At 40.9% G+C, this 57,671-nt stretch carries 39 protein-coding genes and 2 tRNA genes (2 of these 41 only partly in view); 15 read left to right on the top strand and 26 right to left on the bottom strand.

Features of this window, described 5'->3' with window-relative positions; translation table 11 throughout:
* From gcvP to D2V08_RS03665, 4 genes are all read left to right on the top strand, one after another.
* Positions 1–2,069: the 3' portion of an aminomethyl-transferring glycine dehydrogenase gene (gene gcvP / locus D2V08_RS03680; protein WP_119606873.1), read on the top strand. The gene continues 787 nt to the left of window position 1, outside the view; the window shows 2,069 of its 2,856 coding nt (coding positions 788–2,856); its start codon lies beyond the left edge, outside the window; the stop codon is at positions 2,067–2,069.
* Between the two features lie 169 nt (positions 2,070–2,238).
* Positions 2,239–3,297: a 3-oxoacyl-ACP synthase III family protein gene (locus tag D2V08_RS03675; RefSeq protein ID WP_119606746.1), complete on the top strand. Its 1,059-nt coding sequence runs from the start codon at positions 2,239–2,241 to the stop codon at positions 3,295–3,297.
* Positions 3,298–3,825, top strand: a complete 528-nt coding sequence (locus tag D2V08_RS03670; RefSeq protein WP_119606745.1) for a class I SAM-dependent methyltransferase — start codon at positions 3,298–3,300, stop codon at positions 3,823–3,825.
* A 37-nt stretch (positions 3,826–3,862) separates the two neighbouring features.
* A complete protein-coding gene (locus D2V08_RS03665; RefSeq protein ID WP_119606744.1) occupies positions 3,863–4,705 on the top strand; it encodes a glycosyltransferase family 2 protein in 843 nt (280 codons plus the stop codon).
* Positions 4,706–5,043: 338 nt separating this feature from the next.
* Here the strand turns inward: D2V08_RS03665 and pafA are convergent, their stop codons facing one another.
* Positions 5,044–6,720 carry an alkaline phosphatase PafA gene (pafA, locus tag D2V08_RS03660; RefSeq protein WP_119606743.1) on the bottom strand — a complete coding sequence of 559 codons (1,677 nt, stop codon included), beginning with the start codon at positions 6,718–6,720 and terminating at the stop codon, positions 5,044–5,046.
* 116 nt (positions 6,721–6,836) lie between these two features.
* Between pafA and D2V08_RS03655 the strand changes: the two genes are divergently transcribed.
* Positions 6,837–7,574, top strand: a complete 738-nt coding sequence (locus D2V08_RS03655; protein ID WP_119606742.1) for an MlaE family ABC transporter permease — start codon at positions 6,837–6,839, stop codon at positions 7,572–7,574.
* On the top strand, positions 7,574–8,341 hold the full coding sequence (locus D2V08_RS03650) for an ABC transporter ATP-binding protein (RefSeq protein ID WP_119606741.1): 768 nt from the start codon (positions 7,574–7,576) through the stop codon (positions 8,339–8,341). Before D2V08_RS03655 ends, D2V08_RS03650 begins: the two co-directional genes overlap by 1 nt.
* A 93-nt stretch (positions 8,342–8,434) precedes the next feature.
* Here the strand turns inward: D2V08_RS03650 and D2V08_RS03645 are convergent, their stop codons facing one another.
* The 9 genes from D2V08_RS03645 to porV form a co-directional block, all read right to left on the bottom strand.
* Positions 8,435–9,889, bottom strand: coding sequence for a DUF389 domain-containing protein (locus D2V08_RS03645; protein ID WP_119606740.1), 1,455 nt, complete (start codon positions 9,887–9,889; stop codon positions 8,435–8,437).
* Positions 9,890–9,892: 3 nt separating this feature from the next.
* Positions 9,893–10,972 carry a mannose-1-phosphate guanylyltransferase gene (locus tag D2V08_RS03640; protein ID WP_119606739.1) on the bottom strand — a complete coding sequence of 360 codons (1,080 nt, stop codon included), beginning with the start codon at positions 10,970–10,972 and terminating at the stop codon, positions 9,893–9,895.
* A gap of 105 nt (positions 10,973–11,077) precedes the next feature.
* Positions 11,078–11,677: a SprT-like domain-containing protein gene (locus tag D2V08_RS03635; protein ID WP_119606738.1), complete on the bottom strand. Its 600-nt coding sequence runs from the start codon at positions 11,675–11,677 to the stop codon at positions 11,078–11,080.
* A gap of 46 nt (positions 11,678–11,723) precedes the next feature.
* Entirely contained in the window at positions 11,724–12,401 is a 678-nt protein-coding gene (locus tag D2V08_RS03630) for an SDR family NAD(P)-dependent oxidoreductase (protein WP_119606737.1), read from the bottom strand.
* 19 nt (positions 12,402–12,420) lie between these two features.
* Positions 12,421–13,401, bottom strand: coding sequence for a M28 family metallopeptidase (locus D2V08_RS03625; RefSeq protein WP_119606736.1), 981 nt, complete (start codon positions 13,399–13,401; stop codon positions 12,421–12,423).
* A gap of 94 nt (positions 13,402–13,495) precedes the next feature.
* A complete protein-coding gene (locus D2V08_RS03620; protein WP_119606735.1) occupies positions 13,496–15,130 on the bottom strand; it encodes a pyruvate dehydrogenase complex dihydrolipoamide acetyltransferase in 1,635 nt (544 codons plus the stop codon).
* Positions 15,131–15,134: 4 nt separating this feature from the next.
* Positions 15,135–16,133 (bottom strand): pyruvate dehydrogenase (acetyl-transferring) E1 component subunit alpha, encoded by a 999-nt coding sequence (gene pdhA / locus D2V08_RS03615; protein WP_100816255.1) that lies wholly within the window; start codon positions 16,131–16,133, stop codon positions 15,135–15,137.
* 82 nt (positions 16,134–16,215) lie between these two features.
* Complete coding sequence (cdd, locus tag D2V08_RS03610) at positions 16,216–16,707, bottom strand: cytidine deaminase (RefSeq protein WP_119606734.1); 492 nt, start codon at positions 16,705–16,707, stop codon at positions 16,216–16,218.
* Between the two features lie 77 nt (positions 16,708–16,784).
* Positions 16,785–17,930, bottom strand: coding sequence for a type IX secretion system outer membrane channel protein PorV (gene porV, locus D2V08_RS03605; protein WP_119606733.1), 1,146 nt, complete (start codon positions 17,928–17,930; stop codon positions 16,785–16,787).
* Positions 17,931–18,306: 376 nt separating this feature from the next.
* On the opposite strand from porV, the gene gldJ reads away from it, so the two are divergent.
* Together gldJ and D2V08_RS03595 are read left to right on the top strand one after the other, a co-directional pair.
* Positions 18,307–19,956 (top strand): gliding motility lipoprotein GldJ, encoded by a 1,650-nt coding sequence (gldJ, locus tag D2V08_RS03600; protein WP_119606732.1) that lies wholly within the window; start codon positions 18,307–18,309, stop codon positions 19,954–19,956.
* Between the two features lie 65 nt (positions 19,957–20,021).
* Complete coding sequence (locus D2V08_RS03595; RefSeq protein WP_119606731.1) at positions 20,022–21,296, top strand: UDP-N-acetylmuramoyl-tripeptide--D-alanyl-D-alanine ligase; 1,275 nt, start codon at positions 20,022–20,024, stop codon at positions 21,294–21,296.
* 16 nt (positions 21,297–21,312) lie between these two features.
* Here D2V08_RS03595 and D2V08_RS03590 read toward each other — a convergent pair.
* Both D2V08_RS03590 and D2V08_RS03585 read right to left on the bottom strand, forming a co-directional pair.
* Positions 21,313–21,387: transfer RNA gene (locus tag D2V08_RS03590), tRNA-Val, on the bottom strand.
* A gap of 27 nt (positions 21,388–21,414) precedes the next feature.
* A complete protein-coding gene (locus tag D2V08_RS03585) occupies positions 21,415–21,828 on the bottom strand; it encodes a 6-carboxytetrahydropterin synthase (protein WP_119606730.1) in 414 nt (137 codons plus the stop codon).
* Between the two features lie 166 nt (positions 21,829–21,994).
* Between D2V08_RS03585 and D2V08_RS03580 the strand changes: the two genes are divergently transcribed.
* Positions 21,995–22,678 (top strand): metal-dependent hydrolase, encoded by a 684-nt coding sequence (locus tag D2V08_RS03580; RefSeq protein WP_119606729.1) that lies wholly within the window; start codon positions 21,995–21,997, stop codon positions 22,676–22,678.
* Positions 22,679–22,732: 54 nt separating this feature from the next.
* On the opposite strand, the gene D2V08_RS03575 is transcribed toward D2V08_RS03580, so the two are convergent.
* The 7 genes from D2V08_RS03575 to D2V08_RS03545 all read right to left on the bottom strand — a co-directional run bounded on the left by D2V08_RS03575 (position 22,733) and on the right by D2V08_RS03545 (position 38,770).
* A complete protein-coding gene (locus D2V08_RS03575) occupies positions 22,733–23,440 on the bottom strand; it encodes a hypothetical protein (protein WP_119606728.1) in 708 nt (235 codons plus the stop codon).
* Complete coding sequence (locus D2V08_RS03570) at positions 23,437–30,096, bottom strand: BspA family leucine-rich repeat surface protein (RefSeq protein WP_119606727.1); 6,660 nt, start codon at positions 30,094–30,096, stop codon at positions 23,437–23,439. Before D2V08_RS03570 ends, D2V08_RS03575 begins: the two co-directional genes overlap by 4 nt.
* A gap of 474 nt (positions 30,097–30,570) precedes the next feature.
* Positions 30,571–32,028 carry a sulfatase family protein gene (locus D2V08_RS03565; RefSeq protein WP_245980484.1) on the bottom strand — a complete coding sequence of 486 codons (1,458 nt, stop codon included), beginning with the start codon at positions 32,026–32,028 and terminating at the stop codon, positions 30,571–30,573.
* Between the two features lie 22 nt (positions 32,029–32,050).
* Positions 32,051–33,487 (bottom strand): RagB/SusD family nutrient uptake outer membrane protein, encoded by a 1,437-nt coding sequence (locus D2V08_RS03560; protein WP_119606726.1) that lies wholly within the window; start codon positions 33,485–33,487, stop codon positions 32,051–32,053.
* A gap of 18 nt (positions 33,488–33,505) precedes the next feature.
* Complete coding sequence (locus D2V08_RS03555; RefSeq protein ID WP_119606725.1) at positions 33,506–36,910, bottom strand: SusC/RagA family TonB-linked outer membrane protein; 3,405 nt, start codon at positions 36,908–36,910, stop codon at positions 33,506–33,508.
* 134 nt (positions 36,911–37,044) lie between these two features.
* Entirely contained in the window at positions 37,045–38,082 is a 1,038-nt protein-coding gene (locus D2V08_RS03550; RefSeq protein WP_119606724.1) for a FecR family protein, read from the bottom strand.
* A gap of 91 nt (positions 38,083–38,173) precedes the next feature.
* Positions 38,174–38,770 (bottom strand): RNA polymerase sigma factor, encoded by a 597-nt coding sequence (locus D2V08_RS03545; protein ID WP_119606723.1) that lies wholly within the window; start codon positions 38,768–38,770, stop codon positions 38,174–38,176.
* Positions 38,771–39,049: 279 nt separating this feature from the next.
* Between D2V08_RS03545 and D2V08_RS03540 the strand changes: the two genes are divergently transcribed.
* The 3 genes from D2V08_RS03540 (at position 39,050) to D2V08_RS03530 (ending at position 43,734) form a co-directional block, all read left to right on the top strand.
* The gene (locus D2V08_RS03540; protein ID WP_119606722.1) at positions 39,050–40,777 is read left to right on the top strand and encodes a sulfatase family protein; all 1,728 of its coding nucleotides are present in this window, start codon (positions 39,050–39,052) and stop codon (positions 40,775–40,777) included.
* Between the two features lie 110 nt (positions 40,778–40,887).
* Positions 40,888–42,570 (top strand): sulfatase family protein, encoded by a 1,683-nt coding sequence (locus D2V08_RS03535; protein ID WP_119606721.1) that lies wholly within the window; start codon positions 40,888–40,890, stop codon positions 42,568–42,570.
* Positions 42,571–42,636: 66 nt separating this feature from the next.
* Positions 42,637–43,734: a formylglycine-generating enzyme family protein gene (locus D2V08_RS03530; RefSeq protein WP_119606720.1), complete on the top strand. Its 1,098-nt coding sequence runs from the start codon at positions 42,637–42,639 to the stop codon at positions 43,732–43,734.
* A gap of 911 nt (positions 43,735–44,645) precedes the next feature.
* On the opposite strand, the gene D2V08_RS03520 is transcribed toward D2V08_RS03530, so the two are convergent.
* The 7 genes from D2V08_RS03520 to nhaD form a co-directional block, all read right to left on the bottom strand.
* Positions 44,646–45,917, bottom strand: coding sequence for a site-specific integrase (locus D2V08_RS03520; RefSeq protein WP_119606718.1), 1,272 nt, complete (start codon positions 45,915–45,917; stop codon positions 44,646–44,648).
* A 231-nt stretch (positions 45,918–46,148) separates the two neighbouring features.
* Positions 46,149–46,223: transfer RNA gene (locus tag D2V08_RS03515), tRNA-Val, on the bottom strand.
* Positions 46,224–46,294: 71 nt separating this feature from the next.
* On the bottom strand, positions 46,295–47,506 hold the full coding sequence (locus tag D2V08_RS03510; protein ID WP_119606717.1) for a bifunctional folylpolyglutamate synthase/dihydrofolate synthase: 1,212 nt from the start codon (positions 47,504–47,506) through the stop codon (positions 46,295–46,297).
* Complete coding sequence (locus D2V08_RS03505) at positions 47,506–48,387, bottom strand: energy transducer TonB (protein WP_119606716.1); 882 nt, start codon at positions 48,385–48,387, stop codon at positions 47,506–47,508. Before D2V08_RS03505 ends, D2V08_RS03510 begins: the two co-directional genes overlap by 1 nt.
* Positions 48,387–48,773, bottom strand: coding sequence for an ExbD/TolR family protein (locus D2V08_RS03500; RefSeq protein WP_090293695.1), 387 nt, complete (start codon positions 48,771–48,773; stop codon positions 48,387–48,389). Before D2V08_RS03500 ends, D2V08_RS03505 begins: the two co-directional genes overlap by 1 nt.
* Positions 48,774–48,779: 6 nt before the next feature.
* A complete protein-coding gene (locus D2V08_RS03495; protein WP_119606715.1) occupies positions 48,780–49,472 on the bottom strand; it encodes a MotA/TolQ/ExbB proton channel family protein in 693 nt (230 codons plus the stop codon).
* Between the two features lie 57 nt (positions 49,473–49,529).
* Positions 49,530–50,918, bottom strand: a complete 1,389-nt coding sequence (nhaD, locus tag D2V08_RS03490; RefSeq protein ID WP_119606714.1) for a sodium:proton antiporter NhaD — start codon at positions 50,916–50,918, stop codon at positions 49,530–49,532.
* 235 nt (positions 50,919–51,153) lie between these two features.
* On the opposite strand from nhaD, the gene D2V08_RS03485 reads away from it, so the two are divergent.
* The 3 genes from D2V08_RS03485 to D2V08_RS03475 all read left to right on the top strand — a co-directional run.
* Positions 51,154–52,296, top strand: a complete 1,143-nt coding sequence (locus D2V08_RS03485; protein WP_119606713.1) for an acyl-CoA dehydrogenase — start codon at positions 51,154–51,156, stop codon at positions 52,294–52,296.
* A 308-nt stretch (positions 52,297–52,604) separates the two neighbouring features.
* A complete protein-coding gene (gene gltB / locus D2V08_RS03480; RefSeq protein ID WP_119606712.1) occupies positions 52,605–57,110 on the top strand; it encodes a glutamate synthase large subunit in 4,506 nt (1,501 codons plus the stop codon).
* A gap of 8 nt (positions 57,111–57,118) precedes the next feature.
* A protein-coding gene (locus tag D2V08_RS03475; protein WP_119606711.1) for a glutamate synthase subunit beta crosses the window boundary here: on the top strand, positions 57,119–57,671 show its 5' portion. The gene runs 914 nt beyond the window's last position; only the first 553 of its 1,467 coding nucleotides appear in the window; it begins with the start codon at positions 57,119–57,121; its stop codon lies off the right edge, out of view.

Here is a 57,671-nt window from a genome sequence, read left to right as displayed (position 1 = left end):
TTGGCACCACACAACGTTTTGGGATTCCATTGGGCTATGGTGGCCCACACGCCGCATTTTTTGCCACCAAAGAAGCATACAAAAGAAATATTCCCGGCAGAATTATAGGAATCACCAAAGATACCGATGGAAACCCGGCCCTTCGTATGGCACTTCAGACGAGGGAGCAACATATAAAGAGGGACAAAGCAACTTCCAACATCTGTACGGCTCAAGTACTTTTGGCCGTTATGGCAGGAATGTATGCCGTTTACCATGGCCCTGAGGGTCTGAAATATATTGCCAAAAAAGTGCATGGACAGGCCTGCACCATTGCCTCGGCAGTTGAGAAATTTGGTTTAAAGCAATTGAACACTTCCTTTTTCGACACATTGAAGATTGAAGTGGGAGATACTTCCAAAATCAAGCAGATGGCCGAATCGTCCAGCATTAACTTTAATTATGTTGATGATAAGACCATTTCAATTTCCTTGAACGAAGCTACCTCTAATGAAGACGTAATCAAGTTGATGAAATTGTTTATGCTCTTTACAGAACATAAAGAGGATACATTCATTGAAAATGCCATTGGTGACGGGAAAATCCCATCGACCTTACAAAGACAGGCTCCATTCATGCAGCACCAAGTGTTCAATTCCTATCATTCCGAAACAGAATTGATGCGCTACATCAAAAAACTGGAGCGTAAGGATTTGGCATTGAACCAATCTATGATTTCTTTGGGAAGCTGCACCATGAAACTGAATGCCGCTTCGGAAATGCTGCCTTTAAGTTGGGCGGAATGGGGTAACATCCACCCTTTTGTTCCTGTAAACCAAGCTGAAGGATACCAAGAGGTACTGAAATCACTTGAAGAACAATTGAACGTAATCACTGGATTTTCTGCCACATCGCTTCAACCCAATTCTGGAGCACAAGGAGAATACGCCGGACTTATGGTCATCCGTGCCTATCACAAATCAAGAGGAGAAGAACACAGAAACATTTGTTTAATTCCAGCCTCTGCTCACGGAACCAATCCCGCTTCAGCTGTAATGGCAGGCATGAAAGTAGTCGTTACCAAAACCGATGACAAAGGAAACATCGACATGGATGACTTGACTGCAAAAGTAGAGCAACATGCAGACAACTTAGCTGCATTAATGGTCACTTACCCTTCTACTCATGGTGTTTTTGAATCATCCATCAAACAGATTACAAAACTCATCCATGATAATGGTGGACAAGTATATATGGACGGTGCCAATATGAATGCACAAGTGGGATTGACCAATCCCGCAACCATAGGAGCCGATGTTTGTCATTTGAACTTGCACAAGACCTTTGCCATACCACATGGCGGTGGAGGTCCCGGAGTTGGACCTATTTGTGTTGCAGAGCAATTAAAACCTTTCCTTCCTTCCAATCCAGTAATTGAAACTGGCGGAGAAAATGCAATAACTGCGATTTCCGCTGCACCTTGGGGAAGTTCATTGGTTTGTTTGATTTCTTACGGATACATTAAAATGTTAGGTTCAGAAGGACTTCCTAAAGCCACAGAAGCTGCTATTTTAAACGCCAATTATATTAAAGACCGTTTAAAGGGCAAGTTTGATGTACTTTATACCGGTGAACGTGGACGTGCCGCCCATGAGATGATCATTGACTGTAGACCTTTCAAAACAAATGGTATTGAAGTAACTGATATTGCCAAACGCCTTATCGATTACGGATTCCATGCTCCTACGGTTTCTTTCCCCGTTGCAGGAACGTTAATGATCGAACCAACGGAAAGTGAAAGCCGGGCTGAATTGGACAGATTCTGTGATGCATTACTAGCTATCAGAGAGGAAATTGATGAAGCTTCTGCCGAAGAAACAGACAATGTCCTGAAAAATGCCCCGCACACCTTGGGAATGTTAACAAATGATTCTTGGAGTCACCCGTATAGCAGGGAAAAGGCCGCTTTCCCATTACCTTATGTAGCTGAAAATAAGTTTTGGCCAAGTATTAGAAGAACAGATGAAGCGTTTGGGGATCGTAATTTAATGTGCACCTGTACGCCGATCGAAGAGTATATGGAAGTCTAAAAACCATTGTAAACATTGATAAAAGCCTTGATTCTTAAATTAGAGCAAGGCTTTTTTTATATACCGCAACATAAAGGCTATCTTTTGAACATTGTAACAACTGTTATGCACGCATAGTACTACTAGTCTTAATACTTTAACTTGTTGTGATTAAAAACCCCTTTACAAAATGAAAATTGGCATTACAGGTACCGGAAGTTATATTCCTTCCATTATAACCAAAAACGAAGATTTTTTGAATCATGAATTTATGGAGACCGATGGGTCGGCTTTTGAACACCAGAACAACGTGATAATTGAAAAATTCGAGGCCATAACAGGCATAGCCAACCGACGGTACGTCAAACCCGATTTAAAAACTTCTGATATTGGTTTTTTGGCAGCAGAAGAAGCCATTTCAAACGCTGGAATTGACAAAGAAGAACTGGACTACATCATATTTGCGCATAATTTTGGGGACCTCACTCCGGGAAAAATACAAGGAGACACCCTACCCAGCCTTGCCTCCCGAGTAAAACATTTATTACGCATCCAAAATCCAAAATGTGTGGCATACGATGTGATTTTTGGTTGTCCAGGATGGATTGAAGGCGTGATACAAGCCACTGCATTCATTAAAAGCGGAATGGCAAAAAAATGCTTGGTCATTGGAGGAGAAACGCTTTCCAGAGTAGTAGACCATCATGATAGGGACAGTATGATCTTTTCCGATGGAGCTGGAGCCACCATTTTGGAATCCAATACCTCAAACGGTGAAATATTGTCGCATGCATCGCTAACCTATGCCAATGAGGAAGCCTATTATCTATACTTTGACAAGTCCAATAGCCCTACTGCTTGTAAGGATACTCGATATATTAAAATGCAAGGGAGAAAAATTTATGAATTTGCCTGCCTTAATGTACCAAAAGCCATGGCTTCATGTTTAGATGATAGTGGAGTGGACATTGACGATGTCAAGAAAATTTTCATCCATCAAGCCAATGAAAAAATGGATGAGGCCATCATTAAAAGGTTCTATAAAATCTATGGAAAAACGATGCCCGAAAATATAATGCCCATGAGCATTCAGGATTTGGGGAATAGTTCCGTAGCCACAGTACCTACCCTGTACGATATGGTTCTTAAGGGTAAACTACCCGAACATGAAGTAAAAAAGGGAGATGTTGTTATCTTTGCAAGCGTTGGTGCCGGAATGAACATCAATGCCATTGTCTATAGATACTAAATGTACGAAAACAACTTTCCCAACAAACGCTACAAGCATACTTTAGCGTTTCTACAAAAACATATTGATACTTCTGAATCCATTTTGGATCTCGGGGTCGAAAATCCTTTTTCAGAAATAATGAAATCCAAAGGGTACAATGTAAAAAACACCTCGGGTGAAGATTTGGATATAAACTTTCTAAATGCTGCTCAAACTGATGCCGATGTAGTAACTGCCTTTGAAATATTTGAACATTTGGTAGCTCCTTTTAATGTGCTCAAAGAAATCAAAGCTGAGAAATTAGTAGCCAGTATTCCCATGCGATTATGGTTTTCACCAGCATATCGAAGTAAAACAGACCCATGGGATCGTCACTACCACGAATTTGAAGATTGGCAATTTGATTGGCTTTTGGAAAAAGCAGGTTGGACGATCAAAGACACGGCCAAATGGACGAATCCAACCAAAAAAATTGGGATAAGGCCCATCCTTAGATACTTTACAAACAGGTATTATATTGTTTATGCCGAAAGGACCCAAAAGTAATTTGGGATAAATGCCCGAATTTTTAGACTTTTAGCAAATGCGAATCAGTATCGTTATTCCGGCACACAATGAGGTATCTTATTTAAAAGATTGCTTGGACTCTTTTGCATCTCAAACCTATTTGCCCAATGAAGTAATTCTGGTGGACGATAATTCTTCGGACGATACTTTTAAAATTGCCCAAAGTCTTGCAAAGCAACATGACTGGATAAAAGTGCTTCGGCGCAAATCGATTGACGAGCATATTCCCGGAAAAAAAGTAGTGGACACCTTTAATTTTGGTTTGGAACACACCTCGGAATACGACCTCATCGGAAAGTTTGATGCAGATATTGTGTTACCTCCAAATTATTTTGAGCTTATCGTCAATCAATTTCAGGCCAATTGGAAACTGGGCATGTGCTCCGGACTCCTGTTCATTAAAAAAGGTGACGATTGGGTGTATGAAAACATCGCGGACAAATCCCATATCCGAGGACCCATAAAGTTGTACCATAAAGCTTGCTTCAATAAAATAGGCGGATTACGCCCAGGAGCGGGTTGGGATACTGTAGACACCCTTTTGGCCAAATACCACGATTTTGACACCTTAACTCTCCCAGAGCTCAAAGTAAAACACCTCCGCCCTACGGGACATGGATACAGTTCTAAAAACTATCAAATCAAAGGTGTGGCCATGTACAAAATGGGTTACGGGATTGTCCTCACCAAAATAGCCGCCTTAAAAATGGCATGGCAAGCCAAAAGCCCTAGCTTATACATCCAAGCAGTTTTGGGTTACCTTAAAGCGTTCTTTCAACAACAACCAAAGTACGTTTCCAAAAAAGAAGGAAAATTTATCCGAAGTTTTCGCTGGAAAGGGATTTGGTCAAAAATCTAGATTTCTCTATCAAAATACTGATAATCATATTTTTAACAAACTCTTATTTATTAAAATAAGAGAATGCACCTACATGTAACACACAGTAAAACTATAACTGGATACTCAAATAGTTTTTCATCGATTGAAAATGGTCATCCATCAATTTGCCGGATTTTTCAAACCATTATATCTATAAATTTATTAGAAAGCGTATCACCAGCAAACCCAAAGCAAAGTAGATAACAAATCCACTTTAAGTGTAGCCCATTTATCCAACGGTATCTATTTTTTAATTTACCAATACTTGGTAACCGGCAAAAAGATTGTCAAAAAGTGGGCTGTCTTAAAAAAATAGCTTACTCAAAATCCAAAACCTCCCCAATCGGCTGCCCCGTAGCCCCATTTGGGAACGCAATCCCCAACAAAGTAGCAATGGTAGGAGCAATATCTGGTATCTCCGTGCGGTTTACCGTACTTCCCTGTTTAATACCTTTTCCAAAAAGCAATAATGGCACATGGGTATCGTAAATTTGGGCGGAACCATGGGTAGAACCTGTTCTACTGTAAGAAATATATCCAGTGTTCGGCACCAAAAGCACATCCCCAGAACGTTTTTGATTGTATCCATTCTGTAAAATGTACGGGATTCCTTCGGAATACTCATTCTCCCACATTTGGTAACCAGTGTAAACCTGTCCTATTCCTTCATAAGACAATAGCTCCATGGCAATGTTCTTTTGTGCCTGCTCAAGGTCAACATCCAAGTTCGCCAAGATTTTATGATCCAAAAACAATTGATAGTTGGAAAGGTCTCTAACCACATCCGTTGTACCGTATTTGTACTGAAGAAACTCTGCAAACTTCGCTTGCATACCCCCCATATCCAAATAACCTGCAGGAATTTTGGAATCCATCAAATAAGAAGGCACATTGATTGCTGCGTGATCTGCAGTTAAAAAAACCGTATACTCGCCTTGTCCCACTTTTTCATCCAAAGCGGCAAAAATACGAGCCAAATCTTGGTCTAGCCTAATGTAAGTATCTTCAATCTCCTTAGAGTTTACTCCATAAAAATGGCCTACATAATCCGTACTGGAAAAACTGATAGCCAAGAAATCGGTAATGGTATCTGCCCCCAAATCTTCACCTTCCAAAGCTGCCAATGCAAAATCAGCAGTGATACTGTTTCCGTAAGGACTTCTTCTCAATAAATCAAATTGTCCATTTTGTTCCCAAATTGCCGGAAAATCATGTGGAAAAGTGTTGGTCGTTTCGCCTTTTTGCAACCCTTCATAATTATTGGCGTCCAAACCACTTTCCATATAGGTCTCAATAGGTTTTAGCGTATTCCAGGGCTTCTTATAATTTTCTACTGTGTTGGATTCATTAAAATCCACCACCCACTGTGGCAACTCATCCATATAATAAGAACTTGTGATCCAGTTACCTGTTTCCCCTCCTTCAAACCAGTAGGCTGCATTGGCTGCATGACCAGCGGGTAAAATGGCACCCCTGTCCTTCAAGGCCACACCTATTACTTTTCCCCTTTTTTGTGTATGCAAACGCAACTGATCCGTAATGGTGGTGGTAAGCATTCTATGCGGTGACATTTGTCCGGCATCGGACGTAGTTCCTACAGAAGCATAACTATCGTCACCTGCGCAATACACATCTTCACCTGATTCTTTGTCGAACCAATCATTACCAATAATACCGTGCATGGATGGCGTAGTCCCAGTATAAACGGATGTATGACCAGGCCCAGTACTTGTGGGCGCATAATTAAAATGGTTATTCTTACAGTTAAAACCTTCGTTTACCATTCTTTTAAAGCCTCCATCGCCATACTGATCCCAAAAACGGGTCAAATAATCATAGCGCATTTGGTCCACCACAATCCCAACTACAAGTTTAGGTGTTTGGGCAATAAGCTCTTGTTGTGGCTCCTCTGTATTCTTTTTTCTACGCTGACCATATGAAATACTGATCATGCACAATGCTAAAATTGAAACTATAAGATTGGTTGTTCTCATGCTTAGGTTTTAATCAAATAACAACAAAACTATTGATTTCTCCTGTTTAAAAATTTAAATGAAGGTTAAATGCTTAACAATATTCTTATTTTTATCACCTCAAGTCCATAAAACGCATGAAATACCTAGAAGCGATTGGAAAATACTTCATCATGATTTGGGAAGTATTTAAAAAACCTACCAAGTGGCGTATCATGAAAACCTTGATTCTCAAGGAAATCGATGAGCTAATTTTTGGAGCGATGGGCATCATTATTTTTATCTCCTTTTTTATCGGAGGTGTAGTTACCATTCAAACAGCGCTCAACCTAAACAATCCTCTTCTACCTAAAAGTTTAATTGGATTCGCCACGAGGCAATCGGTGATTTTGGAATTCGCCCCCACCTTTACTTCAATAATAATGGCAGGCAAGGTTGGGTCGTACATTACATCCAGCATAGGAACAATGCGGGTAACGGAGCAGATTGATGCTCTCGAAGTTATGGGCATCAACTCACTGAACTACCTTGTATTTCCTAAAATTGTGGCTACCATGCTGTATCCTTTTGCCGTTGCGATTTCCATGTTTGTCGGCATTTTAGGAGGATGGGTGGCAGCCGTATTTGGGGGCTTTGCTCCAAGCGGCGATTTTATACAGGGGCTGCAAATGGATTTTGATTCGTACCATGTAACCTATGCTTTTATTAAATCGATTGTGTTCGCCTTTGTTATTGCAACCGTTCCCTCCTACCACGGATTCTACATGACAGGTGGTGCTTTAGAGGTAGGAAAGGCCAGCACAACATCCTTTGTATGGACCAGTGTGGTAATTATTATTGTGAACTATGTATTAACTCAATTGTTGCTGGGCTGATGATAGAAGTAGAAAATATTCATAAATCATTTGGGGACAATCACGTTCTGAAAGGTATTTCCACAGTATTCGAAAAGGGAAAGACAAACCTAATTATTGGACAAAGTGGCTCAGGTAAAACGGTTTTTATCAAATGTTTGCTTGGTCTTTTTGAACCGGACGAAGGACAAATTTGTTATAACGGCCAATACTATTCAAAGCTTTCGACCAAAGAAAGAAGAAACCTGCGACAAGAAATGGGCATGGTGTTCCAAGGAAGTGCCCTGTTTGATTCCATGACAGTGGAGGGCAATGTAATGTTCCCTTTGGATATGTTCACCAACCAGTCGCAATCGGAAAAGCAAGATCGTGTGGATTTTGTTTTAAAGCGGGTTAACCTGATTGATGCTCATAAAAGATATCCTGCGGAAATTTCTGGGGGAATGCAAAAAAGGGTGGCCATTGCTAGAGCCATTGTAATGAATCCCAAATACTTGTTCTGCGACGAACCCAACTCTGGACTTGACCCAAAAACAGCTATTTTAATTGACAACCTGATACAAGAGATTACCCAAGAATATGACATAACAACGGTAATCAACACCCACGATATGAACTCCGTTATGGAAATCGGGGAAAAAATCATCTTCCTTAAAAATGGGTTTAAAGAATGGGAAGGAACAAATAAAGAAATCTTTAAAACGGATAATAAAGCCGTAACCGATTTTGTCTACTCTTCCGAACTATTTAAAAAAGTACGGCAAATGTACATTGAGGAACGGAATTGATTAGACATCAGACATCAGATATCAGACATCAGACATCAGACATCAGACATCAGACATCAGACATCAGACATCAGACATCAGATGAATAAAAAATCAATCTATTTCTTTAATAACCAAAGTGGTGTCTTGAAGCCTAAGCTTTAACCAAGCCAACATTTTTTTGGAGTCTTCAGCTTTTTTACTGGAACTCACACCATCTTTCCAATCTATCTCAAAAACCGGAACGGTGTCCGTTTTTTTAAAATCGGTGCGAACTTGGTATGAAAAGCCCAATGCATCAATATTCACATAATTGGCCTTGGCCTCTGCACTGATAGCCTGGAAAGGAATTTGCTTGCCCGCGTTTTTGGTCAAAGTGGACAATTCTTCTTCTAGCAGTCGAATTTGTTCATCCTTGTTCAACAATTCCGCTTTATTTTTTTCATAGAGTTCACTAACGTAATTGAACTTTTCTTCGGAATCATCCTTTCCACCTTGGATAATGTTAAGCTCAGCATCCTTAAGCCTATTGTATTCATTCTTTTGTGTCCTCCATGTATTGATAATGTTATCTGGAACCAATTCATCACCCATAAAAACCACTTCTATCATTGATGTCCCATCATCTGCATATTCCAGTTTAGTAAGATTGTCAACATATCTTCCTGCACCATCAAACTGATAAACTTCTACGGTTTCCTGCAAAAACTCCTGCGCCTGTTTCTTAAAAAGTGATTCTTGAAATACCTTATAAAAAGTGAATCCGGCAGGAATCATTACCAAAATACCGGTTATGGATGCCAAACGGGCAATTAGTCTTCTACGTTGAGAATTTGCATAGCGCACCATAGGAAATCTCAAAAACTTGATGACCAAAAATGTGGCCAAGCCAATAAAAATAGTGTTGATAATAAACAGGTACATAGCCCCTGCTGCATACCAAGGTTTTCCTATGGCCAAGCCAAAGCCGACCGTACAAAGTGGTGGCATCAAAGCTGTTGCTATGGCGACTCCAAAAATAACACTGGCAATGGTGCCTTTTTTCGCTCGGGCAATTACAAGTGCAAGTCCACCAAAAAATGCAATCAATACATCTCGAATGTCCGGTTTGGTTCGGGCTAAAAGCTCGGAGGATTCATCCCTAAGGGGGAAAAGATAGAAGAAAAGAAATGCTGTAATAACGCTCAAAACTACCATCACAGCAAAGTTCTTAAGGGATCTTCGCAAAGTGTCGATATCGTTAATGGCCAAGGACATGCCCATGCCCAAAATGGGACCCATTAAAGGAGAAATTAACATGGCTCCAATAACTACTGCGGTTGAATTTGCATTTAACCCAATGGATGCTATAAAAATAGAGCAAACCAAAATCCAAGAGGTATGCCCTTTAAAAGGGATATCCGCTATAATGGATTCCTTGGTAGCTACAGCATCGGTATTGGAACGAATTTCCAATAAATCCGAAAGGAACTTGCGAATACTTCCCAACAGCCCCTTAAAATCCTTTTTTACTTCATCCCCGCTATCTTGGCCAGGAGAAGACTCCATATTTTTTTGGTCTTCGCTCATGTATTATGCAAACTGATCACCGAATTTTTCCTTTACTCGGTTCAATACTTTTTTAATATCCTGTTGTTTGGCCTTTGGATAAATCAAGAGTACTTCTTCTTTATCCACAATAATATAATCCTCTAAACCATCGACCACAACAACTTTCCCTTTTGGAGAACGAATCATATTGCCTTTGGCATCTTCCAAAAGCACTTGAGCATTCACCACTGCATTTTTATCTCGGTCTTTATCCAATTTATCATACAGTGCACCCCAAGTTCCCAAATCGTTCCAATCGAAGGTCGCAGGCAGCGTATAAATGGATTTGGACTGTTCCAAGATAGCATAATCGATGGATATGTTTTCTGCTTTGGCATAATTTTCTTGAATAAAAGCCTTCTCGTCTTCCGTATTATAGCAAGAAATTCCTTCCCCAAACAACCCGTATTGAGTTGGCTGATACTTTTGGAAGGCATCCACGATGGTTTCTACACTCCACATAAATATTCCTGCGTTCCAAAGAAAATTTCCTTGTGCTAAAAATTCTTTTGCCGTTTCATAATCAGGTTTTTCCCTAAACTGAGATACCTTTTTCAAGTTCTCGTCACTTCCTTTTTCAAATTCGATGTAACCAAAACCAGTGTTGGGAAATGTGGGTTGGATTCCTAAAGTACAAAGTGCATTTTCCTTTTCACATTTATCAAAACAAGCTGTGACATCCTTTTCAAATGCAGCTTCATCTTCAATCCAGTGATCACTTGGAGCCACAATCATCACGGCGTTGGGGTTCATTTTTTGAATCTTTAAAGAAGCATACAGAATACAGGGAGCGGTGTTTCGCATTGCGGGTTCGAGCACAACCTGATCCTGCTTTACCTTTGGCAACTGTTCCAAAACCAAGTCATTATATCGTTCATTGGTAAGAATCAAAATGTTTTCGGTGGGAATAAACCTGTTTAAACGATCAAATGTTTTTTGAATCAATGTTTTTCCAGTCCCCAACATATCGTGAAACTGTTTCGGGTTGGATGATGTGCTCACAGGCCAAAATCGGGAACCTACCCCTCCTGCCATTAAAACTGCGTAATAATTCTTGTTCATTTTTCTCCTTTTTTCATTTCTGCGAAAGCAGGAATCCCTTCAGATTTCCCTCATACGTTCGAAATGACGTCCTTAATTTATATTAAGAAGAGTCAATATGACCCTTTACTTAACCAATTCAACTTCTGCATTAGGCTGAAACAAATATAATCTGCCAGTTGACAACTCTATACATTCGTACCGTTTTACTTTTTTGTTTCCCCTTTTGAACAGTTTCCCATTGTACAACCTAAAAATACAGCCTTGTGGCAATTCGTACACATAGCTGTTCTTCCGTTCCTCCTCGTCAAAAGCTTTTAGTGCGATGGATAATCTGGCATCCGTACTGCTACTTGCCTTCGGGTTTTTAAAATGGCTCGCAATTATAGGCAATAATTGAGCAGGAAACACTTCTGGCCTGATGAATGGCACCATTAAATGTTGAAAAGTTCGCTTCCATTCCGTTCCATGCGGCTTTATTCGGCGACCATACTTTTCAAAAGCCACTAGATGTGCAATTTCGTGGACGAGTGTAATTAGAAATCGATACTTGTTCAATGAGGCATTCACCGTAATCTGATGCAACCCATTGGGCAACCTTCGGTAATCTCCATGTCTTGTGACCCTATGGTTTACGATTTTTAAATGTACACCATGGGTTTTGATGAGCTCAAAACAAGGAGCTACTGCAAGCTCGGGAAGATATTTTTGGAGGGTGTTGTTCACTGGGATAAAGTTACAAGTTTATCCATACAATACTTCCTAAATTGCTCTAGGGAGTACTATTACTCACTTGCAACAGCTTGCCGTTATATAATTTTTGTCCGTTCAAGGCAAAATCTTTGATGTAGGCAGCCATTTCCATTGCAGTTGTTGGTGCTTTGTATCCTGGGAATGCCTCTTCCAACATTTCTGTTTGTACCGCACCCAATGCCAAGACATTAAAACTTGGACCTGTTTCTTTATATTCTTCCGCTAATAGTTCTGTAAGCGTTATTACGGCACCTTTGCTTGAACTATATGCTGACAGCCCAGGGAATTTCATACTGCCTTGCACTCCACCCATGGAACTGACCGTGACCACATGGCCTTCCCTGCCCATCATAGGGAGCACGGTCTTGGTCATTTCGGCTACCCCGAACACATTCACTTTGTAAACAGCTTCAAATTCCTCGGCCGTGGTTTCCGAAAAAGGCTTGTTCAATAATCGCCCAGCATTATTGATAAGTACATCCACCACATGCCATTGCTCTAGAAAATTACTTACCTTTTCAAAATCGGATGGATTTCCCAAATCAAAAGGAAATGCATGCACATTGGATAGTCCTAAATCATCAACTGGTCCAACATTACGTGACAATGCTAGAACTTGATGCCCTTCTTGGGCAAAAAGCTGGACCAATTCAAATCCTATTCCCCTACTAGTTCCTGTTATAATAATATTTGCCATAATTAAGTGATGATTCTTTTTATTTTGACAATTTAATCTCTTGAATTGGAGCGTTGATGATTCCTTCTAAAACTGGAATGGTCTTATTCACTAAAGTTGCCATATGGGCAAAATCCATCAGGTCAGGTTCGTCCCCTACTTTATGATAATGATTAAAATTAGTGAAATCAAAAGTGCAAAATGTGTGTGATGGCACTGCAAATTCTTCATGGAACGGGTAGTTGTCCGATCGTTGGTAAAGGTTAAATTCTTTCGCCGTTGGTAAAAAGCCTACCAAATTCTCTTTTGCATATTTATTACTGACTTCTGCCAAATTGGACATATCATATCCAGTGATATACATAAAATAATCCTTTCCCTTTAAGGGAACACCTGTCATCTCAAAATTGAGCATGGTGTACAGGTTTAAATCTTGCTCCTTTAATTTTTTGGCCAAATGTTTAGATCCCAACAAACCTTTTTCCTCGGCGCTGAACAAAGCAAATATTAAACTACGCTTATTGGTTTTTTGTGTTCCGAAGTAACGTGCCAATTCCAAAACCGTTGAAGTTCCCGAAGCATTATCGTTAGCACCATTTGCGATATAATCCCCGTTTTCCGGCTTTATGGTACCAATATGGTCATAATGTGCGCCAACTAAAATGTATTCCTCTTTTAATTTAGGATCATTGCCCTCAATCACACCGACTATGTTATACGCAGGCTTTTTGAAATTTGATAAGGTATCTCGATAGGTTTCAAAATAGGGTCGAAGTCTATAGGACTTGAAATAATTCTCAATATATTTTGCTGCCATTTCTATGCCTTCACTCCCTGAATCTCTTCCTTTTAGGTCATTGGATGCCAAGTAGTTCATCATGTCGCCTATTCTTTCTGAATTGGTAAACGTATCCTCAGAATCCGGTAAAGCTGGCGATTCAATCACCGTGGTTTCCGATACTTGAGTAGAACCACAGTTCATCGCAAAAAGAGTTATTAAGGCATATATCAGTGTCTTCATATTATTACTTTTTGAATTCTTTAAAGATAAAAAAAGCATCCTTAAAAGGATGCTTTTTGATTTGTGTATTCTCGACTGCGTACGAATTGACAGTTTAAGCCAACATGGTCACAGGATTCTCCAAGTATGCTCTTAATGTTTGAAGGAACTGTGCCCCTGTGGCACCATCAACCGTTCTGTGATCGCAAGCCAATGTAATTTTCATTGTGCTGCCTGGTACAATTTCACCATTTTTCACCACTGGTTTTTCAACAATAGCTCCAACCGACAAAATTGCTGAGTTTGGTTGGTTGATAATGGAAGTAAATTCCAAAATACCGAACATCCCTAAATTGGACACGGTAAAGGTGCTTCCTTCCATTTCGTCCGGCTTAATTTTCTTGTTTCTTGCCCTTCCAGCCAAATCTTTTACCGCAGTCCCCAATTGAGTCAAACTCATTTGGTCCGCGAATTTGATTACCGGAACCACAAGACCTTCATCCACTGCTACTGCAACACCCATATGTACATGATGTTTGTACACTGTGGTATCCCCATTCCAAGAGGTATTTACCTGAGGGTGCTTTTTAAGTGCCATCGCACAAGCTTTCAATACCATGTCGTTGAAGGACACTTTGGTATCAGGCAAATTATTTATCTGCGAACGAGACGCCTTTGCATTGTCCATATCCACTTCAATGGTAAGGTAGTAGTGTGGTGCAGAGAATTTGGATTCACCCAAACGCTTGGCAATCACCTTGCGCATGGTGGAATTTTTAACCTCTTCAATACTTTCCTCACCTACTGGCAAACTTACCGGTGCAACTGGTGCCGCTGCGGCTTCAGCTAATTTTTCAGTGGCTGGAGTCGCTTGGGATGGCTGATAATTTTCAACATCCTTTTTGACAATTCTTCCGTTGTCACCTGTTCCTTTTACATCGGCCAAGTTGATTCCCTTTTCTTCCGCAATCTTTTTAGCCAATGGCGAAGCAAAGATGCGTTGGCCGTCTTGGGTAGCGGTTATTGTTTCTTGTTTTTTGGAAGTTGCTTCAGCCTTTGGAGCTTCTTCTTTGGATGTCTCTTTCTTAGGAGCGCTCTTGGAAGAACCTCCTGAAGCTTGTGATTTTAATATAGCATCAACATCGGTTCCTTCTGGGCCAATAATGGCCAATAGTGAATCAACTGGAGCTCCTTCACCTTCTTGGATACCAATGTGCAACAAGGTTCCGGAATAGAATGATTCAAATTCCATAGTGGCTTTGTCGGTCTCTATCTCTGCCAAGATATCTCCTTCTTCGACTTCGTCACCAACACTTTTTAACCAACTGGCCACGGTTCCTTCCTCCATGGTGTCGCTCAATCTCGGCATGGTTACAATCTCTACTCCTTCAGGAATGTCTGCCGGTGCACTGCCCGAAGCTGAACTTTCTGCTTCTGGTTCTGCAGCACCTTCTTCTTCCGATGAATTGGATGAACCCCCAGACCCGTTCAACAGACCGGAAATATCCTCTCCTTCTTCACCGATTATGGCCAAAAGCGAATCAACCGGGGCACCATCACCTTCCTCTATTCCGATGTGGAGCAAGGTCCCTTCATGGAAAGATTCAAATTCCATGGTGGCTTTGTCGGTTTCGATTTCAGCCAATATATCTCCCTCTTCGACTTTGTCCCCTACGTGTTTGAGCCATTTTGCCACGGTTCCTTCTTCCATGGTATCGCTCAATCTAGGCATGTTGATTACTTCTGCCATCTAATTATAATTTATGTTGTAAAAATGGATAGTCTTCTTGCTCGTATACGGTATCGTACATTTGCTCTTTTGGTGGGAAGTCTGATTCTTCAGCGAATTTCTCACATTCTTTAACCAAGTCCTTCACCTTTTTGTCGATTTTCTTTAGGTCGTCTTCGGATGCATATCCTTTCTCTAGGATAATATCTTTCACCTGAGTAATAGGATCTATCTTTTTATACTCTTCTACCTCATCTTTTGTTCTATAATGCTGTGCATCAGACATGGAGTGTCCACGATATCGGTATGTCTTCATCTCCAAGAAAGTTGGCCCTCCACCTGTTCTTGCTCGCTCAATGGCTTTATCCATTTCTTTGGCAACAACAGCAGGGTCCATTCCATCTACAGGACCACATGGCATTTCGTAACCTAGACCCAATTTCCAAATATCAGTGGAGTGTGATGTACGTGCTACGGAAGTTCCCATGGCATAACCGTTGTTCTCACAAATGAAAACTACAGGCAATTGCCATAGCATGGCCAAGTTGAAAGCTTCGTGCAACGAACCTTGTCGTACGGCACCATCTCCCATATAGCAAAGGGTTACGGAATCTCTTTTGAAATACTTATCGCCAAAGGCCAATCCAGCACCTAAAGGAATTTGTCCACCAACAATTCCGTGTCCACCATAAAAACGGTGTTCTTTGGAAAAAATGTGCATGGACCCACCATTACCTTTTGATGTTCCGGTAACTTTTCCATAAAGTTCTGCCATTACTCTTTTTGGGTCTACACCCATACCGATTGGCTGAACGTGGTTTCGATAAGCAGTGATCATACGATCCTTATCTAGGTCCATTGCATGCAAGGCACCTGCCAGAACTGCTTCCTGACCATTATATAGGTGTAGAAAGCCTCTAACTTTTTGCTGAATATATACGGCGGCAAGTTTATCCTCGAATTTTCTCCAGAAAAACATGTCCTCGTACCATTTAAGGTAAACTTCTTTGGTGATTTTTTTCATCTACAGTTGTATTAAATGAATTTCCCCCTGTGGTAGGGAAAGGCAAAAATACATATATATCTGTTTTGGAAAAAGATTTGAATTAAGAATCGCCTAAAAATGAACTATTAAATGCTAAAGGTAAAATGTCCGCTATGGAATTACATTTATAAATGGGTCCTTTCTCGGACCTAAGCAACAATGATATTGGAGAATTCTGCTTTTGCTCATACTCCATTATAGATTGTCTGCAGTTACCACACGGAGCTGCTGGCTCCTCCACTTCGTGTTTAGAAGACGAAGCACTGATAGCGACGGATTTAATGGTAACACCAGGGTATTTAGCTCCTGCATGAAAAATCGCTACGCGCTCAGCACAGAGACCTGAAGGATAGGATGCATTTTCCTGATTATTGCCTATTACTACCTCCCCGTTTTCCAACAGGACTGCCGCGCCCACCTTAAACTTTGAATAAGGTGCATATGCATTTTCTCTAGCCTCCGCCGCATCCTGTAACAATTTTCGGTCGTTTTGTGACAACTCTGCTTCATCGTCAAAAATGAACAGTTCAAAACCAATTTTTCTTTTTTCCATGTAAACTTAATGGTGTATCCCAAAAATAAGAAAACCTGTCCAAGGGACAGGTTGTTTCCTATTTATTTTAGGCTTTCTTAGTCATTATAAAATTCTTCCCCAAAATCAAAGGAGAGCGAAAATCGCAAGGTGTTTTCCAACGGGTTCCTGACCTGTGAAGTTGAAAATAGATAAGAAAGATCTATTTGTGCTGATTTGAATTTAAAACCTGCTCCCAGTGTAAAGAACTTTCTGGAGCCCTTTTCTTCACTTTCATTAAAATATCCGCTTCGCAACATAAAAGCTTCTCTAAACCTATATTCGGCCCCTAGTGCCCATGTAACTTCTTTTAACTCTTCACCAAACCCATCGGGCGCATCACCGAAAGACTCGAATATTCCATTAAAGAAACTAATGTTTTGGTATTCATCATTATCTTCAACTGTAATGTCACCATCGCCGTTGAAATCTCTCGGGGTAGGCACCAATAGCTTATTAAATTCGGTATTTATGGCCAGAACATTGTCTTGGTCGAAAATAAAATCAAAACCTCCTCCAAATTTAAGGTTGGTGGGCAAAAAGTTTTCCTGCCCCCCTTCATCATACTGAAGTGAACCTCCTATGTTTGAAATATTGAAACCAAATCTCCAACGACCATCATAATTACTATAAGCAATTTCACGAGACCTAAAAAAACCTGCGATATCTACGGCAAAGGCATTTGCAGCCTGTGAATCCTGGGTTCCATCTTGAAACCTCAAGTTGGAACTAATAAACCTTCCTCCAACTGCCATGGAAAAGCTTTGGCTGAGTTTTAGAGAATAAGACCCGTCCAATGCAAACTCATTTGGCTTTACCAAAGTGGCATCTTGATCAATGGTTTGTCTCAACTCTATTTCTCCCAATCCAAAATAGCGGAGTCCAAAGGCAAAAGCGCTTCGGTCATTAAGCTTATTATAATAATTGGCATTCAATAGGGAAACATCGTTCACAATGGTTTCCAAGTATGGAGTATAACTCACACCCACACCCGATTTTTGGTCTGCGAAAGCATATTTAGCCGGGTTCCATTGCTGGGAATAAGCATCAAAGGACGTTGCAACCCCCATATCGCCCATACCGGATGCCCTAGCATCTGCAGCTATGGTTAAAAATGGAACAGCTGTGGTAATCGCCCTTTCTTGCTGTGCGCTCATCCATGGGGCTACGGTAAGCAACACGACCAATACGAGTAACTTTTTCATTCTAAGTATTTAGCGTTTAGTAAAGTTCAAGGTCCAAAATAAACTTATTGGATTATTACATGTAAACGTTCATTTCCATAAATTCTTGTAATTGTCAGTGGATTTTTTAAATCAATGAAATCCAAGCTAAATCTAAAAGAAGCTTTAAAGTACACCTAATTCGTTAAAAACAAAGGTATCCATACTAATTTAGCACCTTCTCCGTTACTGAAGTATAGCATGTGCCAATTATCACATTGCCATAAATATTTGATGCGCACAAAATATAATGGTAAAAACACCGTTTTAATGCCATCGAAAGGATTTAAAAAAATCAAAACAAGTCGAAGTTACTGAGGGTATAGACCCTGAGTTTTAAAGTACTCAAGCCCAAATTATGAAAAAACACTTAATCAAAGTTGTACTTTCTTGCGCCGTAGTGATGGGAAGTTTTTCCAGTTGTAAAAACTCTTCCTCATCCAAGAATGTCTCCAGAGCCACTGGTTGGAAAATTAATGCCAAAGAAGGGGGATTTCAATACAATTCGGACTTTAAGGAGCAAGAAACTCCTCCAGGAACAGTATTTGTAGAGGGTGGAACTTTTACCAAAGGTAAGGTCCAGGACGATATAATGCACGATTGGAACAACACCCCGACCCAACAGCACGTACAATCCTTTTATATGGATGAAACGGAAGTAACCAACGTAATGTACTTGGAGTATTTGGATTACTTGAAAGAGGTTTATCCTCCAGAAAATCCCAATTACGCCAATATATATAAAGGTGCCCTTCCCGACACTTTGGTTTGGAGAAACCGATTGGGCTTTAATGAAACAATGACAAACAACTACCTTAGACACCCTGCATACGCAGAATACCCGGTTGTTGGTGTTAATTGGGTACAGGCCACCCAATATGCCGAATGGAGAACCGACAGGGTAAACGAAGTTATGCTGGAGAGAGAAGGTTATTTGGCGGAAGATTCCAAATATAAAGTTTTGAACGGCGAAATCGATGGAACGTTCAGCACCGAAGCTTACCTTAACAATCCAGAATCTGTTTATGGCGGTGAAATTGATTCCCTCCAAGGAAAACAAAAACAAGATTCCATCAATGCTTTTGCCAAGAGAAGCAGCGGTATAATAATGCCTGCTTACAGACTACCTACCGAAACTGAGTGGGAATATGCTGCCCAAGCCCTTGTTGGAACCAGAGAGTACAATAACTATAGAGGTAGAAAAAAATACCCATGGGAAGGTGATTACACCCGTAACGGACAACGTGTAGGACGAGGAGACCAATTGGCCAACTTTAAACAAGGTAAAGGTGATTATGGCGGAATTGCCGGATGGTCCGATGATGGTGCCGATATTACTGGTGAGGTTAAATCATACAAACCCAACGATTTTGGCCTTTACGACATGGCTGGAAACGTAAACGAATGGGTTGCTGATGTATACCGTCCCATTGTAGATGATGAAATAAGTGATTTTAACTATTATCGTGGAAACGTCTTCATGAAAAAGGCGATTGGCGAAGATGGAAAAGTTGAGATCTTGACAGATAAAATTGTTTATGACACATTGCCAAATGGTAAAATTGTGGCCATCAACCTTCCAGGAGAAATAAAAGAAGTTCCCGTTACTGATCAGGAAACCTACCTAAGGACCAATTTTGACAAAAGTGACAACAGAGGGTTTAGAGACGGTGACCCAGGTTCTTCTAGATTCTTCAGCCGTTTTAGCGATGAAGAAGACAACCAAAAAATGTACGATTCCCCACAACACAAGGTGGAACGCAATGAAGATGGTGAACTTGTTCGCCAGTATGATGAATCCAACTACAGGACCTCTTTGATCAACAATGAAGTTCGAGTATATAAAGGTGGATCATGGAGAGATCGTGCTTACTGGTTAGATCCTGCACAACGTAGATACTTGCCACAATATATGGCAACAGATGACATCGGCTTTAGATGTGCCATGTCTAGAGTTGGATCTAAATCTAGATCTAAAAAGACAGTACGCCACAAAAAAGCGAGATAAAATAACCTATTGAGTATTTAAAAAGCCCCGACCAAAAGGTCGGGGCTTTTTTTTATCTTCGATTTATGACAATAGAAGAATTACACGCTCTATTCTTGGCGTACCCCAAAATATGTACGGACACTCGAAAAATCAGTGAGAATTGTCTGTTTTTTGCCCTAAAAGGCCCAAACTTTAATGGAAATGCTTTTGCTCAAGACGCTTTGGATAAGGGAGCCGCCTTTACGATAATAGATGAGGAAGCGTTCAGCACCTCCGATAAAACCATTTTGTGCCAGGATGTTTTGAAAACGTTACAAGAACTGGCAACCTACCATCGAAACCATTGTAAAGCAAAAGTGATATCGCTAACAGGAAGCAATGGCAAAACAACAACTAAAGAACTCATCAATTCGGTAATCTCCAAAAAATATAAAACCATTGCCACCCAAGGCAACCTCAACAATCATATTGGTGTTCCACTGACTCTTTTATCCATTAAAGAGGATACCGAAATAGCCATTGTGGAAATGGGTGCCAACCATCAAAAGGAAATCGAGTTTTTATGCAACATAACCCAGCCAGATTTTGGCTACATTACCAATTTTGGCAAGGCCCACTTGGAAGGTTTTGGAGGTGTGGAAGGAGTAATCAAAGGAAAAAGCGAAATGTATGATTATCTAACCTCCCATAATAAGTATGTTTTCCTTAATGCCGATGATCAGATTCAAAAAGAAAAACTGGACTCCTATACCAAAAAGATAGGCTTCAGCACCAGCGACCATCAATATTACAATATTAAATTTCTTGGAATCGATCCTTATGTAGTTTTGGAGGCAGAAGGAACACGAATAAACACTCAACTAATTGGCAAGTACAACTTTCCCAATTGCTGCGCAGCTATTCTCATGGGCAAATATTTCAATGTGCCCTTGCAAGATATTAAATTAGCCATTGAGGCCTATCAACCACAAAATAACCGGTCACAAATTTTATCCAAAAACGGTTTTAACATTGTTCTTGATGCTTACAATGCGAACCCCACTAGTATGAAGGCCGCTTTAGAAAATTTCGCATCGATGGATAGCAGCCAAAAATCGATAATTATTGGTGATATGTTTGAACTGGGAACTACAGCATCCGAGGAGCACCAGACCATTGCTGATTTAACAGAGGAACTCAAATTTGACAATGTTTACCTAGTGGGTGAAAACTTCTTTGGCATCAAAACATCATTCAATAAGTTTAAATCTTTTGATGATCTTAAAGAACATCTTGAAAAAAAACCTTTGGAAAAAGGAACATTACTTATCAAAGGTTCTAGAGGAATGGCACTGGAGAGGGTTCTGGATATTTTATAGAAGGAAGAAAATAAAGTGGGATATACTGGATTCGAACCAGTGACCTCTGCCCTGTCAAGGCAGCGCTCTAAACCAACTGAGCTAATATCCCTTTTAAAACGGGGTGCAATATCGGAAATTAATCCCAATCTCCATACGCTGCAGAGTTCTTTGATGTCTCGTGCAAGGTAATGTGCAATAATTGGCCTTTTTTTAGTTTGGGTTTCAAAATATCGTAAATCACCTTTACGAAGTACTCCGTTGTTGGCAACAAGTTTTTGAACTCTGGGCAATCCTCGTTCAAATTTTTATGATCAAAACGTTCTTCCACCTCATCCTTGATCAATTTACCTAAATCAGCAAGGTCCATTACAAAACCGGTATCTGGATCAACCTCTCCTTTAATTCTCACCTCAAGGTCAAAATTATGGCCATGAAAACTAGGACTGTTACACTTACCAAAAACCTCTATGTTCTTCTCCTTGCTCCACTTAGGGTTATGTAACCTATGGGCGGCATTAAAATGTGCTTTTCTGCAAATTGTGGCAATCATGTTGCAAAGTTAAACTCTTTTTCTGCATTCCATATTTTTAGGATTCTAAAAATTCCTAAAACAATCTGCGCACCAACCTAAAATTCCAATTGATATTGACAAGCGTTCTTGTTAACTTTAGACGAAAGGAAAAAATCACGATAAGTAAAAATAAAAATTACACACTATGAAAATCACCTATTTAGGTCATGCTACACTTTTAGTAGAGATGAATGGAAAAAAAATACTGTTCGACCCCTTTATCACTGGTAACGAAATGGTATCCGACATTGACATTAATAGTCTCAAGGTCGATTACATTTTTGTGACCCACGGCCACCAAGATCATGTGCTCGATGTGGAAGCCATTGCAAAGAACAACCCAGAAGCGTTGTTGGTCTCCAATTTTGAGGTAGCCACTTGGTTCGGCAACAAAGGTATTGAGGGACACGGCATGAACCATGGTGGAAAATATACCTTTGATTTTGGGACTGCCAAATATGTAAATGCAATACATTCAAGTATGCTGCCCGATGGAAGCAATGGGGGAAACCCAGGCGGATTTGTGCTATATGATGATTCAAAGTGTGTTTATATCGCTGGAGACACCGCATTGACCAAGGACATGGAACTGATTCCCAAAACCTGTCCGAAATTAGATATTGCAGTGCTACCCATTGGAGATAATTTCACCATGGGATATGAAGATGCCGCTGTTGCAAGTGATTTTATTAAATGTAATCAAGTAATTGGGTACCATTATGATACTTTCCCACCCATTAAAATCGACAAGGCCAAAGCAGTTGAATATTTCGAAAAGAATGGCAAAAAATTAATGCTACCTGATATTGGAGAGTCAATAACGGTATAAAACAATAAAGCCTTCGAGAAATCGAAGGCTTTATTGTTCACTTGATTAATTATTTCATGGAGCCTCTGCACTCATTGTTGAAATGGAGAAATTACCTGAAGTGTCCTTAGATACTACCTCTACCGAATAACTCTCACCATTTAAAAACAAAACCGGTTCCAATGAATCTAAAGTATAATTCGCTTCTTCCATAAGAACGTTTTCATTTTCCCATACTTTCACATCATAGATTAGCACATCATTATCCTCATCGTTACCAATCCAACCTATGGACATTTCCATTGTTCCAGTATTAAAATCAATTGAGATTTCAGCAGCATAAGGAGCATAATTACCAACAGGCGTACCCGGGGTAGTAAAGGAATACGTATTTCCTGATGTTTCCCCAAACTCATTGATAGAATTTACGGACCAAGTATATGTTTTGCCTCGTTGTAACTCCACTTGAGTTTCTAAATTGGAAAAGGTATCTCTAAACACTTCCGAATTATCTTCCAACACCACCAACTCATAACTATCTGCATATTGGGCAGCATTCCAGTTAAAGGCAATTAAAACTTTGGATTCATCCGAAGGCACTTCCTCATAATCGGAACAGGGTTCTCCATTGGCTGGTAACGCACCCAAAACTCGAGCCGGCAAATCATTGCTTGGTTCGGGTTCTGGCAGCGGTTGTTCACCCCCTCCTCCTCCACCACATGATAAAAACAGGGGTATTATTACAACATATAGAACTCGAGAAATTAATCTTACCTTTTTCATCGTTTTACAATCTTTACAGTTTCCATACGTCCGTTAATTTCCATTTGTAGCAAGTAGACACCGGATTTTAGAGTAGAAACATCCATTATTTTATCGTTATGATTATACTGAAACTCCTTGACCAGTCTTCCATCAATACCAAAAACCTGAACATTAAATGTGTCATCATTGGATAAAATGTTTACACTTGCCGAGGTTATTGTTGGGTAAACCTGAATCGTATCCCCAATAAAAAAGCTATCGGATACAATACCTTGACAGTCATTTTCTCCAGAAATCGCGATTTCAGTCTGCCCATGTAAGTTGTTCAGGACAATGGTCTGCTCACTGGTATTTTCAAAAGTGTAATTTCGTATCTCACCATTCACCTGAACATTGTAATTTTCACTTCCTGCCACTTCATAAATAACAGTACCTGTTTTGGAATCCGTAGATGCTCTTTTACCTGTTACGGATGCCAATTCGTTAACAGTAACTCCATAGGTTTGTTCAAAAAGAATTTCTGGTATTGAAACTGTAATGGTATAGGTGCCTTCGGAAAGATTCCCTATTTCAAATTCCTGCCCAGAGACCACATCATCAAATTGATTGGTGTAGGAATCCCCTATAATGGAAATATCCATCAAATGTCCGGTTGTACTCATTAAAATAGTTACAGCTCCATCCGAACTACCAATACAACTTGGAGTCAATACATAAACCTGGATAGCATCTACGGGAATAATTTCGCAACCATATTCGTCGACAACTGCATCTGGTCGGGTATCCAAACAAAGGTCCAAATGATCTAAAACTCCATCGGCATCATTGTCCTCGTTGCACAATGGCGCTTTACCTCCATCAACAATGGTCCACCCAAAACCATCAATTAAGCTCTGTCGTGCTTCTTCAGAATCACAATATTGACTTGAGCCAGCGTTCAAAACAACATTGTTTTGTTTTAAGGTCAAGCTATTCCAACCAATCAATGTTTTGTCGTAATTATCCAAGGATAATCCTGCATTTAAAAAAAGGTAATCCATATTGGTCACATTACTTATTTCCCACTCTCCTAAGTTTTGGTCAAAAGAAGTTGCACCGTTAAACATTCCCCCTATAGAAGTTTTATTCCCCATATCCCAGTTCGATAAATCTTGGTTGAAAGAAACCGCCTCTAAAAACATCCCTGAAGTACTCTCTACATTGCTTACGTCCCAATCTCCCAGAGGTTGATTAAAAGTACTTGCCTTGCCAAACATAGAACTCATTTTTGTAACATTAGAAGTATTCCAACTATATAGCGGTTGATTAAACAAAGTTGCTTCGAAAAACATGGCCGACATATCGGTAACCGCACTTACATCCCAGACACCTATGGGCTGGTTAAATGATTCGGCGCCAGCGAACATTGAATTCATATTCGTTACGTTTCCAACATTCCATTTACTGATATCTTGATTGAATGATTTTGCCCCAGAAAACATACCTCCCATACTCTCAACGTTGGATACATCCCAAGTTGAAATATCTTGATTGAATGCACTTGCCCCAGCAAACATTGTGCTCATTGATACAACGTTGTGCGTATCCCAAGAACCTACATATTGATTAAAGGAGCTAGCTCCTAAAAACATCGCCCCAATTTGATTGACATTAGAAAGATTCCAATTAGAAATATCACTATTAAAATCAGTAGCATCGGAAAACATGTAAACCATCCACGTTGCCTGTGAAACATCCCAAGTCCCAATTGGCTGATTAAACTTGGATGCACCATCGAACAAATTGGAAAAATTGGTCACATTTCCGACATCCCAATTGGAAAAGGAATCATTCCCCTCTAGAGATTGACAAAATCTGAACATAGCCCCCAATGAGGTTACCTGACTTAAATCGGGTATATCTGTTGCCAAAACATCCATGTTGGAACAATTGGTAAATGCATTGTCCATAGAACTCCACCTACCCGTTCCCCATTGATCAACAGACAACAATTTATCCGAATCCTTTTCGGTTCCGTCGAAATCATTAAAATAAATCCTTGGAAAATCGCCACTAATCGAAACTTGATAGGTTCCTGCAGTTGCATAGGTATGTGTAATATCGCCAGTAACATTTGTATCTGAATTCCCATCGCCCCAGTCAACTGTGTAACTATAGGTTTCATCCAAGTGAGTTGGTATTGTAATTTGGTTGTCCGCTGAGACTCCTGGATTATCCGTTTTCCATGTGGTCACGAAATAACAACCATCGGTGTTGCCGTCATCGGTAATTGTCCACCCGTATGAGTCTATTAGCAATTGACGCTCGGAAGACGCCGAACAGAACTGACTATTGCCCGCATCGAACACGACCCCAGTTTGCAAAGTTGGCAAGGAACTCCAGCCCGTCAACAGACTATCATAATTTGCAGTCGATAAGGTTACCCCGTACAACATGGAAGTCATATCGGCAACATTTGAAACGTTCCAACCTCCTAGATCTTGATCAAAAGTCGAAGCTCCGGCCAACATTCCACTCATCTCGACAACGTTGGAAACATCCCAACTGGAGATATCTTGATTAAAGCTCAATGCCCCATTGAACATATTGCCCATTTGTTGAATGCTTGAAACATTCCAATTGGAAAGATTTCCGTTAAATGACTCCGCATTTTCGAACATATATGCCATGTTGGTAACATTGGATACATTCCAACCGTTTAAATCTTGATTGAAAGAGGTAGCCAGACCAAACATAGAGGCCATTTCTGTAACACTGGAAGTATTCCAATTGGAAATATCCTGATTAAAAGCACGTGCTTCGGTGAACATATTGCTCATGTTTGCCACATTGCCAACATTCCACGCTCCAATTTGTCCGTTAAAAGCTGAAGCATAGAAAAACATTCCATACATGTTGACCACATTGGAGGTATTCCAAGTGTTCAAATTTTGATTAAAAGATTCAGCGCCTCGGAACATACGTTCAGTGGTTGTCACATTTTGAATGTCCCAAGTTCCTATATTTTGGTTAAAAGCCTTGGCATCCAAAAACATTCCCATCATAGTACCGGCAGAACCGACATCCCAATTGGAAATATCCTGATTGAAATTCGTCGCCTCCCTAAACATGAAGTCCATACTGATGACTGAACTAAGATCCCAATCATTAAAAAGAGCGGTGCCAACTAATTCACCACATAGTCTAAACATATATTGTGTGTTGGTTACATTGGATAGATTGGGAGTATCCTCAGCAACAACATCCAGATTTGAACAACCATGGAAAGCATTAAACATAGAATACCACGCATTATCCCCCCATTGATTTACAGAAAGTATTTTCTCCTTGTCTCCTTGATTAACAAAAAAGATTTGTGGGAATGTTCCAGAAATTGAAACTTTATATATTCCTGGAGTACTATACGTATGAGTAATGTCTCCGGTTACATTTGAATCCGAAGTACCATCGCCCCAATCCACAGAATAGTCATAAATTACATCTGTAGAGGTTGGAATGGTGATTTGGTTATCTTGTGACATTCCAGGATTGTCAGTTTTCCAGGTGGTCACAAAAAAACACGCTTCGTTGGCACCTGCGTCGTTGATACTCCAGCCGTAGGTGTCAATTAAATATTGTCTCTCATCCGCTGCGCTACAATAATAATTATCCGGGGCTCCTAATTGCACCCCATTTTTTAAAGATGGCAACTGACTCCAACCCATCAATATTTTATCATAATTTGTATTTGAAAGGCCAGAGCCCTTGAACAAATTGGTCATATTCTCCATATCTTGAACATTCCAATTGCTCAAATCTTGATCAAACGATTCGGCATCTTCGAACATTCCAGTGAAATCTCTCTTTCCGGTAACATCCCATTCTCCAATTGAACCATTAAAACTGCTGGCTCCTCTGAACATAAAGTTCATATATGTAGCCTTTTCAATATCCCAATTTGCAATAGATGCGTTCCCCTCCAAAGATTTGGCATCCCAAAACATTCCGGTTAATGAAACCCCTCTTGAAAAATCGGGTATATCCGTTGCCGTAATATCCATATTTTCACACCCTGCAAATGCAAAATCCATTGACTTCCATCGGTTGGAACCCCATTGATCCACGGATAATAATTTTAAATCATCAGAGGTTTGGGAGCCAAATTCATAACCGTTGAAATATATTCTAGGAAATTTTCCAGTAATCGACACCTCATAAACTCCAGGCTGTGCATAAGTATGGGTAATGTCCCCTGTAACACCTTCATCAAAAGTACCATCTCCCCAATCTACCCTATAGTCATAAATATCTGTTGCACTCGTGGGTATGGTAATTTGGTTATCATTTGAAGGACCTGGGTTATCCGTCTTCCAAGTAGTGACAAAAGGCACTTCGGTTTCACAATCAATCCCGTAATCATTTATGGTCCAGCCGTAATCATTGATTAAAGTAGCTCTTTCGTTTTCGGCTGCACAGTATACGGCATCGTTTGCTCCCAACACCACGCCAGTTTTTAATCCTGGAAGTTGGGACCATGCAATCAGTATATTATCGTAATTTTCTTTGGATAAATCGGAATCATCGAAAGCATTGCTCATATCCAGCACATTGGTAATATCCCATAAACTAAGATCTTGGTCAAAATGTCCTTGGCTAAAGGCGTGCCGCATACTAACCAAGTTTACAACGTTCCATCCTGTAATATCATGATTGAAATAAGTGCTGTTGAATATAAAATCAATATTCACAACACTGCTTACATCCCAATCAGAAATATTTTGGTTGAACATACCACTGCTAAAAAGCCCTGCCATGTTCACTACATTGCTCACATCCCAAGAATTGATATCCTTGTCAAAACTGGAACTAAAAAACATATAGGACATATCCTCTACATTGCTCACATCCCAAGAGGGAATATCCTGATTAAATGAAGACTTATCGAACATATGGGACATATCCGTAATTGTACTTACATCCCAAGAATCGAAGTTTTCAACTCCATTAAAGTTCGGGAATTCTCTGGCATTTGCATTATTAAATGTGTAGTTACAATTGTAAAACATTCGGTTCAAACTCGTAACATTCGATAGGTTTGGAGCATCTGCTGCACCAACCGCTAGATTGGAACAGCCTGCAAAAGCCGACTCCATAGAAGCCCATTCAATATCCCCCCACTTTTTGATATTGAGAAGCTTAGCTGCATCCCCCGATTCGTTAAAATAAATTCGGGGAAAGTTCCCAGAAATAGAAACTTGATAAGTACCCGCAGTAGCATAGGTATGGGTAACACCAGCCACCACATCTGTATCCACAGTCCCATCGCCCCAATCTATTTCATAATTATAAAGGAATTCATTAGAAACAGGAATGCTAATCTGATTACTGGCTGAAGCTCCAGGATTATCCGTCTTCCAAGTGGTAACAAATGGACAACCTTTGCCTTCATCCGTTATGGTCCAACCATAGTCAGTAATAAGAAGTGTGCGAGCCATATCGCTACTGCAGAATGTACTACGCCCAGCATCAAATTGAACTCCACTCTGCAAACTTGGAAGGTTAGACCAACCAATAAGGGTACTATCGTAATTACCTTGAGAGAGTTTCGTAAAGGAAAACATATTGGACATACTTGTTACCTTTCCAATATCCCAATCACCTAAATTTTGATCAAACGCCTGCGCAAATTGAAACATATTTCCTAAATCCACTACGTTGGACATATCCCAAGCACTTAAGTCTTGATTAAATGACATAGCTTGATCAAAAAGTGAATTCATACTTTCTACATTGGAAACATCCCATTCACCAATAGGTTGATTAAATGAAGTAGCTCCGCTAAACACATTGGCCATAACTGTAACATTGGAAACGTTCCAACTACCGATAGGCTGATTAAAAGAACTTGCCCCAGAAAACATACCATTCATAAATATCAAGTTCTCTAAATTCCATGATGAAACATCTTGGTTAAACGCAGATGCTGTTTGGAACATATACTGTGCATCACGTAAATTTGATGTATCCCAACCTCCTATATCTTGGTTAAAAGATTCAGCTCCAGAAAACATAAACCCCATCCCCCCGACATTAGATGTATCCCAACCTCCGATATCTTCATTAAAAAGTATTGCATACTCGAACATACTATAAAAGGAAGTAATAGAACTTACATCCCAATTTCTCATAGCTTCATTAGTTGATAGGGAGGAACAAAACCTAAACATTGAGCTTAAATTATTAGTGTTTGAAAAGTCGGGGATGTCCGTGGCATTGATTACCATATTCTCACAACCAAAAAATGCATTTCGCATTGAAGTCCATTGATTCGAACCCCATTGATCTATACTCAACAATTTATTATTATCGTCAAGTCCATTCACTGAAAATCCCGAACCTCCAGAAACCACTTCGGCCTCAAAATAAATCCTGGGAAAAGTTCCGGAAATGGAAACTTGATAAGTGCCGGGAACTCCATAAGTGTGTGTGATATCACCTGATACGTTGGAATCGGAAGTGCCATCACCCCAATCAACAGTATAGTTATAAGTTTCTCCTGTAAAAGTGGGTATTGTAATTTGGTTGTCCGCTGATACTCCGGGATTGTCAGTTTTCCAAGTAGTGATGAATTCTGTTTGGGCAGATACCAAGAAATGTACCAAACCCAAAAGGATAGAGGTTAGTATTTTTTTCATGTGCTAGTTTAGTGCCGGAAACATACATCTATTATTGGGAATCGAAAAAAATATTTCGACAAAAAGTAATATTTTTCCTATTATGATGCTTTGAGAAAAAATACTTTTAGCAATCCACCATCACTCTCTATTTTTTCCAGACACAAACAAAAAAAGCCTCCGATTTCTCGGAGGCTTTTTTTCTGTGGGCGCTGAGGGATTCGAACCATCCCTGTCAACCCCTATATCTACTGAGTATATCCTTGCAAATACTTTTACTGCTAACCGAATTACAGACTTCTTATAATACGCTGACTTCGTAGACTTCAAAATTAACCATAAATAATTAATCGCTTAATAAGTTTGTCTATTTCTATCTTAAGAAAACCCTTGTTTTACCCACGAGGATATGGTCACACATAAAAAAGCACGACTTTCACCGTGCTTTTCTTCTTGAATTTCTATCAAATAATTAACTAAACTAGGGATAGACTCTTACTCTCCTCGATCTTTAAGTTGATCGGGGCCTTTTACCATATTATCGTTATGATTTTTTACAGCTTCATTAATTTCGGCTATAATTTCTGGATTTTCTTTGGAAATGTCATATTTCTCAGAAGGATCTACATTCAAGTTATAAAGTAAAGGTGTCTCATGCTCTACAGCATCTGGACCATAGGGGTCTTGGGTTATAAAATGTGCCTTATAATCGCCTAGACGAGCAGCATACAACTTATCCCCTCGGTAATAGAACATATCGTTTCTAGAACTCTTTTGGCCTTCAAATAATACGGGGGCCAAATCCACTCCATCCATTACCCTATCGTTAGGAATTGGTACGTTTACCATATTACTGAAAGTGGTGAACAAGTCCATTGTTGTACCCAAATCGGTAACTATTCCGGGTTTTATTCTACCAGGAGACCAAAAAATACAAGGCTCGCGCATACCCCCTTCCCAGGTGGATCCTTTTCCGTTTCTCAACAGTCCAGCACTTCCCCCTTCTTCGTTCATAATCAACCAAGGGCCATTATCGGATGTAAACACCACGATCGTATTTTCGGCAAGTCCATTTTGTTTTAAAGCATCAAGTACTTGCCCAACACTATGGTCTATCTCTTCCACGACATCACCGTATAAACCTCTTGGGCTGGTGCCTTCAAATTCCTTGGAAGTGAACAATGGCACATGGGGAAGGTTGTGCGCCAAATACAAGAAGAAAGGTTCGTCTTTTTTCTCTTCAATAAATTTTACAGCCTCTTCCGTATATCTCTTGGTAATGGTACGCTGATCGGCTGGACGTTCAACGATTTCCGTATCCCTCATCAAAGGAACATTAAATGTATTGATATCCTTTCGCTCTTCGGATTTCCAAAAATCAAAATACCCTTCCATCGATCTAAAGGGAACCACATTGTCCATGTCATTGCTGTAGGGGATTCCGAAATAGGAATCAAAGCCATGACTGGTAGGAAGAAATTCTTCCTTGTGCCCCAAGTGCCATTTCCCTATTGCCGCTGTCGCGTAGCCTGCCGCTTTCATCTGCTCCGCTATGGTAACCTCCGTTTGAGGCAACCCATTGTGCGAATCAGGAAAAAGCACACGGACTTCGCTGCTGGCCATACCGTTTCTCACGGGCAGCCTTCCTGTCATTAATGCAGCACGACTAGGTGTACAAACACTGGCTCCCACATAAAAGTTAGTCCATTTTTGGCCTTCATGGGCCATTTGATCTAAATATGGTGTCCGGATGGTCGGGTGACCATAAGAGCTTAAATCCCCATAACCCAAATCATCGGCAAAAATGATGACAAAATTAGGTTTATTACTTAGCGTAGCTTCGGTGTCTTTTTCTTGGTTTTTTTGATTTCCCTGACAGGAACAAACCGTAGTTACCACAAGAAATCCTGCAGTAACCCAAAGCATTTTGTTTATCTTTTTAAAATTGAACATCTTGATTATTTTGTTTTATAGATTAATAACCTGGGTTTTGTTCCAAGCTGGGGTTGGCATCCAACTCCACTTGGGGAATGGGGAACAATACATGGTAATCCTGTGCATTTTTGCCTCGAGTCTGGGCCCTGGAAATAAATACACCATGTCTTATCTGATCTTCACGAGCTTTTTCTTCCCAATAAAATTCCCATTCCCTCTCTTGTAAAATAGCATCACGAAGTGACGCCTTGGTAAACCCTGCCAACGTATATGGCGTAGCTTCCGCCCTTTCCCTTACTTCGTTGATAAGGTCAATAGCTTCTTGGGTCGGTCCTGAGATTTCATTCAGGGCTTCTGCTCTACTAAGTAGAATGTCTGCATAACGAATTACGGGAAGGTCATTTCCAGCCCAAGCCCCTATGGAATTGGGCTCAAAAGGCAGTTTATATGGGAAGGACTGATCGTTTCCAAGTCCTGTGACCAGTTCTCCAGTATTGGTACTGGTCCATTCCGTAATAATCTGCTCCTTACGGGTATCCGTTTCCTCAAAAGAATTCACGAAGTCATCAAAAAGGTACGTTCTTGCAGCAAATACAGAGTTGTTCGAAAACGGCACGGGAAAATCAGGTGGAAAGGTAAGTGCGTTCAGGCCTTGACCTGTCTCTGTCAAAGTTGCCCCATCCTTTGGGAGCACCCAAATCAACTCCGGGTTGCCTTCATTGTCATATGCAAAAATATCCCCGTAGCTTTCAAGCAATTCATATTTGCCCAAATCCATGACATCCTGTGCAGCATCAGCTGCTTTTTGCCATTGTTTCGTATTCAGGTAAAATTTACAAAGTACGGCTAAAGCCGTTCCCTTGGAGGCTCTTCCAAATTGTGGTTCTTCAACGGGCAAACCATTCACGGCCAAAGTAAGTTCCTGTTCAATAAACGAACGCGTATCTTCCACAGTTGCTCTCGGTTGCAATAGCTCATCTTCCGAAGAAGCGTAGATTGGAAGTTCCCCAAACCAATTATAGAGGGCAGCATAATTCCATCCCCTTAAAAAATGAGCTTCCGCCTTGGTCAATTGTTTAAACTCTTCCGAAAGGTTTTCATTGTCCAAATTGTCCAGAATAAGATTGGCATCACGGATACTGTTATAGTGCACCTGCCAAACTGATAAAAAATGCGAATGGTTGGAATCCCAAGTAAAATCTATTTCGGCCACCCAAAGGTTTTCAATGGAACCTCCAAGCCCCCAGGTTTCGCCAGCGGTCATGCTACTCATATGATACGCGCCCCATGAGGCCTGAACGTCATTGTTCCTGTGCGCATAGGTATAAGAAGCGTTCAATAAAAATGACATCCCCTTTTCATTGTTCAAGAGATTGGAAGGTGACAGTTCAGAAAACACTTCTTCATCGAGCTTATCTTCACAAGCTGTAAAAACGGTTGCCAAAAAGGCAATGATTATTATTCTATGTAATTTCATTTCTTTATGTTTTGAGTCTTAAAAATTAGCAGTCAGTCCCAAAAGGAAAGTACGGGCCAAAGGATAACTACTGTAGTCTACCCTTACATTACTTCTACCAAATGAATTGGCCTCTGGATCAAAACCACCGTAATTGGTTATGGTAAACAAGTTCTGACCTGTTACATAAACACGGAGGGCGTTCATAAAGTCCAAGTTCTTTACAGGGATGTTATAGCTTAGCATTACATTCTTCAATCTAAAATAGGATGCATCCTGTACTGTAAGGGAATTCACCTTGCTTCCACCATAAGCATTGGGGTTGACGGATGACGGCCATTTGGTGTCCGTATTCTGAGGCGTCCAACGGTCCAAAACTTGTTCTGCTATCCTATTTCTCCTAAAGTTTGCGGGATACAAAGATTCTATGAGGTTAATATTGATCAAATCGGCCCCTTGCTGCCCTTGAAAAAAGAAGTCCAATTGGAAATCTTTCCAAGTAATGGAGTTTTGAATACCATAGGTGAAATCCGGGAACGGGTTTCCGATTATGGTTTGATCCAATGGGGTAATCGCCCCATCTCCGTTACGGTCCTCAAAAATTGGAAAACCAGGTTGTGCGGTCGGTTGTGCAGAGCCTGCAATATCATCTCCTTCCTGAAAAATACCGGTAACCACATACCCATAATAAGAAGCCAGTGATTCGCCTTCTTGAATGACAGCTGTATTTCCAACGGATTGGATACTTCCGGTAACGATACTTTCAATACGACCCAAATCCACCACTTCATTTTTTATGGCCGAGAAGTTCAAGGATGTTTTCCATGAAAAATTGTCAGTGGATATATTGGTGGAGTTGAACAAAATCTCAAAACCGCTATTTTTCACCTCTCCTACATTCTGGAGGATGGAGGGATATCCTGAAGCTACGGGCAACGGCAGGTTGAATAGAAGGTCCTTGGAACTTTTAACAAAGTAATCCAAAGTAGTGCTAAAGCGACCTTGGTGAATTGATGCATCAATCCCTATGTTAAACTGCTCCGTAGTTTCCCACTTAAGATCCGGGTTGGCAATTCGCTGAGGAATTGCAGACCCTTGCAGCGACCCATCCAGCACCACGTTGGGTCCTGTGCCAAAGGTTAGCTGGGAGGCATAGTTTCCAATTTCTTGGTTTCCGGTCTGTCCCCAACTAGCACGCAACTTTAGTTGGTTGAACGTTTCAGGAACAAAATCCTCCTCTTCCAATTTCCAACCAAAGGCAAAGGAAGGGAAATACCCCCACTTATTATTGGTGCCAAATCGAGAGGAACCATCTGCACGCAAGGAAGCCGTAAGCAAAAACTTATCGAAAAGCGTATAGTTGACACGACCTAGATAGGAAAGCAAGGTATTCTCTTCCTTGCCACTTTGCAATTCGTCATTATTGGTATTTCCTAATCCTAAATTGTTGGTGAGCAGATCATCCGTGGGAAAACCACTAATGTTTCCTGAGAAAAAACGGGTGCTGAACTTTTGGTATGTGGTACCTCCAAGCAATGTGAGTGCATGATCTTCATTGAACTGCTTGTTATAGGTCATTGTATATTCAAAAAGATAATTGGACCTCTCCAATGTATTGATGTTGGCTATTCCTCCAGCAGCCGCTCCATATATCGTATTTGAATTATTGTAGATGTCTCTTCTTGATGTTTGCCTATCGGTACCAAAATTAAATTTACCCGATAGCTCATTCGTGAAGTTGTAATTTAGGAACACACTCCCAAATGTCCTGTTGGTTTCATTAGTACTGGATATGGCATTGATCAAAGTAACCGGATTGTTGACGGTAAGGTTTGCCGATTGGGCGAAGGTGCCGTCTTCATTATAAATGGGCTCTGTGGGGTCATATAGCAAGGAGGCATATATGGGCCCCGCGTTCTCATTGGTCTGGATACCGTCCACATTATTGTTGTCCTTTACCAAACTGGTGTTAAAGTTCAACCCCAACTGGGCCCTTTCGCCAATTTTGGTATCAAGATTGATTCTTCCCGTATATCTTGTAATGCCCGAGTTTTTTACAACACCTTCTTGGTCAAAGTAATTCAACGAAGCATAAAACGATGTTTTCTCCGATCCACCGCTTACGGATAGATTATGGCTGGTTATGGGAGCAGAACGAAAAACTTCGTTCTGCCAGTCCGTTCCATTCCCAATTGCGGCGATATCTTCGGAAGAAAACACTGTCGGGTTTCCTTGATCAGCCGAAAGGGAATTTATTACATCAATATATTCGGATGTGGTCAAAAGGTCAATTTTTTTAGCCACGGTCTGCAGTCCTGCGTAAGCATCGTAGGTAATGTTCACTCGTCCTTCCCCACCCTTTTTGGTAGTTATCAATATTACACCGTTTGCACCACGAGAACCATAAATGGCCGTTGCAGAAGCATCCTTTAAAATTTCAATGGATTGAATATCGGCAGGGTTCAATGCGTTGAGTGGGTTTCTTGGGCTTTCGTTATCCCCTACCTGTGCGGCGCCTCCCCCACTTAAATTTGGACTGTTGTCAATGGGAAAGCCGTCGATTACATATAGGGGCTCGTTACTTGCATTCAAGGAGCTGGAACCTCTAATACGAATGGCCAACCCTCCTCCGGGAGCAGAACTTGATTGCGTTATTTGCACACCTGCAGCCCTACCCTGCATCATTTGATCTACGGAAGCATTGGCTCCTGGATTCATATCATCCTGCCCCAAGGAAGCGACCGAACCTGTCAAGTCACTCTTCTTCTGGGTTCCATATCCAACCACTACAATTTCGTCCAAAGCGGCCGCACTTTCCTCCAAAACAACATTGATGGTCGTTTGCCCTGCCACATTGATCTCTTTCGAGCCAAACCCAATATAGGAAATCACCAATACCGCATCCTCATCCGATAGTTCGATGGCAAAATTTCCATCAAAATCGGTCTGCACACCATTGGTGGTCCCTTTTTCCAGTACACTGGCACCGGGCAAAGGCATTCCGCCTTGATCCGTAACGGTTCCTGAAACGGAAACCTGGACCATTGGATCATTGACTTTTGAAGGAACTGGAGGTGGTTTTTTAAAAATGATCACTTGACGATCCTGTACTTTGAACCCTAAATTGAATCGTTCCAGTACGGGCTCCAAAATCATTTGAAGGGTCGCATCCTTTTTGGTTACCGTTATTCGGTCACCGACAGGAAGGGTGCCATCTTTATAGAAAAATATGTATTCGCTGTTCTTTTGGATCTCATCCAATAGGGTTTCCACTTTCACCCCATGCAAGTCGAGGGTCATTTTGGATTGGGCATTGGTTTCCTTCGCAAAAAGCGTTGTCAATCCGACAGCTAAGAAAAGTGCAAAAGATCTCATTAGGTCTAAAATGATGTGTCTGGTCACATTTATGCCCAAAAAATGCGCACATCTAGTGTGATAATTCATAATTTTGTTGTTCAGTTAATAGTTTTGTCGTTAATTCTTTGCGATAGAACGCATTACAGGCCAAGGGATGTTGGCGCATCCTTTGGCTTTTTTTATTCTTCTTCAATATTTCATTGGCATTGTTTTTTTGTTGGTTACTGTTTGAGCAATATGCTCCCTTGATTTTCCACAATTTCAAATGCTGTGGTTTCTTTTATTGTCCTGAGCACTCGGACCATATCTTCGGATAAATCCAATCGGCCCGAAAAAGTTTGATACGCCAGTTCATTGTCCCCAAAAAATATGGGTTTGTTGTAATACCTTGATAAACGTGAGGCTATTTCCCCTAGACTGCTGTTGTCCAAGGTCAAGAAACCATCTCTCCAAGAGAAATAATCGTCTGGGTCGACTTCTTGGGTACTGATTTTTTTGGATTTTTTATTAAAGCTGGAAAGTGTTCCCGGTTTCATCAAAAAACCTTCATCTGCGTTTTCATAGGTAATTCTAATACTGCCCGATTTCAGCACGGTTTGCATGACCTCATCTTCGGAGTAATGGGATACATTGAACACGGTGCCCAACACCTCTATGCTTTGCTTGCTGGATTTCACCCTAAAAGGCTTATCCTTGTTATGGGCCACTTCAAAAATGGCTTCACCCTCCAAATAGACCTCTCTTGACTTTTTTGAAAAAGCTGCGGGAAAGACAAGCTTGGATCCTGAATTGATCCACACTTTGGTACCATCGGAAAGTTTGATGAAACTTCTTTTTCCATAAGGGACCATAACGGTATTAAAGGTAGGCTTGTCGGCATTCCCTAGCCGTTGTTCTATACTTTTTCCGTTACCCATGCTTACATTGGAACCTGATTCCGAATATTCCACATGCCCCTCATCCTCATCCAGGGTTACTTGGTCTCCTTCCCCTAAAATTACAGTGACCTTGTCCGGGTTTTGTGGCGTGGCCGTGGGCATATCCCTAACAAACTGATCTATTGAGGGTTCGGCCTTGGACGCATTGAAAAAATACCCCAAAGTCAATACAATAGGCAATAAAGCCGCTGCAGCCGCATAAAATCGACGTCTTCTTCGACGCATACGGAGTTCTTTCTCCTTTTTGGCAGATGTGAGTATTCTATTTCGCAGATCGGCTTTTCTTTCTTTTGACCAACCTTTTTTTGGAGTATGACCCATAAGTTTTTACATATTCGAGGGCAAAATTGTATCCCCTTCCATAGATAAGAGAAAGAAAAGTACGGTGTATAGACAAAAAAGATTTTATTTTTTACAACAGGAGCAATTGCACCTTTTCGCGAAGTATTTTCAAGCTGCGGTACAACAGGGTTCTGGCGGAAGCCTTGGACACTTCCATGCGTTCCGCAATCTCACCATAGGATTTTTTCTCCACAAACCGAAGGTGGAGGGCGTTTTGTTGATGGTTTGTGAGGGAATCCATCGCTGTTTTTAGCGCCTGTTTTAAATATTCAAGCTGTTCGGCATCTATCCATTTGCTCTCCGAAGAAGTCTCGATATGGTTTGAATCGTTATGCAACAATCGCTTAAAACTATCTTCTTCGATCAGCAGTTCCTTGGATTTGCTTCTTTTGAACAACCTTCGTTTTAACGAAGTGGACAGGTAAGCCTTAAGGTTTTGGATTTGCAGTGCTCTGTGCCTCGCTCTGAACAAATCCAAAAAAAGATCGTGAATCTGATCTTCCACCCAGGACACCTCTGTGACATAATGCAGCCCAAATTCCATCAAATGGTCCACATGCATATCGTACAAACATCCGAGCGCCTCCATATCCCCACGGTGCAAACGTTCCAACAGCTTCTGTTGAAAATCCAATGCATCGCCCTTTTGATTATTTGAAAGAGGCATTCTTTGAGTTTGTTTAGTTAGTTGAAGTGGCTTGTACCGCTTGAAAAAATTACAATTGTCATATTCACAATTATAAAGTTATATTTTGATAAGTTGTGTTCAAATATATAAATTTTTTAAATATATGTTAATCCAAGTGTGAAATCAAAAACAAATTACCTTCTTATCTTTTTCATTTTTTCGTGGCACACTCCCCTATTTGAAGAAAAATCCAGAGGCCTTGTCTATATCCTGGCTTGGAGTTACTCTATACTATAGCAACCCTATCAACTCCAAGGTATGAACTCTTTTTTATATCAAAAGACTATTTTGACCAAAACCAAATTATCCGTGTTGGTCATAATGTTCTTCGCCCCACTCTCTATTGTAATTTCCCAAAACCAACCCAATATTGTATGGGTGGTCTGTGAGGATATATCCCCTTATATTGGTGCTTATGGGGATGCTACGGTACGTACCCCCAACATTGATGCCTTGGCGCAAGAAGGGGTTCGTTTTACCAGAGTGTATACCACAGCAGGTGTTTGTGCGCCCAGTAGATCCTCCATAATAACGGGAATGAACCAAATATCCATAGGGACCTCCCATATGCGAACAAAAAACAGACCAAGCTTGATGCCCGAGGGAGTTCCCAGTCATTCAGCCGTATTGCCCAAAAATGTGAAGGCATTTCCAGAATATTTGAGAAAAGTGGGATACTATACCACCAACAACGCCAAGGAAGATTATCAGTTTGAAGAACCTGTAACGGTATGGGACGAAAGCAGTGTGGCGGCCTCTTATCAAAATAGAGCACCGGGACAGCCTTTTTATAGCGTCTTTAATTTTGCCATATCCCACGAATCCCAGATAATTTCCCCGCCAGATTCTTTGCACCATCAACCTGACGAGATGGTTTTGCCGCTGTATTACGAGAACACGGCACAAATGCGGCACGATAAAGCAGCCCTATACACTAGAATTGAACAAATGGACAGTGATGTCGGCGAACTCATCACACAATTGAAAGAGGACGGCGTTTATGACAGCAGTTATGTTATTTTCTACAGTGATCACGGGGGCAACCTTCCCTGGATGAAACGAGAGGTATTGGAACGGGGGTTGCATATTCCCTTCATCGTCAAATACCCAAATGGAACCAATGCCGGCACTGTGAACAATGATTTGATCAGCTCCATTGATTTTGCTCCCAGTATGCTCTCCATTGCAGGGGCGGAAATACCGGGTTATTTGCAGGGAAAGGCCTTTTTGGGACCTGGGAAGAGCCAAGAAAAAAATCGATATGTATTTGCCGGCAGGGATAGAATGGCGGATAAATACGATCGGGTGCGTTCGGTTAGTGACGGCACATTTAGATACGTTTACAATTTTCACCCCGAAGTATCCAAATACCAGGATTTGGCTTATCGAAAGCAAATGGCCAGTATGCAAGAGATCATTGAAATGAGGGATGCCGGGACCATTACCAACCCCTATCTATTGGATTGGTTCAAGACCCCCAAACCCCAAGAGGAACTGTATTATACGGCCAAGGACCCTGACGAAGTCCATAATTTGGCAAATGAACCATCGTATTGGAAAAAGAAAGAAGAACTGAAACAAGTGCTGTTTGAATGGTTGGAAGCTGTTGGGGATATGGGTGAAATTCCCGAAAAGGAAATGGTGGTGGAACAATGGTGGAACGGAAAAAATGAACCTCCTTTGACCAAAAACCCAAAAATAAAAAAGAACAGGGAAGGCGTTGCATTAAGTTGTGATACGGAAGGTGCCTCCATTGGATACCGGATATTTGATGGCTCTCCGGCCGATACCACCATCACCAGGCCAATACACACTTGGGGGTTTTATTGGCTATTTAGGGATGGGGACAAAAAAACCATTGAGGTACCCAAGCCTTGGAGCGTATACGCCGGTGGGACAATCCCTCTTAAAAAGGGACAGACCATACAGGTGAATGCGCATCGCATTGGATATAGACCCAATGAAACAACATACAAATTCAACTAAAGATGTGGCAACATTTCAATAAAGAACAATCCATGCCCAGATTCCCTTTTATTAGTTTTAGCACTTAAAAGGCATCGTACACTTGTCAATTTCAAATACTATTAAAACCAATGAAGCATCAATTGAACAAACCAATTACCAAACTATTTCACATCTTTCTTGGGTGCCTATTAGTGGTTTCCTGCAAGGGTGACATCAAAAAAGAAGCAACGCAAAAAGAAGAAAGCAAAAAAAGGCCCAATATTGTTTTCATCATCAGTGACGATCATGCCTTTCAAGCCATAAGTGCTTATGGGGGACGATTGGCAGAGGTTGCTCCAACGCCAAACATTGATCGGATCGCCGAGGAAGGAATGCTTTTTGACAATTGCCTGGTCACAAACTCCATCTGCGGCCCTTCAAGAGCTACCATTCTCACGGGAAAGTACAGTCATCAAAACGGATTTATCGACAATACCATTGGCACAAAGTTTGATTTTAAACAACAGACTTTTGGCGAACTCCTGCAACAGGCAGGGTATAAAACAGGGGTGTTGGGAAAACTACATTTGGGGGGTACACCTTCAAAAGGTTTTGACTATGTGGACATCTTGCCTGGACAAGGTTCTTACTACAATCCAACCTTCATTAACGAGGAAGGACAGTATCAATTGGAAGGTTATACCACCGAAATCATTACCGACAAGGCGATACAATGGATGGATTCCGTTAAGTCCGAAGAGCAACCTTTTATGCTGTTTCTTGGTCATAAGTCCCCGCACAGGCCTTGGCAACCTGGCCCCAATGAGTTGGGCATGTATGAAAATGTTGAGATTCCTGAACCTGAAACCTTGTTCGATGATTATTCCGGAAACAGGGAGGTGGCCTCCTTGAACTATATGTCCATTTCGGAAGCCATGAAAATGGAACAGGACATCAAGATTACAGCGCAACCTCAAAACGGGTTTACCGAAGAACAACAAAAACAGTGGGACTCCATTTATGGGCCTATAAATAAAAAATTCAAAAAAGATAACCCCCAGGGCGATGACCTGACCCGATTCAAGTACCAGCGCTATATGCGCGATTACCTTGCCAGTGTGGCCGGAGTGGACAAAGGTGTTGGCCAGGTATTGGACTATTTAAAAGAAGCTGGTCTAGACGAAAACACTATTATCATCTACACCTCCGATCAAGGATTTTATCTTGGGGAGCACGGCTGGTTCGATAAACGATGGATGTACAAGGAATCCTTGCGCACCCCATTATTGGTAAAATGGCCCGGAACCGTTAAACCAGGTACGGTCAATACCGATTTGGTCTCCAATCTTGACTTTGCCGAAACCTTTTTGGATATTGCACAAACCGATATTCCGGAAGACATGCAAGGAAAAAGCATCCTTCCTGTGTTAGAAGGAAACACACCATCCGATTGGCGAAAAGCTCATTATTACCATTATTACGAGCACCCTTCGGAACATGATGTGAGACGCCATTATGGGATTACCACCGATAGGTACAAATTGATTCACTTCTATTACGATATGGATGTCTGGGAATTATATGATTTACAGCAGGATCCCAGTGAACTGAACAATATTTACGAAGATCCCGAATATGCAGAAGTTCAGGAGGAACTACATGAACAACTGGAGGAACTCAGGATAAAATATGAGGACAATGATTCCTTGAATCAACAATTTATCGAGGAATACAACGAAAAAGTGAAAAAAAATCCTTTGATCGAGTATTGGAAGCTTTCGCCTGAAGAGATGCAAAAACTGTATCAGGAATATCTAAAGAACAGGGAGTAAAGCTTGAACTTCCCAAGACCCTTCATAAAATACTTCGGACAAAAACATTCAAAAACCGAAAACAAAATGACAGCTCGGCACACCTATACTTTTGGCTTTTTACTATTGATCCTGTCCACATCCTGTAAATCCAAAACGGACCAATCAAAAGAAAGTGTTGACAATTCCACAACCATAGAGCATCCAAAGCCAAGCAAAGCTCCCGGTGAAGCTCCCAAAGGAATGACATGGATACCGGGCGGGGAGTTCAACCAAGGCGCCGTGCCCAATGACCATATGGCCATGTCCCATGAAAAACCTGTGCACCCGGTACATGTGGACGGTTTTTTTATGGACATACACGAGGTGACCAATGCGCAATTCGCCAAATTTGTTAAGGAAACCGCCTATGTTACCATGGCCGAGCGCGAGATAGATTGGGAAGAAATGAAAAAGCAGTTGCCCCGAGGAACACCCAGACCACCTGATTCCATTTTGCAACCCGGTTCTTTGGTGTTCAAAAAAACAAAGAGCAGCGTTCCCAACCTCTATGATTACTCCCAATGGTGGGAATGGAAGATCGGTGCCAATTGGCGACACCCTTACGGTCCTGGCAGCGATATTGAAGGAAAGGGAAATCATCCTGTGGTCCACATAGCTTATGAAGATGCACAGGCCTATTGTAAATGGGCGGGACGGAGATTGCCCACGGAGGCCGAATGGGAGTATGCCGCCCGTGCCGGAAAAGACGAGAGCATATTCTTTTGGGGCGATGACAATTCCCGATTGAGCTCCCATGCCAATTCCTGGGAAGGCGAATTTCCTGTGGAAAATACGATGGAAGACGGTTTTGAACGCAGTGCCCCTGTCATGAGCTACCCCAAAAACGATTTCGGTCTTCATGATATGGCTGGCAACGTGTGGGAATGGACCAGTGATTGGTACAACACCGATTACTATCAAAAGCTCGCTTCAAATGGAGAGGTCGCACAAAACCCAAAGGGAGCAGCAAGCCCGTTCAATTCGAACAACTCCTATGCCCAGGAACGCGTGATCAAAGGAGGGTCGTTCCTCTGCAGTGCCTCCTATTGTGCCAGCTATAGAATTTCAGCACGGATGGCCACCAGTCCGGATTCGGGCATGGAACATTTGGGCTTTAGGACCGTTCTTGTTGGCAAACAATAATAATTTTAATATTGGAAACCTATTTTTTAAGTCACCCTTCAAGGTTTGAAAGTTGAAATGTTGAATGTGATGAATCTCCTACATTTTCTTGGTTTGGGACTTTGCCTACAGTTTCTCTTTGAGGCTTGGCCCACCCCTAAATTTCCATTTAATTACCAAGAGGATCATATGTATATTTTACCAGAAGCGAACGAAACGCAGTGGAGTGCTGCAAGCCCCAAATCTTGCCAAACTAACCTTACTGAGCGAGGCAAGTTTTATCCAAATCACAATGGTATAATGGTATATTCCACTTTTCCGTGAAAAATATACTTTCGTATAATAGCAGGACGAAGCCATAAATAGAATTGTAGACACCTCATGTGAAAACTCCACAAAGTCCTCTTTACGCTAAAATTTTCCTTATTCTACTGGTCTAAACGGGTTTTTATGCTAAAATTGGTATCAATCTTGAAATTTCAGATAATTACATGATTGTGGCAAATCACCACCCAGTGTACACATCGAACAACAATTTTTTAGTCAAAAATCTATTGATTTTACAGGGCTGAAGGTCTTTTTTAGTCAAAAATGCCATAAATCCCATTGTTCAGTATTTTTGAAAAACACCTTAAAAATGGGTTTTTCCGAAGGAAAATGAATCAATAGCATCGCGCCAGCGTGCTATCCTCTTGCTCTTCCTATTTTCTTTGCTCGCAAAGAAAACCAGAAAAGCCCTTTGATGTTAGAAATCGATTGGTTCAATCTAGGATTTGAAGTAGGTCATTGCACCCTATTCCAATTTTACTTTACGCTTATCCTGCCAAACACTATAAAATTGCAACAGGGACCAAGTGCAAAAGTCTTGGTAAGATTGGGACTAAAAATCTTCGATAATTTGGAACTTTGATTGTTGCGTTGAGTTCTCAAAGTTAAAAGACTGAGTTGCCAAACTTCTCGCTATCATCAATTGAATCTGATAGTTTAGATGTTAGAATTGATTCCAATCCACTCATATCCTCACTGATTTTTTTATCCAATACCCGTGCATAAATTTGGGTCGTGGCCAATTCTGAATGTCCCAATATTTTGGAAACCGTCTCGATAGGTACGCCATTGCTCAATGTGATGGTCGTAGCAAAGGTATGTCTGGCCATATGGAAAGTAATGTGCTTTTTGATATGGCATGAATCCGCAATCTCTTTCAGATAGCTATTTAATTTTTGATTGGAAATCTTAGGGAATAATTTATCTGTACTTCTTTTCGGGTGATAGTGATATCTCTTGACAATCGACAATGCCGGTCCCAATAAAGGCAACTTGAAGCTGTTCTTGGTCTTTTGTCTTTTTGTACTTATCCAATGCTTTCCATCGATACCCAATACGAGATTGTCCTCATTAAGGTTCATTATATCACAATAGGCAATCCCCGTGTAACAACTAAAAACAAATAAGTCTTTTACAATTTGTAACCGTTCAATCTTGGTTTGGAAATCCTGAATTTTTCGTAATTCTCCCAAGGTCAAAAAATCCCGTTCCTTTTTTTCCATCCTAATCTTAAATTTTTGAAAGGGATATTTTTCTATCCATTCATTGTTTACAGCCATTCTGACCATCTTTCTCAAACGTTGGATATGTTTCATTGCTCCGTTGTTCGAAAGTCTACCATGATGGTGAATAGGGTGTAGTTTTCGCAAGTAGGTCTCGAAACCTACAACAAACTGATGATTGAGCTGTGACAATCTGTAATCATCCCTTTTATAGTGCTTCTTCAGATATCCCAATAAATACTTCTGGGTGGTTTTATAATGGCTCAGGGTCGCTTTACCCAGATTATGTGCGCCATGGAGGTTATGGTATTCAAATAACGACGTTAATGTCATATGGTTCTCATCTTCCCCGAAATACTTCGCCTTGACCATTTGCGGTGTAATGTGGGTTGTTTTGGATCGTAATTCACGATAACATTGGAAAAGTTCGGTTTCAACCTCCATTAAATAGGCGTTGATTTCCTGCGCTTCCGTTGTGCGCCCCAGAACCCTCGATCCCTTTCGGTCCCAACTTTCTGCAGGAATGGTATATTTGAGGCTCATGTTAACTCGTTGTGAATCAACGGTGATACGGGCATAAATCTTTGCGGTGCCGTCACTCCTCCGGGAAGTACTTATCCAGAAACTGATTGAAAATGTAGACCGGGTTCTCATAGGTTTTGTGTTAAATTGAACGAAAAACACCTACGAAAGTCAAATACTAAGTTACTGTAATATAGTAATTTACACACTTATTCGGTTAACACTTTTCAGAAAAAAATTTACTAACCGAATTGCAAACCAAAACATATCAAATCAAACCAACTCAAATGAAGGCCCTAAAACGTCAAAACCTTGCAAATCAATAAGATATGCAAGGTTTTGTTTTTGTTTAAATTCTAAAAGTGGGCGCTGAGGGATTCGAACCCCCGACCCCCTCGGTGTAAACGAGGTGCTCTGAACCAACTGAGCTAAGCGCCCATTCAATTTCCTAAATGGGAGTGCAAATATAATACTGTTTTTCATTTAAAAAACAAAAAATGAAAAAAAAATTACACTACTTCCGCTACAACAAAAGTACTCCCCCCAACATAGATCATATCCTTGTTATCAGCACAATTCAATGCTTTCTTCAAGCCGTTTTTCACAGACTTACATACTACACCATTCAATCCCAATTCCTTAGCTAGTTCCTGAAGTACTGCAGCATCCATTCCTCTTGGAATACTTGGCCTTACAAAATAATATTTTGCATCCTTTGGAAAAAGTACAAGAACTGAATTCACATCTTTATCCTTTACAAAACCAAGGACGATATGGAGTTGATTGTAGGATTGCTTTTCAATCTGTTTCAGAATTAACTCCAGCCCTTCTTTGTTATGAGCTGTGTCGCAAACCACTAAAGGATTGTTTTGTAACTCCTGCCATCTTCCCAAAAGCCCAGTATTTTCCACAACTCTTCTAAGTCCTGTTACAATTGCCTTCTCTGGAACATCAAAATTCTTCAATTGGTGAATACATGCCACCACTCCATTAATATTTTTTTGCTGATATTCCCCCAACAAATCAGTTTCATAAACTACTGCAGATTCTACATCAGCAAAAATAATGTTGGATTTTAGCTGATGTGCAATCAAAGTGAAAATCATTTTCGTCTCAGGTTGCGTCTCGCTAATAATCACTGGAACCTTTGGTTTAATGATACCTGCTTTTTCCAAGGCTATTTTTTCCAAAGTATCGCCCAAAAACTGGGTATGGTCCATTCCAATATTGGTAATTAAAGATACTTCAGGGGTTATAATGTTTGTAGAATCCAACCTTCCTCCCAAACCTACTTCTACAATGGCAATATCAACCTTTTCCTGAGCAAAATACTCAAAGGCCATCCCAACGGTCATTTCAAAAAAAGAAAGCCTGTTATACTCAAAAAAAGGTTTGTGCTGTTCAATAAAATATGTTACAAATTCCTTGCTAACTACTTTTCCATTTATCTTGATTCGTTCCCTAAAATCTCTTAAATGAGGAGAAGTGTACAATCCGACCCTATATCCAGCTTCCTGAAGAATAGAAGCCAGCATATGACTACTGGAACCTTTCCCATTGGTTCCAGCAACATGAATACTTTTAAATTTTTTCTCAGGATTGTCGAGCACATTACAAAAGCGGATAATATTATCCAACTTGGCATTCATGGCCACCGCTCCTTTTTGCTGGTACATGGGAAGCTGTCCAAACATCCAGTCCAAAGTCTCTTTGTAGGTCACTATTGCCCCAATTTAAAGTTGACCACTACAAAACCTATTTGCTGTGCTGGAGCTTTGGAATCGGAGTTCCATTGATGAAGAAGTGCTGTTTTACGAGCTGGTTCCAAAAGACAGGGAGCATTGTTGGTGGTACCTTTTACACCGGGTTCGGCTTTGACCACTTTGCCCGACCTATCGACGGTAATTCTCACTACCACTCTACCCTCTTCGTTACATTCTTGCTGTACTTTGCCTTTATTGGCCAACGACCTTCCACTTAAGCCATAACCACCAGTCCCACTTCCTGGCGAACCGTAATAGGATGAAGCGTAAGGGTCACCATCAGGCTGACCTTTATCTCCTGCCCTATCATCGTCACCTTCACTGCCCGTAGTTGTGCCGTCGGATTTGCCAATGCCACCGATTAGGGCATCAACGCTTTTTTTCTTGGCTTCTTGCTCTTGCCTTTGGCGTTCTTCGGCTTCTCGTTTTTCACGAGCAATGCGCTCGGCCTCAGCTTTGGCTTTTTCAGCCTCCTCTTCCGCTTTACGCTTGGCCTCTTCCTGTTGCCTTAGTTTGATGGTTTCCTCATCATTGCTGGTCAAAACCTTCTCAACGGGAGCTTCCTCAACCACAGTTTCTTTTGGTTGGGCAGGTTCTTCTACTTGTTCTTGAGGTTCTGCTGGAGTTGGCACTTCCCGAGGTTCGGACCTCACCTTTTCTTTTGGTTGTACTTGACCACTTCCAAAGTCCACAGTGCCAAAATTGACCGCAATCCCATTTTCAATGGGTGGGTCGAGGTATGTCAAACCAATATAAAAAAGCAATAGAAGTAGTGCGCTTAACAAAAGTGTTGTAAGCGTAAAGGATTTTTTCTTGTGTCTCGTATCTAAAAAGGACATTAATTTGGCCGCACCGCCAAGATAACCTTGTATTTGTTCCTATTGGCAATATCCATAACGTTTACAGCCTCTTTGATGGCTACGTTTTCTTCTGCCCTTAGAATGATGGTTGGCTTATCTTGACCTTCAAGTGCCTTTTTTAATTCAATTTCAATGTATTCCTTATTAATCTGCTCGTTGTTCACATAATACTTCAAGTTCTTATCGATGGTAACCGAAACATTCTGTGTGTTGGTGGATTTCCCCTTTGCCTTTGGCAAAAGTAAATCTAGGGCATTTGGTGCATTGGATGTCAGCATAAAAAACACCAACAACAGAAATACAATATCTGTCATTGACGACATGCTAAATTCCGGGCTTACTTTATTTCTTCCCTTCAGTTTCATATAAAACTATATAGGTTCGTTCAATAAGTCTAAAAACTGTACAGCATTGGCTTCCATTTGGTGCACCACCTTATCCGTTCGCACCACCAAGTGGTTGTAGCCAATATAAGCAATAATACCAACCACCAAACCAGCAACTGTTGTAGTCATTGCAGTATAAATACCCGATGCCAAGGATCCCATTTCTGCCTGACCTCCGCTACTTGCCATTTCGTGGAATGCCAAAATCATACCAATCACGGTTCCCAAGAAACCAATCATAGGAGCGGCTCCAGCAACTGTTGCCAAGACACTAACGTTTTTTTCGAGTTTGTACACTTCCAGCGTACCTGCGTTTTCAATGGCCGTATTAATGTCATCCAAAGGCTTCCCGATCCTAGCAACCCCTTTTTCCGTGAGTCGAGCCACAGGAGAATCTGTTTGGGCACATAATAGTTTTGCAGCTTCCAATTTACCGTTCATGATATGATCACGAATCTGGTTCATGAAATTCTTATCTATTTTGGACGCCGCCTTAATAGCAAAAATGCGCTCAAAATAAATATACATGGCAACAAAAAGAAGAACAAAAAGTACCATAATAATGACAATACTTCCTGTTCCTCCGTTGACAATAAGATCTATTACGGACAAGGTTTTTTCTTCGGAAATAGAGGCAGTTGCCTCAACGCCTTCCGTCACTTCTTGAAACATATTCATATAAAATCCCCAATTTAAGTTGCAATTATAACGGAGATTTTTGAACTAAAGTATTTTTTAGAACAAATATCGCATTACCATAAAGCAAATTGCTCCTGCAATGAATCCTAAAAAGGCCAACCACGATATTTTTTTAAGATACCAGAAGAAGTCGATTTTCTCCATTCCCATTGCAACAACACCCGCTGCAGAACCAATAATCAGCATACTACCACCAGTTCCTGCGGAATAAGCGATGAAGTGCCACAATTGGTCATCCAAAGGTTCGGAGAACATCCCCAAACTTGCTGCTACCAATGGCACGTTATCAATAACTGCAGAACCGACACCCAATAGTATAACCACTAGATCGGACACTCTTGTTCCAGCCATTTCAGTTCCCATTAAAGGCATACCTTGTTTTAAACCTTCCGCAAAATTGAACAGAAGACCCAAAGATTCAAGTGCAGCTACTGCCATTAAAATACCCAAAAAGAATAGTATACTTGGCAATTCAATTTTTGTTAGCGCACTGTGCACGGGGCTATGATGAGACGCCGCATCGCTCTCTTGGTTAACTGAAGATATGGCAATCTTTTTGTTACTGTAAATTTCAGCAAAAGTTGCCACTACAGCCAAAGACAACATCATCCCTACGTAGGGTGGCAAATGTGTAACTGTTTTAAAAACAGGCACAAAAACAATGGCTCCTAGACCCAAGTAAAGCATTCTAGGACCATATTTTGAATCGGCCCCACCATCTTCTTCGTCGACATCAATTTCTCCTTTAAAAGAGGGGAGGTATGATGCGATAAACGATGGAATCAGCATACAGACCAAAGAAGGTATCAACAAGTGTTCTATGAGCATAGCCGTGGATACTTTGTCACCAATCCACAACATAGTAGTGGTAACATCTCCAATAGGGGACCAAGCACCACCAGCATTTGCGGCTATAATAATTAAACCTGCATACCAAAGTCTCACCTCTCTGTCCTTTACAATTTTTTGAAGGATGGAAATAAGTACGATTGTAGCCGTTAGGTTATCAATAATAGCAGAAAGGATAAAGGCCAAGAATGAAAAAATCCAAAGAATTTTCTTTTTGCTTCTAGTCTTTACAAATGACTTTATGGTGGCAAAACCATCAAAATAGTCGATGATTTCCACAATGGTCATTGCTCCAAGCAGGAAAACCAAGATTTCAGCCGTCTTTCCCAAATGGTGCAACAAGGTCTCTTCCATGAGCTCCATTTTTTCTTCGTGGCCAAAAGCTCCAAAGTTTTCGAGCAATGCATGATTACCAGAATCGAACCAATTGGTAAAACCATCGATACCAAAAGCCATTAAAGCCCATAAGATGGCCATCATGGCCAAAGCTGGAATAAGTTTATCTATTTTTAAATTATGTTCTAGGGTAATTGCCAAGTATCCAATTACAAAAATGACAACTAAAAGGGTCTCCATGTTAAGTTTGGTTTAATTAAGGAATAATATTTTTGAGCAGTTATCTGAATTGCTAAAGATATTCAAAATGAATTTTTCCGCATAATCTTATAGCTATAAAAATATGTGAAGACAAAACACTGATTTTAAAAAAATCGTTAAAAATTCAATCATTCTCATTTATTTGGTCATATCCATAGAATATTAATATTTGAAAGCTATATTTGTAGCTAGTTTTTAAATATTATTCAGTTTTATGGATTTCACACTTTCCGAAGAACAGTTAATGATACAACAAGCGGCAAAAGATTTTGCCCAAAACGAACTTTTACCTGGAGTAATTGAACGAGACGAAACTCAAAAATTCCCTAGTGAACTAGTAAGAAAAATGGGAGAACTAGGTTTTTTGGGGATGATGGTTGACGAAAAATATGGTGGAAGCGGCCTTGGAACCCTCTCTTACGTAATAGCCATGGAAGAATTATCAAAAATTGATGCATCCGCTTCAGTAATGGTATCGGTAAATAATTCTTTGGTTTGTTGGGGACTGGAAACATACGGAACAGAAGAACAAAAAGAAAAGTACCTGACCCGATTGGCATCAGGTGAAATAATTGGCGCGTTCTGTTTGTCCGAACCCGAAGCGGGAAGCGATGCTACTTCTCAAAAAACAACGGCCATAGATAAAGGGGACCACTACCTATTAAATGGAACCAAAAACTGGATAACCAATGGAAATCAAGCAGAGGTCTATTTGGTCATAGCACAAACAGACAGAGAAAAGGGGCACCGTGGTATAAATGCCCTAATTGTTGAAAAAGGTACTGAAGGTTTCGACATTGGGCCCAAAGAAAATAAATTAGGTATTCGAGGTAGCGATACCCACTCCTTAATGTTTAATGATGTCAAGGTGCCAAAAGAAAATCGCATTGGCGAAGATGGCTTCGGCTTCAAGTTCGCTATGAAGACCTTGGCTGGAGGAAGAATTGGCATCGCTGCACAGGCACTTGGAATAGCTGCCGGAGCTTACGAACTTGCACTAAAATATTCCAAACAGCGAAAAGCTTTTGGTACTGAAATTTCCAACCACCAGGCCATTGCCTTTAAATTGGCCGATATGCACACCAAAATCCAAGCGGCGCGCCATTTGGTGTATCAGGCCGCAAGTGATAAAGAAGCAGGGAATGATTACACACTTTCCGGTGCCATGGCCAAACTCTACGCATCCGAAGTTGCTATGGAAACCACCGTGGAGGCCGTGCAGATTCATGGTGGAAATGGATACGTTAAAGAATACCATGTAGAGCGATTGATGAGGGACGCCAAAATCACTCAAATTTATGAAGGCACCTCCGAAATACAGAAAATTGTCATCTCAAGGAGCATTCTTAGCGATTAACCAATATGCACCCCCTCCAAAAAGAGGGGGTCTTTTTCTTAAAAAGCTTTTTATTTGCAGAGCCACCTACTTTTTAAGATCCTCCCCTCCCAAAAATACAGTCAAATACAACTAAACACTCTTTTCTCCACAGGGAAGAGCACATTCTCTTTGTCCAATTTGAGATAATGATAATATAACATTCCGCATATTCCTAAATTGAATTTTTTTCAAGCCTACAAACATTATGTTGATTATTTATCTGATAATCAATGAAAACCTTATATTTTATTCATTCATTTTGATATTTTTGAAGAAATACGTTAATGATGAGATTGAAGAAGCAAGGTTTATACTTACCAGAATTTGAGCATGATAACTGTGGTGCAGGTTTCATCTGTAGCCTAAAAGGAATAAAGTCCAACGATATAATACACAAAGCCCTCGAAATCCTTGATAAATTGGAACACAGAGGTGCTGTAAGTGCAGATGGGAAAACTGGTGATGGTGCAGGAATACTAATAGATATCCCCCATAACTTTTTTGTGGATTCCTGTCCTTTTGAATTGCCAAAAGCAGGTGAATATGCCGTAGGAAACGTATTTCTCCCACAAAAAGAAAACCAACGTGACTTTTGCATCAAGGTTTTTGAAGAGAACATAAAGAAACAAGGACTTCAGTTGTTAGGATGGAGGGATGTACCTATTAACCGTTCTGTTCCCGGAAGAATAGCTGCCGAAACAGAACCTTATGTAATGCAAGTTTTTGTTGCCAAAGGTGAATCTTTGGATGAATTCCAGTTTAACCTTAAGCTCTTCATTGCACGTAAAATTACAGAGCATACCGTAACCGAAAGTAAACTATCGGAAAGTGAATTCTTTTACCTTCCCAGCCTTTCTACTAAAATTATCATTTTTAAGGGGCTTTTGGTTCCAAAAGATATTAGTAGATACTATGAAGACCTATTGGACCCCAGGGTAGTTACACGTTTGGCTCTGGTTCACCAAAGATTCTCTACAAACACCTTCCCCATGTGGGATTTGGCACAACCTTTTAGATATATGTGCCACAATGGTGAAATTAATACACTGAGAGGAAATGTTTCCCGCATGCGCTCGCGCGAAGAGCTCATGGAAAGTGATTGGTTTGGCGAGGACATCAAAAAAATACTACCCATTGTATTGCCCGCAAAATCAGATTCCGCCAGTATGGACATGGTGGTTGAACTATTATTGATGACAGGACGTTCCTTGCCCGAGGTAATGATGATGCTCGTGCCAGAAGCCTGGGAGAAAAACCCGGACATGTCAGAATCCAAGAGAGCATTTTACGAATATAACTCCTGTCTTATGGAACCATGGGATGGACCGGCTTCAATTCCATTTACGGATGGCAACTATATCGGAGCGGTACTGGATAGGAACGGACTTCGCCCATCAAGGTATTCCGTGACCAAACAAGGATATGTGATCATGTCCTCGGAAACTGGTGTAGTTGAACTCGAGCCAGAGGATATTGAATTCCATGGAAGATTGGAGCCAGGAAAAATGTTCTTGGTAAACATGGAGGAAGGAAGAATTATTAACGATGAGGAAATCAAAGAGCACATTGCCAAAAAGCATCCCTATCAAAAATGGTTGAAGAAGAATTTGGTACATTTAGGGGATATACCTTATAATGACTGTCCTGTTTTCTTTGGCGAATTCCCTTTGCAAACCCGAAGAACGGCCTTTGGATATACCCAGGAGGACATCAATACCATTATAATGCCCATGGCCGAAAATGGCAAAGAACCTATTGGTTCTATGGGTTCCGATACGCCGATTGCTGTACTATCTGAAAGACCCCAATTAATCTACAACTATTTTAAGCAGCTTTTTGCCCAGGTAACCAATCCGCCTTTGGATGGTATTCGGGAGGAATTGATAACGGATATTAGTTTAACTCTAGGGAGCGACCATAACATATTTGATTTTTCCGAACTGCACTGCCGAAAACTGAAAATCCAAAATCCGGTAATTTCCAAGGAGGATTTGGACAAAATCAAAAATTACGATGCCAGTCCAGATTACAAGGTTGTCTCCATTTCCATGCTCTACGAGATCAACAAGGGGCATAATGGACTGGAAGAAGGCTTGGACGCAATTCTACAACAAGCCTCCAAGGCCATTGATGAGGAGGCCAACATTATTATTCTCTCCGATAGAATGGTAAGTACAGAAATGGCGCCCATACCAGCCCTTTTGGCATGTTCCTATGTAAATAGCGGTCTAAGAAAATTAGGGAAACGCTCTAAATTGAGTATCATTATAGAATCTGCAGAACCAAGAGAGGTGCATCATTTTGCCTTATTGTTCGGTTTTGGGGCAAGTGCCATCAACCCATATTTGGTAAACGAAATCATTGGTGAGCAAATTGAAGAGAACAACATCACCGGTTACACTTTTGAGGAAGCCGTCAAAAACTACAACAAAGCCATAGGAAAAGGCATCCTGAAGGTGATGAACAAAATTGGAATATCCACCCTTAACTCGTACCGAGGATCACAATTGTTTGAGTGTATCGGTATCAACACCACAGTGGTGGATAAATATTTTCCCAACACCCCTACACGTATTCAGGGAATTGGACTTTATGAAATAGAGAAAGAAGTAACCAAACGCCATCAAAAGGCATTCCTAGCACAGGAAATAGCTGCCAACCTCGATATTGAGGTCGGCGGAGAGTATCGATGGAGAAGGAACGGCGAGAAGCACATGTTCAATCCATTAAGTGTCGCCATGCTTCAAAAATCGGTACGCAATAACGAGCCGGAAACTTATAAAGAGTATTCCAAATTGGTCAATGAGCAATCCAAACACCTAATGACCATCCGCGGACTGTTCGAATTTTCGAACTATGACCCTATTCCCATTGAAGAAGTTGAACCTTGGACAGAAATTGTAAAAAGGTTTAAAACTGGGGCCATGTCCTATGGAAGCATCAGCAAGGAGGCCCACGAAAATCTTGCGGTCGCCATGAATCGAATTGGAGGAAAGAGCAATTCAGGTGAAGGAGGAGAGGATTCGGCTCGTTTCTATAAAAGTCAAACTGGCGATTGGAAAAACAGTGCTATTAAACAAGTAGCTTCCGGTAGGTTTGGTGTAACCTCCAACTATTTGACCAGTGCAAAAGAAATACAGATTAAAATGGCCCAAGGGGCAAAACCTGGAGAAGGTGGTCAATTGCCCGGTCCAAAAGTAAATCCCGCCATTGCCAAAACAAGGAACTCAACCCCTTATGTGGGACTGATTTCCCCACCTCCCCATCACGATATTTATTCCATTGAAGATTTATCGCAGTTGATTTACGATCTAAAATCAGCAAACAGAGAGGCTCGCATCAATGTAAAATTGGTATCCGAAGTTGGTGTGGGAACGGTAGCCGCTGGTGTTGCCAAAGCCAAGGCCGATGTTATTTTAATCTCAGGATTTGATGGAGGAACTGGGGCATCACCTTTAACTTCTTTGAAGCATGCAGGACTTCCTTGGGAACTTGGAATAGCAGAAGCTCAACAAACTTTGGTGTTGAACGATTTACGCAACAGAGTAACCTTGGAATGTGACGGACAGTTGAAAACTGGTAGAGATGTTGCCATAGCATGCCTTTTGGGAGCAGAAGAATTTGGATTTGCCACAGCTCCCCTTGTAGCATCCGGTTGTGTGATGATGCGTGTTTGTCACCTGAATACATGTCCCGTTGGCATAGCCACCCAAAACCCAGAACTTCGCAAAAAGTTTGAAGGAAAGCCCGAGCACGTAGTCAACTACATGTACTTTGTGGCCCAAGAACTTCGCGAGATTATGGCCAAACTTGGTTTTAGAACCTTGAATGAAATGGTTGGTCAAGTTCAAAAATTGGACAGAAAAAAGGCCATTGAACATTACAAAGCTGCAGGTATTGATTTGACTCCGATTCTTTATCAAGTTGATGTGCCGGAAGGAACCAAATTCCACAATACGGAAAAACAATATCACGAAATAGCTAAGTCTATTGAATTTGAAATCATTGGCAAGGCACACCCTGCTCTGTTCAGAAAAGAGAAAACCACTTTGGATTTTCCTATCCATAACACAGATAGAGCTGTTGGCGCTATTATCAGTAACGAGATTTCAAAAATATATGGCGCAGACGGGCTACCAGAAAATACGCTAAAACTGAACTTTACAGGTTCAGCAGGCCAAAGTTTTGGTGCTTTCGCTACCAAAGGACTCACGATGGTGGTCAACGGAAACACCAACGATTATCTTGGAAAAGGATTGTCAGGTGCCAAATTGGTCATTAAAGTACCTTTTAAATCCACCATAAAGCCAGAAGATAATATTATTACAGGAAATGTCACTTTATACGGGGCCACTTCAGGTGAGGCTTACATTAACGGTAAGGCAGGAGAACGTTTCTGTGTTAGAAACTCTGGAGCCAAAGCAGTGGTCGAAGGGATTGGAGATCATGGATGCGAGTATATGACCGGTGGAGTTGCCGTAATTTTAGGTTCGGTCGGAAGAAATTTTGGTGCTGGTATGAGTGGCGGCATCGCCTTTGTCTACGACAAGGACAACACGTTCAGACAACAATGTAATGGAGATCACTTGAACCTACTTCCTGTTGATGAGGATAACGACATCAAACAACTAAAAGATTTGATCGAAAACCACTACAATGCAACCCTAAGTCCTTTGGCGCAAAGCATTCTTGAAAATTGGGAAAAATGTCTTCCTAAATTCATAAAAGTATTCCCAGAAGAATACCGCCAAGCACTTATCCGCTTAGAAGAAGAAAAAATGCAAACCTTATAATTTGAGACATGGGAAAGATTACAGGATTTATGGAATTTGACAGAAAGGACGAAACTTACGCCCCTGTCAAAGAACGTATCAAAAACTATAAGGAGTTTACAAAACCTTTGAAAGAAGGAGAATTAAAAAACCAAGGAGCTCGCTGTATGGATTGTGGAATTCCATTTTGCCATAGTGGTTGTCCACTAGGGAATTTAATTCCTGATTTTAACGATGCCGTATACAAAGGAAAATGGCAAAAAGCAGCGGAAATACTTCATTCCACAAATAATTTTCCGGAGTTTACTGGAAGATTGTGTCCTGCTCCCTGTGAAGAAGCTTGTGTTTTGGGAATAAATGAAGACCCTGTATCCATTGAAAATATTGAGAAGAATATTGTGGAAACAGCCTTTAAAAATAAATGGATTCAACCCGAGCCACCCACAATACGAACTGATAAAAAGGTAGCTGTTATAGGTTCCGGACCAGCTGGTTTGGCCGCCGCCCAACAACTTAACCGGGCAGGGCATACAGTTACTGTTTTCGAGAGAGATGAAAAACCTGGTGGCCTTTTACGATACG

The organism is Flagellimonas lutimaris (genome assembly GCF_003581615.1).
Classification (GTDB): Bacteria; Bacteroidota; Bacteroidia; order Flavobacteriales; family Flavobacteriaceae; genus Flagellimonas; species Flagellimonas lutimaris.
The sequence above is the reverse complement of the archived record's forward strand: the minus strand, read 5'-3'. Positions and strand labels throughout refer to the sequence as shown.

What these genes read in the sequence shown, in the direction of transcription:
- nhaD (WP_119606714.1), bottom strand. Translation starts at nt 50,918, where the DNA reads ATGGAGACCCTTTTAGTTGTCATTTTTGTAATTGGATACTTGGCAATT.
- D2V08_RS03505 (WP_119606716.1), bottom strand. Translation starts at nt 48,387, where the DNA reads ATGTCCTTTTTAGATACGAGACACAAGAAAAAATCCTTTACGCTTACA.
- D2V08_RS03565 (WP_245980484.1), bottom strand. Translation starts at nt 32,028, where the DNA reads ATGTTCAATTTTAAAAAGATAAACAAAATGCTTTGGGTTACTGCAGGA.
- D2V08_RS03535 (WP_119606721.1), top strand. Translation starts at nt 40,888, where the DNA reads ATGAAGCATCAATTGAACAAACCAATTACCAAACTATTTCACATCTTT.
- D2V08_RS03575 (WP_119606728.1), bottom strand. Translation starts at nt 23,440, where the DNA reads ATGAAAAAGGTAAGATTAATTTCTCGAGTTCTATATGTTGTAATAATA.
- D2V08_RS03625 (WP_119606736.1), bottom strand. Translation starts at nt 13,401, where the DNA reads ATGAAGACACTGATATATGCCTTAATAACTCTTTTTGCGATGAACTGT.
- D2V08_RS03595 (WP_119606731.1), top strand. Translation starts at nt 20,022, where the DNA reads ATGACAATAGAAGAATTACACGCTCTATTCTTGGCGTACCCCAAAATA.
- D2V08_RS03495 (WP_119606715.1), bottom strand. Translation starts at nt 49,472, where the DNA reads ATGAATATGTTTCAAGAAGTGACGGAAGGCGTTGAGGCAACTGCCTCT.
- porV (WP_119606733.1), bottom strand. Translation starts at nt 17,930, where the DNA reads ATGAAAAAGTTACTCGTATTGGTCGTGTTGCTTACCGTAGCCCCATGG.
- D2V08_RS03500 (WP_090293695.1), bottom strand. Translation starts at nt 48,773, where the DNA reads ATGAAACTGAAGGGAAGAAATAAAGTAAGCCCGGAATTTAGCATGTCG.
- pafA (WP_119606743.1), bottom strand. Translation starts at nt 6,720, where the DNA reads ATGAGAACAACCAATCTTATAGTTTCAATTTTAGCATTGTGCATGATC.
- D2V08_RS03485 (WP_119606713.1), top strand. Translation starts at nt 51,154, where the DNA reads ATGGATTTCACACTTTCCGAAGAACAGTTAATGATACAACAAGCGGCA.
- D2V08_RS03585 (WP_119606730.1), bottom strand. Translation starts at nt 21,828, where the DNA reads ATGATTGCCACAATTTGCAGAAAAGCACATTTTAATGCCGCCCATAGG.
- pdhA (WP_100816255.1), bottom strand. Translation starts at nt 16,133, where the DNA reads ATGAAAAAAATCACCAAAGAAGTTTACCTTAAATGGTACGAGGACATG.
- D2V08_RS03665 (WP_119606744.1), top strand. Translation starts at nt 3,863, where the DNA reads ATGCGAATCAGTATCGTTATTCCGGCACACAATGAGGTATCTTATTTA.
- D2V08_RS03530 (WP_119606720.1), top strand. Translation starts at nt 42,637, where the DNA reads ATGACAGCTCGGCACACCTATACTTTTGGCTTTTTACTATTGATCCTG.
- cdd (WP_119606734.1), bottom strand. Translation starts at nt 16,707, where the DNA reads ATGGAAAAAAGAAAAATTGGTTTTGAACTGTTCATTTTTGACGATGAA.
- D2V08_RS03545 (WP_119606723.1), bottom strand. Translation starts at nt 38,770, where the DNA reads ATGCCTCTTTCAAATAATCAAAAGGGCGATGCATTGGATTTTCAACAG.
- D2V08_RS03640 (WP_119606739.1), bottom strand. Translation starts at nt 10,972, where the DNA reads ATGAACAAGAATTATTACGCAGTTTTAATGGCAGGAGGGGTAGGTTCC.
- D2V08_RS03580 (WP_119606729.1), top strand. Translation starts at nt 21,995, where the DNA reads ATGAAAATCACCTATTTAGGTCATGCTACACTTTTAGTAGAGATGAAT.
- D2V08_RS03670 (WP_119606745.1), top strand. Translation starts at nt 3,298, where the DNA reads ATGTACGAAAACAACTTTCCCAACAAACGCTACAAGCATACTTTAGCG.
- D2V08_RS03550 (WP_119606724.1), bottom strand. Translation starts at nt 38,082, where the DNA reads ATGGGTCATACTCCAAAAAAAGGTTGGTCAAAAGAAAGAAAAGCCGAT.
- gltB (WP_119606712.1), top strand. Translation starts at nt 52,605, where the DNA reads ATGAGATTGAAGAAGCAAGGTTTATACTTACCAGAATTTGAGCATGAT.
- D2V08_RS03675 (WP_119606746.1), top strand. Translation starts at nt 2,239, where the DNA reads ATGAAAATTGGCATTACAGGTACCGGAAGTTATATTCCTTCCATTATA.
- D2V08_RS03630 (WP_119606737.1), bottom strand. Translation starts at nt 12,401, where the DNA reads ATGGCAAATATTATTATAACAGGAACTAGTAGGGGAATAGGATTTGAA.
- D2V08_RS03570 (WP_119606727.1), bottom strand. Translation starts at nt 30,096, where the DNA reads ATGAAAAAAATACTAACCTCTATCCTTTTGGGTTTGGTACATTTCTTG.
- D2V08_RS03645 (WP_119606740.1), bottom strand. Translation starts at nt 9,889, where the DNA reads ATGAGCGAAGACCAAAAAAATATGGAGTCTTCTCCTGGCCAAGATAGC.
- D2V08_RS03650 (WP_119606741.1), top strand. Translation starts at nt 7,574, where the DNA reads ATGATAGAAGTAGAAAATATTCATAAATCATTTGGGGACAATCACGTT.
- D2V08_RS03540 (WP_119606722.1), top strand. Translation starts at nt 39,050, where the DNA reads ATGAACTCTTTTTTATATCAAAAGACTATTTTGACCAAAACCAAATTA.
- D2V08_RS03555 (WP_119606725.1), bottom strand. Translation starts at nt 36,910, where the DNA reads ATGAATTATCACACTAGATGTGCGCATTTTTTGGGCATAAATGTGACC.
- D2V08_RS03560 (WP_119606726.1), bottom strand. Translation starts at nt 33,487, where the DNA reads ATGAAATTACATAGAATAATAATCATTGCCTTTTTGGCAACCGTTTTT.
- D2V08_RS03520 (WP_119606718.1), bottom strand. Translation starts at nt 45,917, where the DNA reads ATGAGAACCCGGTCTACATTTTCAATCAGTTTCTGGATAAGTACTTCC.
- gldJ (WP_119606732.1), top strand. Translation starts at nt 18,307, where the DNA reads ATGAAAAAACACTTAATCAAAGTTGTACTTTCTTGCGCCGTAGTGATG.
- D2V08_RS03655 (WP_119606742.1), top strand. Translation starts at nt 6,837, where the DNA reads ATGAAATACCTAGAAGCGATTGGAAAATACTTCATCATGATTTGGGAA.
- D2V08_RS03620 (WP_119606735.1), bottom strand. Translation starts at nt 15,130, where the DNA reads ATGGCAGAAGTAATCAACATGCCTAGATTGAGCGATACCATGGAAGAA.